This window comes from Kocuria sp. CPCC 205235, assembly GCF_040980905.1.
Classification (GTDB): domain Bacteria; phylum Actinomycetota; class Actinomycetes; order Actinomycetales; family Micrococcaceae; genus Kocuria; species Kocuria carniphila.
Map to the genome: position 1 here is coordinate 1 of NZ_JAVKPR010000010.1, position 57,671 is coordinate 57,671.

The following is a 57,671-nucleotide window of genomic DNA, read 5'->3' on the forward strand; positions in this document are numbered from 1 at the left end:
CCGGACGGTTCGAAAGAACCACTCACTAATGAGAACCGCCGGACCCCACACACCGTTTAACGGACAGACCCGTGGATCGAGGCTAAGGCACGGGTTGTGCGACGCCTTGGTTGCAAGACTGGAGCCAGTGAGAGGAATGCGTGCCCTGGTGCCAGCTTAAAATGCTTGACCTCGTAGCAGTGTCAGGAGATCCTGACAGCGTCAGGGTTTCATGACACCTCGGAGGTTGACGTGCTCGAGCACAAGGGACAGCAGGGCGTGACGGCCCCGCACGCGGCGTGGGAGCTGGGGGCCGCCTTGGCCGATCATTCCGTGCCGGTGGACGACCGTGACGGGGTGGCGGTGGCCCAGTTCCTGTGCATGGCCGCGGATGCGTGGGCGGCCGCGAAGACCGAGGAGAGCGCAGACCGCGCATTGGAGCGGGTGAGGTTCCTGCGCCTGCTCGAACGCGGGGCCAGCGTGGCGCTGCCTGATGCCGTGGGGGACGCCCGGGGGAGCGGGGCCTCGTGGGCTGGGGTGGGGTGGGCGTTGAACACCTCCCGGCAGAGTGCCTATGAACGATTCTCCGACTGACACTGCATTTGCTGGAGTCGCAGACAGGCGAGACCGAGTCTTAGGAGCTTTCGGCGCGTTGGCACGTCTCGCAGTCCAAGTGTTATGAAGCATTCCAGTTGTGAGACACAACCACGCTGCGGCGGCGATGGCCGCTGCGGTGGGTGAGGCGCACGACCATGGAAAAATTCTCTAAAACTCCATCCCCACCCCTACACCGCCGCCTCGGAACTTAGCTTGGTGATCCCGGAACGGGGCGATCCACCAGGCATCCACTTGACGCAGGTGAATGCGTAGCGCTGGAACTTCGTAACTTGTTAGACCAGGTGGGTGCACGGTTGCTGGCGACAAAGAAAGTAGATCGGGTGTCGCTGCTTGGTCGCCCGGGGAGATCGCCGCAATGAGATCATTAGCCCTTTCGGGGGGCAAGCCGATCTTTCTCTTGGCGTGATGTCTTCCAAGTGGGTGCCATTTCCTTCTTGACTTCTTCTGCGAACGCGTCACGCGTCTGGAAAAGAAACTTCCTTGTCGAGACAGGTATGCCCACATACACGGTGAAGCCGCAGACCACGACGATACGTTGGAGTCTTTCATCAGATTCTGCGGCTTCAACAACCGACTGAAGATGGGGATCGATCGAGCCAGAGGTGTGCATTCGCACAGAGTATCAACAGCAATCCTGTTCCTCCGGCATGCAGGTCCCTATTCGTGAGAATTCGATGCTACGACGCCTCCCGCGCCAGTCGCCGCTGGTCTGGTCTTGAGCCTCTGCAGGACACCGGAGTCCGGTGCTCTCCTGGTGCTCCATGGGAAAGGTGCCCGGCACAGTGGGTCGCGGACTTATGACAGCATTCACTTCGCCATGTTCCTCAAGGTTGTGGAACGGCCGGCCCGGCATCACTCCGTGCGGTGGGGACTGGCCAGGTCGGCAAGGTATAGATAGACCATGGTTGCCGCTCAGGAAACGTCCCTTCAGCGCATTCTCGAAGGCGAGAAGCAGTACATGGTTCCGCTCTACCAGCGGCCCTACCAATGGAGCAGGCGACAGTGGTCCGTGCTGTGGCAGGACATCGCTCAGTTGGCCGAGGATCGAAAAGACCAGCTGGGAACCACGCACTTCATCGGGTCTCTCGTGTTGGCCCCGTATCCCGGCAATGTGGCCGGGGGCGTGACGAAACACCTGGTCGTCGATGGTCAGCAGCGGTTGACCACGCTGACGATTCTGTTGGCTGCCATCCACGACCACATCCTGTTAATGGACCCGGACGACCGACGTGGGGCGAACCGGATCATGCACCAGTTCCTCGTCAACCAGTACGCCGACGATCCACACCGCATCAAGCTGGTTCCCACCCAGGCCGACCGGCAGTCCTACATCGACGTCATCGACGGAGTGCCTGGCGCCGATGGGGAGGACGCTGTCGGGGAGGCCTATCGTTTCTTCCGCGCTGCGCTGTTGGGCGAGGATGTCGACATTCCCGCGGTGGAGAACGCCGTGACGAGTGGCTTGTCGCTCGTCTCGATCAGCACCTCGGAGTCCGACAACGTGCACCGCATCTTCGAGTCCCTCAACAACACGGGTCTGAAGCTGTCGCAGGGTGACCTGCTGCGCAACCACATCTTCATGCGGCTCCCCACCCTGGGTGAGGAGGTCTATCGCTCCACGTGGAAACCCCTCCAGGACCTGCTGACTCGTGAGGAAATGGACGCCCTGTTCTGGTTGGACGTCGTGCAGCGCAATCCGAAAATCACCATCGGTGACACATACCAGGAGCAGAGGAAGCGCTTCGAACAGTTCGCCTCCGAGGAGGAGATCGCGAGGGAGGTGACCCGTCTGCTTGGGCTGGCGCGTCTGTACCGGTTGATCAACCACCCTAATGAGGAAAGGTCCGCAGCGGTCAGAGCTCGTCTTCAGCGACTCATGGACTGGGGCTCAGCCACCGCAGCGCCGCTACTGTTGCACCTGCTGACGAAGCGCGCCGATGGCCATTTCGACGACGAGACCTTGGCCGAGGCCCTGCTGGTGATCGAGTCCATGCTGGTCCGTCGGGTTCTAATCGGGCGCCCCTCGGCCGGTCTGAACCGATTGTTCGCTCAGGCAGTGGCCGAGATCCCCGGCACCGCCGATGTGGTCGATGAGGTGCGGGACTACTTTTCCCGGGGCCAGCGGTACTTCGCGTCCGACAAAGAAATCACTCAAGCCGTACACGACATGCCGTTCTACCGGCAGGGCCGCGCCAACCAGCGAAAGCTCATTCTGCTGTGGCTCGAGGAGCTCTACGGTAGCCGTGAACCGGTGGATCCTGCGAAGCTGACCATCGAACATGTGCTTCCCCAGACCCTGTCGGGCAGATGGCGCCAGGTCCTGGAGGCCACAGCCGACGATGCAGCCGTCGATGAGCTTCACCAAGGCCTCGTGCACACTCTCGGCAATCTGACACTCAGCGGTTACAACTCCAACATGAGTAATCGTTTGTTTGAGGATAAGAGAGCCGAACTGGGCCGAAGCGGACTACGTATGAACCAGTTCATTTCCGCGAAGCAGGAGTGGGGACCGGAGCAGATCCACGCTCGTGCCGATGAAATGGCGGAGATGATCTGTACGGCGTGGCCTGGTCCAAACCCCAGTGTTCGGAATGAGGGGCCGGATGATCTGTGGTCGCGGCTCGACCGGATGTTGGCAGAGATTCCAGCAGGGCGGTGGACTACCTACGGGGATCTCGCGAAGGCATTGGGAACAGCGGCGCAGCCCATCGGGAACAGATTGCGCGATTTCCCGGTCCCACACCCCCATCGTGTGCTGACCTCGGACGCTCGCCCCGCGGCGAACTTCAAGTGGTCCACCGATGGGCAGATTGACGAGCCGGCAGAATTACTCCAGCGGGAAGGCGTCATTTTCAACAGTTTGGGACGCGCCAACGTCGACCAACGCTTGTTCCCCGCAGACCTAATCTTGCTCGTGTCGGAACCCGAAGACGAAATAGCCTCGGACACGGAGCCCACGCATGCGTCCTAACAAATGATTTCTAGGCCAATTCAATCGAACCCAAGGCATTTCGGTGACTGTGAGTACATCGACTAACGCATCAGAAAGCACGCACGAGGCCCAGCTTTCGAACTCTGCACACAAATGGGTACCAACTCTTGAAAACCAAGTGCCCGAGGCAGATGCTGCGCGTCTGCGCAGACTTCACGCCGCTGCTAATGAGAACCCCAGGGACGTGGTAGCTCGCCACGACCTGGATTTGCTATGCGCGCAACTGGTGCGCCGAGGGTATACCCTCAAGGCCATCGGGACACTCTTGGGAGTAACTGGTGAAGCTATTCGCCGCCGAGCGATTCGTGTTCCTAATACAGAACTAGTGGGTATAGAAGTGGAGGTGAGCAAGAAAAAACCTTTGCCGCCCGCACAGCCGGTGCAGCCGAGACCTTCCCTGACGGACTCTGAAGTCGTGCGCCTGCAAGAATTGCAGCCATTGGCCCGACAGAAGCGTGGAAGGACAACTGCTGGATCGGACGTGGCAGTTGCTGCCGATGAGTACAACCAAATTTTGCTCATGGCGCATGAGCGCGGGGCGACGGCTTACACGATGGCTAAACAGCTCGGATATACCACGGCCGCAGTGAAATTCCGCCTTGACCGGCTTTTAGGCACACTGCCGCCGTCTATGCAACCATCCGGAAGGCTAGATCCGTTGGCTGGGCTTGACGACGAGCTCCTAACTTTGATGGAACTGGCCGACCTCGCGGAGATTTTGCCCGGACGCGGACCGAATAATCCCGAGCGACTTGAAGCATCACGCCAGTTCAATCAATTGCTTGCCCAACTCGACAGTCGAGAAATACCGCTTAACTCGATCGCACGCGTGTTGGGGCGTACTCGGGCGGGACTCGCATATCGGTTGGAACAATATCGACGAGGTACTCCGGCCGAAGGTTCCGTCGAACGAGACGAGTCCGCATCTGACCTGGAAAGCAATGAATCGGCCACATCAGGGTCGACAGCATCTCAGCCATTTAAAAAGTTGATCGATACAGCAGATGACGCGAACGAGGCAGATGTATCAGTCCTTAGTCGTGCTGGCTGGCTCACAGACTTTACCCCGGAAAAAACGCCAGCCGCTCCGTCCGAGCCCGTCCCTGGGGCCTGGATTGATCCGCAGGCGCGCGATGAGGCCACGGCTCGCCATCACGACGCAGTCCGACGCCTGCGAGCTGCTGCCCAAAACGCAGGCCACAAAACCACAGTGTGGGACCTCGGCCAGGACGTGGCATTCCTTGCCAGTAATGTGCTCGTGAATGTGGAGGTAAAAACTGTAGGTGATGAAATGTCACAACAGCTCCGACTGGGTGTGGGACAGCTGCTCGAACAACTTGAGCACCATAGGGAGCACATGGCAGAACAAGCCACTTGGTACGTGGATGCCGAGGTGGATTCTCTTGCTGGTGTCCTGGTTCTAGTAGGCCCCACCGAAATTCCTTCGGTATGGAGGCGCTTGGCGCAAAGAGCCAAGTTTGCCATTTGGACTTTAGAAACCGCAGAGCAAGAATTTAGCCGTCAATCACCATCCGTCCCCGCTTCATAAGGCCCTGCGCCCGTCTTTGATGTCGTTAAGTGGTGGATTCCTTGAGGACTTCGGTGCTGGTTCTGGTCCAAACGAAGGGGTGGCAGCGGTCGTTCCAGCCTGCGCCGAAGACTCAGATCCGCTAGTTGAGCTCTGGCGCCGAGGCGACGCTGGCCCGACGCAGGGCTTGGCGTTCGATGTTGCGGAACCAGATTTCTACAAGGTTCAGCTATGACACCGTGGTGGGCGTGAAGTGTACCCAGAACCTAGAGATCTCGGCTGGCCTGCCCTGGACCTCAAGAGTCCTATGGACTGCGTTGTTGTCCAACATGATGCCACCCAATGCGGATCAACCTTCAGTCCTCGGCCGACCGCTAAAAATTGGGGCAGGTAGCAACGGCGGGAACAGTGAAGCGATCAGTCCTCACAATAGGCCGTCAATCATCCATTGGTGTTTCATCGTAGCCATGCAGGTGTGCTCAACCACGCGAGGGAAGGCGAGCAAAAGCAGAAAATGTTTTGAGGCAAGCGGAAATTTAAACGCTTATTCAGCGCATGTCATCGGGCGCTAGTGGTTTTTCTTTTATCTCTCTGAGACTCGTTGTACTCAAGGGTTATTTTTTCAACATCTAGACCATCCCGTAGAGCTTTCTTAGCAACCTCATACGCACGGGCACTAAGCCCCTGATACACAATATTGCCATTTTTTGTTTTGCGACAAAAATAAGCGACGTCATCTTCTTTAATATCCAAGTAATCAATCAAGGCGTAACCCTGCTGCTGGGTCAATCCGAGTTTTTTCCCAAATTCCGAGAGCTTTCCTCCATACTCTTCAAATGGATCCATTGATCGATACGCAAGAGCTTCTTCATCTCGCTTGGCTTTTCGAACTGGGATTGCTTCTGCGGACTTACCAACCCGTAAAATCACCTCTTGCGCATCCGATTCGGGAGAGACGGGAGCAACGTTCAGCGTTGCCAAACCAGGAAGAATCTTTGACCATTCGACCCCTTTGCGAAGCTCTTTCTCAGCCCTGTTTACCTCTGCTTCCGTGGGCGGGTCCGTCCTTCCGGTAGCAGCACCATCCAAGCTCAAAAGCGGTCGCAGTCGAGCGCGCGCCTCCGGACCCCTACGTTTTCCAGGAGCTAGGTATGCGGTAACTATGGCAAGCTCTTCCTCCACAAGTGTCCGTAGATCTTGAGGGGGCTCCGTACTTACTGGGATGGCCCGCCCTGGCAACAGGTCAGTTAGTGTTTCACTAAATTCATCCTTAAGAAGGCGCCGAAAAAGTGTAATGGCGGACCTCATGTGAACCCATAGCAGCTCCTCGCTCATGGTGATTGAGTCATGAGTGGCGCAATCCCGATCCTGCTTTAGGGCCGACAGGAGGGCTCGCTCATCATTCGTTATCACTTGCAAGTCGTCGCGGGCGATACCAATGCATCGGCCCAGGGAGTGCGTTAGCTCATCCCCTTTATCACGGACGGTACCCCGCTTTTGGTATATGACACTCTTGAGAAGCATTTCGAAGGCATGGCCTAAGAGCATCGGAACCGCATGGTCCCGCGCTATGGGAGAAGGACGGTTAAAAATTTCGATAGCCAAAGTCAATGATTCCACCGCGCTGTCTCGATACAGCGTCGCCTGCCGTCTCATTCGCATGAGATCAGTATGCATTCACATGCAGACAGTCGCAGACTCACCCCACGCCCAACTTTGGACCCCTTCGAGTAGTGGATCACCAGCGATGCAGTCCGTCGCTCAACCCATGGGTTGCGAGACGTCTCGTCCGGAAAATTTGCGCCCGCATGTTTCCGCGGTTCGGCCTGTCTCGTAGCTATGTGCTTTATCCATACCCCTAGAATCAGATACTCAACGTCGGTTGCGAGACAGATGGGGTGGACATGGGGAAGCTGATCGGCTATGCCCGAGTGTCGACGCGGCAGCAGGACGCAGACCGTCAAGTGTCTGACCTCCTGGGTGCCGGTGTGCGGCGCGATGACATCTATGTCGACAGTGGAGTGTCTGGAGGGCGTGCTTCGCGTCCGCAGTTTGACCGGGCGGTCGCTGCGCTCGAGTCGGGGGACACTCTGGTGATCACCACGCTGGACCGGCTGGGCCGCTCGACGCAGAACATGCTGGCCTTCGCCGAGGCACTGCGGGCGAGGGGAGCGGGGCTGAGGGTGCTCAACCTGGGTGGGGGAGACGTGGACACGGCCACCCCGATGGGGTCGATGGTGTTCACGGTGATGGCGGCCTTGGCCCAGATGGAGTTGGAGATCAAGCGGGAGCGGATCACCGACTCGGTGGCCAAGCGCCGGGCCGCCGGCCAGGACCTCGGCGGGCGCCGCCCGACCTTCACCGACTCCCAGATCCGCAACGCCCTCCGACTGATTGACGGTGGGGAGCCGGCTACCCAGGTCGCCCGCGACCTCGGGATGTCGAGGGCTACCCTCTACCGGCGGATCCGGGAGCTGCCGCCAGCGACGAGCATCTGAGGCCGTCGTTATCTGTGGACATCGTGATGCGTATGACGCACCTGAGCGGGCTTTTCACCGGGCGGGGTAATCGGGCATGACAACGCCTCGCGGTTGCTTACTGAGCGAACAGGCGTGCAGTGACTCGGATGGGGTCCGGCTTACGTACGGCGGATCAGGTGTCGAGGAAGTCCCACTCGCTACCCAGCACCCACCGCAGCGCGCTCATCTTCCCGTTCAGCACCCCGATTTCGAAGTCCGTGTACGGCCCGAGTTGCCCGGGCTCGGTATAGGTAGCCTCGACCCTTGCACGGCCGGGGCCGGCGACGGCCTGGTTGCGCTCGAGCTCCTCCGCGTCCCCTTCCCGTTCGGCGCGGTAGTCGGCCTGCAAGGACCGGTGGTACCAGATACGGTCGAACATCTCCTTCTCCGCGGCGACGATGTCGTCCAGCCGACGGGGCTCTTCTTGGAAGTCAGTCTCCTCGAAAAGCTCCTCGATCTCCTCACCGAAGTAGTCGCGCAGGACCACGTCGAGGCCGTCCACCCCAAGGGCGTATCGGCTACCGGTTCCGTCGAACGCATCCGCAATGTCGTCATGCGGCTCCCGCTTATCGCCATTCGCCCGAGAGAAGTCGGTGTGGTTGGTGGTGACGAAGGCGTGCGGGTGCTCCGCGAGGTCCGCTCCCTGTGTGGCGATCTGGTAAAGCTCGAATATGACGGCGTCAGCGACACTGTTCTTCCCGCTGTGGAAGGGCGCAGCTTTTCTCAACCCCCGCTCGACGACGCGCTTTATCTCGGCCTCTGATTGCTCGACGATCTGACCGGCGACGAGGAGCTCACGGATATCCCGGAAGTTCCGGGTCGTCATCGCGCCGACGAGCGGGAGGTGCCGGCCGAGGTTTTCGATGACCTCCACGGCATGAGCATCGTCGTCGCTGCCGTAGGTCACGAGGTCATGGCGGATCTGCTTGAACCGGCCCGCGATGCTGGACGTCATCGCCGCCTGCACGCGGGCTTCGTTGCGGTCGAACTCCTCAATGACCACGGGCGGAACCAGCAGCTTCACCTCTCCCTGACAAATGAGTACCCGCAGAGCGACGATCCAGCGCTGCCCATCTCGACGTTGCGCAAGGTCGAGACATGTAGAGGTGTCGATGAGGAGGTGCAGCACGAGATCAGCCTACGGGGAGCGTTGCCTCCGCGGGTGATGCTCGGCACGCCCGAGCCCCGTCCTGAGAACCAAGGCGGTGCATCGCTACAGCCTCTGCACCATCTATCTAGTACTCGGCGAGGTCGGCATGGGGTCCTCGCCGCTCGGCAGCGTGGAACCGAATCGGGGCGGCGCGAGGGAAGGTCTTCTTCGACCGTCTGAAGGGTGGTGTCAGTCGTGAGGGTTGTTGGGGTGTCCGAAAGTATGTGCTGTCGCGGAGTGCGACGTGGCCTGCGGGGTCTGCTTGGTTCGACGGAGCAGGGCCAGGCGGACGATAGACACCAGGACGATCACCAGCGCGAGGCTGAAAAAAATCATGTCCAGCGCATTCCACCCATCGTCCAGGCGCCACAGGGACGAGGCGGCAATCCAGGTGCCCATGAAGACACCGAACCAATTCTCCCCGCGCGTCCCGTGGCGTGGTCCCCGCCGCTGGTACTCCTCCAGGCCGGCAGGGGGCCCGAAGATGGACAGGGTCCGGCCGGCTTTGTGAGAAGCCCGGATCTGATAGAGCCCCAGCCCCACCCCGAACAAGCCCAGCGTGGCCGCGAAAAGCGCCATCAACGCCGTTCCTGGATTGCTGGTGGTTCCCAGGCTCACGACCCCAATCAGGACGCACAGCCCCATCGCGATCGTGAAGAAGTAGTTCCGCATCTTCCCCCATCTGGTGGTACGTCTTGTGCTCGAGAGCTGCGATGACAGTTCGCGGCACATCGTGGAGCTCCGGATGTCCGGAGTACGAGTCCCTAAGAAGTGGTTTCAATAGTCTTTCCGGGGCAGACGCCGTGCGCAGATGACAGTGATGGCCAGGGTCGCCACAGCGGTGATGGTGGTAGCACTGCGGTCGTAGCGGATGGCCAGGCGACGGAAGGCCAGCAACCAGGAGATGGTGCGTTCCACCACCCAGCGGTGCCGGCCCAGGCGTTCGCTGGAGTCCACCCCGATGCGGGCGATGCGGGCGGTGATCCCGCGCCGGCGCAGGTAGCGGCGGACTCGTCGGTTGTCGTATGCCTTGTCCGCGTGCAGCTTGACCGGTCGGCGCCGTGGACGGCCGCGGCCTCGGCCCTTGACCGGGCTCAAACCGTCCAGGATCGGCTCCACGAGCATGGAGTCGTGGCGGTTGGCTCCGGTGATCGCCACCGCCAGCGGCAACCCGTCGGCAGTGACCAGCAGGTGGTACTTCGTGCCGAGTTTGCCGCGATCCGTGGGATTGGGGCCGGTCAGTTCACCCCCCTTTTCGCCCGGACACTCACCGAATCCAAAGACGCCCTCGACCAGTCCAGCGCCCCGTCCTGGCCGAGCTGGTCCAGGACGGTGTGGTGGAGCTTCTCCCACACCCCGGCCTCCTGCCAGGCCCGCAGTCGGCGCCAGCAGGTGATCCCTGAGCCGAAGCCCAGCTCGGTGGGGAGTTTCTTCCATGCGATGCCGTTCTCGGCCACGAACAGGATGCCTTCCAGCGCGGCCCGGTCATCAACCCGAGGCCGCCCGGTGCGCCCGTTCTTCGCCGGCGGGGGTGGCGGGATCAAGGGTTCCAGCAGCTCCCACAGCTGGTCGCTGACCAGTCGTCCGAACGTTCTCTGACTCGCCATGGCAGTCATGATCACCGGCCTGGTCGACCCCACTCAACGCCTCAGCCGTAACTATTGAAACCACTTCTAAGTGTCCTCGGCCCCTTCGGTGCGTGGAGTGCTCTTTGCCCGGTGTCGCCACCAGTCGATGGCGACGGCGACCACGGCTAGACCCGCAGCCCCGGCCCATAGCCATCTCGTCACTGGGTCGTCAGCGCGCACGGCGAGAACGACCCAGATGGCCACGGGTGGAGCCCACAACGCGTATCGGAGATTCGCGGACCTGGGCCGATTCCTTGTCCTTGAGGAGTCCCGCTGAGCCTTGGCGATGAAGTGCAGATAGAGAATCGCCGGTAGCCCGCCGATCAAGTACACGGCGCAGACAACGAAGGCCTGCGTCTCCGTGAGGTCGAACCACCCGGTGGCGAACCCGAGCACCGCGGCACAGACAGCGCAGACGAGCAGCGACGTGGCCTCCATGCGTCGATAGTTCATGGGCCCCTCCCTGCCTGTCTGCCACGGTACCGGGGTGGTTCGCATTCGAGAATGAACACTTGTGGGGACCTACCGAGAGCCTTGAAGAGCGGAGATCCACAGGCCCAGAGACTGATGGAGACTTGGTGGACTCCGCGACGAGCCGCATTGCGGTAGGGGTTGCCTCCCGCGCATCGGGGGCCGATCTGACCTGGAACGGGGTGGGGCTGAGGGTGGGAGCACTCTTCCTGCAAAAGTATGGACAACTCGAGGGGCCTGATATTTCTACCTTGCGGTAAGAATGGAGGATGTCCTCAGATTCTCTGGAGGGCGACGAAAGGACGTCGTGGAAGTACTCGAGATGGTTGTCACCGGCCTGATGTTCGTGTTCGTGCTGACCATCATCTTCAAGAGCTGGGCCAGACCTACTGCTCCACGGGCCGGGCACAGCCGGGACCCTGAGGTGGCGGTGGATCGCCCCATCGAGGGAGCCCGGGTGATGATCTGGGGCCCGACCCTGTTCGTAGCAATTTTTGCTGTGTTTGTGGCGACTCGCATGGCTTATGAGAATGTCCAAGAGTTCCCCGACTTTCTAGCCTATGGTCTGTTGCTGGCTGCCGGCATTGAGCTGGTCCTCTATCTGTGTGTCACGCGTGTTTTCGTCGGCCCGGTTCTGGAGACGTTCATTCAGCGTTCGGAGGGCACCTACAACGAGGAGCTGGAGGCCTTCTATGTCCGGGAGTATCAAAGGTTCTCGCGTATTCCCCTGGTTTTAGCCGGCGTTTTCGCACCGGCTGGTGTGCTCCTGCTGCTGTGGGCAGTCATCGCATAAGAACACCAGCCCTGGCCTAGCTGTAGTTCCCCGTGAGGTTGTGAACGCGGACTGAGGGGACGTTGCCGCTGATGCCGGTGTGGGGTCGGTGGTGATTGTAGTGGTGGAGCCAGTCCTGATAGGTGGCCGCGCGGGATTCCTCGGAGTCGTATGCGCTGGCGTAGGCCCATTCGGCGACCAGGGTGCGGTTGAAGCGCTCCACCTTGCCGTTGGTCTGCGGCCGGTAGGGGCGGGTTCTCTTGTGCTCGATCTGCCCCAGGGCCGCGGCGAAGGTGCGCGACCGGTAGCAGGACCCGTTGTCGGTCATCACCGCGATGATGGTGATCCCGGCCGTGGCGAAGAAACCCTGGGCCCTCCCCAGGAAGCCGGCAGCGGTCTCCTTTCGCTCATCGTCGAGGATCTCGGAATAGACCAACCGGGAGTGATCATCGATGGCGTGATGCAGATAGCGATAGCCGCGTGAGCCGCGGGCCCCGGCGCGTGCGGCGCGGTCGCGCACCACACCGGCCTGCCGGTCCGGTGCCGATCCGCGCCCGTGCACCCGCCATCCTCCGCCGGCGGGGATGCGTCCGAGCTTCTTGATGTCCAGGTGCACCAGTTCCCCGGGCCGGGACTTTTCGTAGCGCACGGGAGTGGACCGGCGCACCGGCAAACCGGTGGCCCGGTCCACCTGGGTCAGCAGCGGCATCCGGTACCGGGCCAGCACCCGCCCGACCGTTGAACGCGGCAGACCCAGGTGGTAGCCGATCCGGTGCAGGCCCCACCGGCGGGTGACGCGCAGCGCGATGATCCGCCGCTCGGTGCGTGCTGCCAGGCGCCGCGGGCACCTGCGGGGTCGACTGGACCGGTCGGTCAGTGGCTCACCGGCCCGGTACCGGCCGGCCCATTTCGAGGCTGTGGCCGGTGAGACCTGGAACCGCTCGGCGGCCCGGCGGATGGACCAGCCCTGATCGATGATGAGCACCGCCAGACGTAGCCGGCCCACCGGCGTCAAAGGAGCGTTAGCGTGGGACACGAAGACCTCCGTGTTCAGGACAGTGAGTGTGGTGACCCACATCCTGCACGGAGGTCTTCGCCTACCTCAGCCGTTCACAACGTGTCGGGGAACTACACCTAGCGGGCGCGCGAGGGCGTGACGTCGTAAACGACGTCGGTACGGGGCCGCCCACTCCGCGAGGGGGCATCACCTGACCACACCAACCCCGGTAAAGGGTGCACTAGGGGTTCGGCTTCGGGCGGAGCCTGATGAGGGTCCCCTTTTGTGCGCCGAGACTGCCGCCCACATTGGGCGGTAGCGTCGCGAACGTGGACGTGGATGCTGGTGCCGTTGGGTGCGACATTCGACCCGCCGGCGGACTCTCGATCCCCACGGTTGGTCAGCTCATCAGGCGCGCCTTGCCGACAAGTGCGGTGGCGGTGATCAGCTTTCCGGCGCTGGCGTGGTTCCTGCCCGATGCTGCGCCGGAGCTGCTGTGGTTCCTGGCTACCTTGGCCGTCTTCGGGTTGCTGATGCTCGTCCACTACTTCGCTCAGGCCCCACGTCCTCGTTTCAACAAGAAGGTCAGCAGGGTGCGATGGCAGGGGGCGCTGTCCTCGGCACCGAAGTTCAGGATCGTGCCGTCGGATCCCGACGTCCGGACCGCTGCGGGCCTGGCCGCCTGCGCCATCGTCGAGGGGCTTGTGGTGATGGTGGCTGTCCTGCTGGGCATGTTCCTCGGTGAGCTCGTCCGGCCGGAGTTTCCGTGGGTGTTGGCCTCTTGTGGGGCGTTGGGGGTCGCGATCGGTTCCGCCTTCCGGATCCGGCGCGCCTGGTGCTATCTGCACGTGCTGCACGCTGGGTCGCGGTCCGATTGACTACTGGACCTGTCACGTCGCGGTTGGGGTTGACCATCGTGTCCCTCGGGTACGGGACGTTCGTTCCGGTTCCTGTCTCTGCGTGGCCCCGTGGGGCGGGGCGGGACTGTTCTCTGGGCCCGGACAACCGCGGCCCCGGGCGGTGCGCGCTGTCGTGGGGCCTCCGGGCAGTGGCGGATTGACGCCCGGAACCGCGTCCTGACGGGGGTCAGGAGCAAGAGCGCGAGCAGGCATCGGGGGGCACCCCTTTAGTGGGGACGCGCGTCGCATACCCCCGTGTGTGTGCTTTCGCACATGATGAAGGGTGGGGGTGAGACGCCGTCCCACACCGGCCATTCAGGGGTTGACTGCCCGCAGTGGTCGCCGGCCGGCGTGCGAGGAGGGGGAGAACAGGAATGACGATGCCCGCGGTGCTTCAGGTGCAAGACCTGGTGAAGTCCTACGGTCAGGGTGATGCGGGGTTCACCGCCCTGGGCGGGGTGAGTCTGGCGATCGAGGCGGGGGAGTCGGTGGCGATCGTGGGGAAGTCCGGGTCGGGCAAATCCACCCTGATGCACCTGCTGGCCCTGCTGGACGCCCCGACCTCCGGTGCCGTGGCCCTGCACGGGTCGCCCACCGCATCGATGAGTGCCCGGGAGCTGAACCGGGTCCGCAACGCCTCCTTCGGGTTCGTGTTCCAGCAGTTCTACCTCACCGCGAACCAGACGGTGCTGGAGAACGTGGTGCTGCCGCTGAAGATCGCCGGAGTGGGCGCGGCCGAACGCAAACGCCGGGGCCTGGCGGTCCTGGAGCGCCTGGAGCTGGCGGAGAAGGCCCACAGCAGGGCGGTGGATCTGTCCGGGGGGCAGAAGCAGCGGGTGGCGATTGCCCGGGCGGTGGTCAACGATCCGGCGGTGATCTTCGCCGATGAGCCCACGGGGAATCTGGATTCGGCCACCGGGTCGGTGGTCCAGGACATCCTCTTCGAGCTCAACCGCCAACGGGGCATCACCTTGGTGGTGGTCACCCACGACGCGGACCTGGCGGGCCGCTGCGACCGCCGGGTGCAGCTGCGCGACGGGCGGATCGTGGAGACACCGGCCCGTACCGTCCCCGGGCCGGGCCTCGGCGGGGTAGAGGCCGCCCCTCAGGGCGGGGCCGCCCTCGGGGTCACCGGCGGTGTCCGGTGAGGGGGCGGGACCTGGTCGGCTCCGCGGTGACCAGCACGCTGCGGGGCCGGATCCGCACGGTGCTGACCGTGGTGGCCGTGTTCATCGGCGCCTGTGCCCTGACCCTGACCTCGGGGATGGGCACCGGGGTCAACCGCTACATCGACGTCACCGTCGCCACCTTCGGTGACGCCAGCGCACTGTACGTGCAGAAGTCCCAGCCGCTGATCGAGCTGTCTGCCGGGTCGGGGCCGCAAAAATACGATCCGGACTCCACCCAGATCGCCACCGGGTTCGGGGTGTCCTTCGTGGGCCTGTCGGACCAGGACGTCGCCACCATCGAGGGGATCGACGGGGTGGGGGAGGTGGCACCGGTCTACAACGTGGTCCCCACCTATCTGCAAGCCGGGCAGGAGAGGTTCCAGCTGACCCTGGGCATCCCGGTCGACTCCGAAGGAGTGCAGATGGCCTCCGGGTCGGTCGCGGCCGAGGGTGCGGACGAACTGGCGATCCCCGACACCTGGGTCACCGACCTCGGCTTCGGCTCACCCCAGGAGGCCGTCGGGGCCACCGTGCAGATCGTGATGACCAACAAAGCCGGGCAACAGCAGGAATTCGACGCCCGCGTCTCCGGGGTGACCCAGGCCAGCCTGGCCGGGGTGTCCAGGAACCCCATCCCCTCGACCTCCTTCAACGAACGCCTCTACGCCTACCAGGTCAGCGGCAGCCCCGAGGAGATCCCGGCCAGTTACATCATGGCCCGGGCCATCATGGACGACGCGGGCCGGGCCGGACCGATCCAGGCCCAACTGGAGGAGGCCGGGATGATCGGGCTGACCGTCGAGGACCAGCTGGGCATGTTCCGCACCGTCATCAACGCCATCATCTGGATCCTCAACGCGTGCGCGATCATCGCCCTGATCGCTGCCGGACTGGGCATCGTCAACACGCTGCTGATGTCCGTCCAGGAACGCACCCGCGAGATCGGGCTGATGAAAGCCATGGGCATGAGCGGACCCAAGGTCTTCGGCCTGTTCTCCCTGGAAGCCGTATTCATCGGGCTGCTGGGGGCGGTGCTCGGGGCGGCCACCGGGGTAGCCGCCGGCACCTACCTGACCCAGGTGCTGGCCGAGGGCTTCCTGGCCGGGCTGCCCGGGCTGTCCCTGTTCACCTTCCAGGCCCCGAGAATCGCCCTGATCGTGGCGGCCGTCCTGACCATCGCCTTCGCCGCCGGCACGATCCCGGCCGTGCGCGCCGCCCGGAAAGACCCCATCACTGCCCTGCGCCACGAATGACCACACCCACCGGCGGCACTGCTACCGGCACAGCGAAGGACCACCGGCCATGAGCACCCCACCAGACAACCCGGACAACCCCGGCCACCCTGACGAGCCCGCCCGCAGCGGACCGCCCCGCTACACCCCGCCCGGAGGGCACGACCGTGCGCGGGACGGTCACGGGCAGCAGCACGACCCTGCGCCGGCGCCACCACAGCTCAAACGGCTGCTGGGTTTGACCGTGGCCTCGGGCGCCCTGTATGCGGCCCTCGGCGTCGTCGTCACGGTCATCTACGCCACCATGGACTTCGCCGCGATGTACCAGCGGATGGGGGTGCCGGCCGAGGACGCCGGGCAGATCGGCACCATGGTCGAGCAGATGCGCGGGATCTCGATCGCCTCCGGGGTGATCGGACTGGTGGTGCTGGTGGGCCTCTACGTCATGGAGTACGTGTTCCTGTCCAAGGGCGCGGACTGGGCGCGGATCCTCGGGATTGTGCTGGCGATTCTGAGCGCGGTGGGCTTCCTGGGCAACCTCTTCGGGTTCTGGCTCTACGGGCAGTGGGCGATCGTGCTGATCGGCCTCGGGATCGCCTTCATCGCGGTCAACATCGCCTGGCTGGTGACCGCGTTCCGAGCCCCGCTGCGCGACTGGTTCACCGCCCAGCACTACACCCGGTGATACCTCGTCACCCATCGGCGGTCCTCGCGACACCGACAGGAACGAAGCAGCCCTTGTGACACCGCCGCGACCCGCCTCCACGCATCACGACGACGAAAGGGACCGACCATGGCAGTCGAAACACGACCCACCACCGGCACGCCCGGCCCGTGGTTCCGCACCCTGTGCGGGGCCATCACCCTCGGCCTGAGCCTGGTGTGCGTGCTCTCGTCCCTGCCGTACCTGACCACGACCTCCGGCAGCGAGCAGTGGACCATCTGGGGGTTCTTCCTCTGGGGAGCCGGGCTTGCCGTCGGCGGGGCGTGGCTGATCCGCGGCCGGTCCAAGGGCCAGGACCTCGTCCTCGTCCGGGACCGGAAACGCTTGGTGACCGTCGCCGCCATGACGGTGCTGGTCGTGGGCCTGGCGGTCTTCTTCGCGACCCTGCCCGCCGGGGAGGACAGCACCTTTGATGCGTCCCTGGGATACCGGACGATGTTCGCCAATCTCTTCGCATCCTTGCCGTTGCTGCTCTTCGACCGTCAGGAGCACCCGGAGCGCACCGCGCCGTTGCCGCAGGACGGTCCCGGCCGGGGCAAGGTGAAACGGCGGATCCTGCTGGTCATTGCCGGGGTGGTGGCCTGGCCGGCCGGGCTGGCGCTGGGGGAGCTGGTGCACCCGTGGTTCGAGGAGATCCTGCCCCGCCTGGGTACCGGACTGCTGGCCGCGGCCGCCGTGCTGGGCTACCGGTTGCGGAAGTCCCGGGCACAGGGAACCGACCCCGTCGCGTCCCCGGGCCGGTAGGACGTGAGCCCGGCCATGGCTACGGTGAGCCCACGACCCTGGGAGAGGGCAGTCGATGTTCGTGGCACCGGGAACCGGTGAGGGTCCCGCCCCGAAGAAGGACCGGAAGTGGCTGTGGGGGCTGGGCGCGTGGCTGTTCTGGTTCATCGTCGCCGACGAGCTGGTCGAGGCCGCGCTGGCCTGGTTGGTGGCCACCGGCGGGTACGGGTTCTCCAACGCGATCATCGGGCTGCTCACCCTGGGCGGGTGCTTCATCGGCGTGCAACGGCTGCACGTCAAACACCGGCGCCTGGAGACCGAGGGTGACCCGGACCCGCTGCCGGCACCTTACGACTACCAGACCCAGGCCCAGGGAGGGGTCTTCATGGGCTGGGCGTTCGGGATCATCACCTGGGTCGCCACGCTGGCGTGGTTGGTCTTCGTCGGGGTGGGTTCGGCGATGACGTTCGGGCCAATCCTCGGGACGACGATCCTGTGGGTCGGGCGGATGGAGATGGCCCACGCCCGCGTCATGGACGCCCGCCGCGGTCAGCCGCCGGCACCTGTCGACCACGACTGAGCGAGGAAGGCCGAGGGTGCCCCAGACACCCGAACCACCTGGAGGCCCCGAGCCCCGGCTTTACATATGGTCCGGTTAGCGGCGGGCCGTGCTGCGGTGGAGGTTGCGCTTTGCGCAGTCCCCACAAGTAACGATTCCCGCGCGCGAAGAGCCTAAGTAGCGTGGCTAGACGGCAGTATCTCGATACCCCCTTGACCCATGGAGAAGCCGTGAAGTGGAAATCGCAGACGATGCTCCTGCTCATGGTCGCCGTCGCACTGATCCTGATCGGTTACCTCCTCGATGCTGTGTGGCTGTGGGCTGTTGCCATCGGATTCTTCGCCGCCGCAGCCAGCTCAGCGCGGGCCACACGACGGGCCAGCGGTCGCTCCCATGGGGACCGTGAGTGACAAAGGGCATTCCTCGATAGTCGGTGGCTGCTACGTCGTATGGACCAATAGGAAGTGATCGAGGCCGTTCTGGCGGGGCTCGAGCTCGAAGCCGCGGCGGGTCATCACAGGACTGAGGCGGCGTGCGGACGCTGAGGCCTAGGCTCAGGCCATGAGCACGCCTGCGCCGGCTTACCGGGGACCGGACACCTCAATCGCTCCGAGAGCTGGCATGGAGCTCAGTGATTGGCGTTTCGCCAACCGGATCGTGGCGATGCTCGCACTGTTGCTGTGGGGCTTCAATCAGCTCGGACATGGGGTAGCCGTCCGGGACGGTCCTCAGTACGTCTGCCTCAGTGAGGGGCCGTCGCAGAGCGCGCAGGCACTCGGGGCAACGGATCAGGGGAACATCACCGGAGAGATGTCGTTCCTTCCCCCGACGTTCTTCTGCGGCTACCCCCATCGAGATGCCGGGCAGCCCCCGGTCGTCGTCGACATGTATCCGCTCGGACAGTGGCTTTTTTGGATTTCGCTGTTGATCCTGGCGCTGACTGCGGTGTTTGCCCTCGTTCTTCGGCGCCGGGCGCGATCGTAGAGCTACGCCCCTGATGCCGCCCACCATTCCACGCCCAAGGCCGTGCAGTTGGGATTGGTGTCTGGTTTGGTTCTGCCGTGGTGGGCTTACGCCGGGTCAGGCACTGGATGGGTCCGAGGCGGCATGGGGCCGGCGACCTCCAGCACGGCTGTTTCGTAGTCTCCGCCGAAGCTCACCTGGGTGACGTCCTTGAGCCGGACCTTGTCCATGAGCTGCTCCCAATGGCACTGGGGCGTGACGGGCAGCAGCCACAGGCTCTTCTTTCTCCACTGGACCGGCACGCCGATCAACAGTTTCCCGGGCCGTTTCGCCTCCCGATACACGCACACCACCCCGGTCGCAGACACAGCGCCGGTGATGATCGTGCGCGGATCCGAAAGCGCGAACCCGGTGGAGGGACGTGCCGGGGGCCAGACATTGTGCTGGTGCAAGAAGGACAGGAAGGTGGTCTCCAGTACCACCTGCACGAGGTCTGTCAGGCGGAGCACCCGGTAGCCGTCGAGGTAGGCCCCGTCGCGGATATCAGCCAGCAACACCCACTCTTCCGAGAGCTCCAGGACCACCCCCTGCAGCACCTCCTCGGGCTCCACCGCCCGCTGGATCCGCACCGGGGTGGCCGTGGCAAGGGACTCGCGCAGAGTCGCGAGCAACTTCTTCCGGGACTGGCTCTTCTTGGTCACGGCACATTCTGACACCGCCCCTCCGGTGCCCGGTCATGACACGGCACCATCGCAGAGACCAGCGTTCTCCGGTCCTCCCTACGGGGCGGATCCACGCCTTCCAAATGCCGGCCCCTGCCGTTGCCGTGGGGGTTCGCCAGCGTGCCGTGGGGCGGGAAGCACCTGCGAGACTCCCCTCATGACCATCGACATCAAAGCCATGCTCTACCGGGTCGTTGCTGAGGTGTTCGACGAGACGTTCGCCGTGACGACCGTGAGCTCCAGCGATGATGCCTGGCTGCACGGGGTGCAGGTGAGTCGCCGCGCCGATAATGGCCGCGCAGCCATTATCCGGGCCAGTTACGAGTGGATGGATGCCTTTGTTCCTGAGCTGGAGGTTCAGGTCACCCTCTTCGACTACGACGACGTGGAGGCGGAGAAAGAAGCCGAGCTGCGACGGCTCTGCCTGGTCATGCGCGCCTACCTTCACGGGGAAGGGTGCATCGAACGGCGACGGCGGCTGTTTCGCCGGGGTACGGTGCCGGCCCTGCGAGTCGAGGTGGACGGCCTTGAATGGCGCCTCGGTCGGCACTTTTCCTCGGTGCCCTGCCCATAGAGCTGTCTCGTCCGGTCCGTCGTCCACGGCCGGCTTCCGGGCCCGAAAGACAGACCCTCCTGGAACTGCGATTGGGATGCCCGATTGCGGTGGCCTTGCTGGGTCACGCGTGGCGTGCCGGGCGTTGGTCGGCCAGGCGGTGCATAGGCTGTCCGGGTGGATGAGACATCGTCGACCGGGTCTCAGCGTCGGCTGTTGTCCCAGATTCTGCTCCACAGCGGTCTGTTGGCGCCGGTGCTGAAAGAACAGTTCGATTCCTTGGTGATCACCGAGGTCCGGGACTGCGGTTGTTTCGACTTCACCGTGGACCCGACCACGCCCCGGCTTCCGGAGAACACCGAGTGTCCGCTGTGGTTCCACACTGTCAGCGACACCACCCCGGTTGAGGCCTTGGGCGTGTATCTGTGGCACGAGCAGGGCCACGCCGGCGGGGTGGAGATCACCTGGGCCGACGCCGATCACCACCCACCTCTGGCGGAGTTGCGCATCGAGGAAGTGTGAGGCCCGCCCAGGGCAGTCGGGTGCCCGTTCTGTCGGCGCCTGCTGGGTAGGGTGCGGGAATGAGGCTCTCGTATCCGGTGTGGGTCCGGTTCAACGGTTGCGACCGTGCACTGATCTGGCAGACCGACGACAGCACCCAGGTCACTGACGAGGACACCGACGCGGTCCTCGTCCTGGACGGGAGAATCGTCACCGCTTCCACCACCGAGGACCTCACCACCGTGGCCGCCCGGCACGGCCTCGAGCTGGAGGACAGCGATGGGGCCGTGCAGGTTCTCGACGACGTCGAGGAGCTGCTGGAGCTTCCCGCCTCTGAGGCGATCTGCGCGCAGGTGTTGGATGCGTGGAATCTGTTCGCCGACATCGCCCGCAGCGTCTCGGCCACCCTCGATGACACCGGAGAGGCGTGGCAGCAGTGCTATGACAAGCTGTTCTTCGGCAACAACCTCCCCAGCGTCACCCCTGCCGGGGAGGAATATCGGCCCTGCTTCACGGTCGAGGAACAACGGCTCATCCGAGATGTCTTCATCCGTGGCCGCGCCATTCTCGCCACTCACCTCTGAGCCAGGGCGGGCCGCCCCCGGGCGCACCCACACGGTCCCGGATGGGCGCTGCCGGCGGGGGGGGAGAGGCGCGGTCTTCCGCCGCCGGGGTGATCCGGGGCAGAATCTGATCACTCGAGGACCTCGTGAGCGCTGTCGCCACAGCGCGGCGGGGTCCTCGGCCGATCCGTATCACGATCCCGGTACCTGGCCGGGAGGAATCCGAAGGAAGGAGCTGCGATGAACCCCGATGAGTGCCCTGTCTGTGACACCGGTGTCCTTGCCACCTGGCAGGTGGCCGCCACGAACGAGACCATCCGCGTGTGCGATGAGTGCGACGGCGTGTGGGAGGCCACCGATGAGCTGCCGGGTCCACCCCTGACGACGATCGAGCAGTTCCTTCTCCTGCGCGGCCGGCCGCCGCTGTGGAGCGAGCTGCACCGACTCGACGAGGCGCCCGCCTCGTGAGCAAGCCACGGGCGGCCACCACGGGTGACTCGGCGTGGGCGCAGTACCAGCGCACTGCGCGGCTGAGCAGCACCACGCTGATCCTCAAGGGCGGACCGATCTTTGACCCCGCCAAGGTGGCCGCCAATCCTCAGGACTACCTGCTGGACATTTTCGAGCACGAGGCCGAGGCCGCCGCGCTGTGGCAGTCCCGTCGGCGACGGGACCGGGACTGGAGCGAGGGCGAGATCCGGCTGCGCTACCAGGGGGCCGAGCTGCTGCCGTTCGGGGCGGTGGATCACGTCTTGGCGCTGTGGTGCTACCTGCTCCATGTGGTCGAGGAGTTCCTGGACACCGGCCGCGGGAAGACCTACTACCCGGACCAGCCGCTGCCGGTGGTGCTGGAGACGGTCAAGCACAAGGTGTTCTTCTCCACCGACGAGACCCGGGTGATGGTGGAGCCCGTCCCCTTCCTCGATTCGTTGCTCGATGAGGCGCAGCGGTTCTTCGCCTGGGCCCAGAGCAACCTCGCTGAGCCGTCGATGGACCGGGAGATCGCGCAGCTACGGGAACGGCTGGCTCAGCTGTAGAGTCCTGGCGCCGAGCAGCAACTCGTCCGCAGCATCCTCTCCAGCGACCGCACCGACCTCTCCACTCACCCCTGATCCCAACCGTCGAGCTGGCCAGGAATCGCTTTACATATGGCCCGGTTAGAGGCGGATCTCCGCGAGCTCAGCAGCGCCCAGGCTTCGAGCTGCCCGCTTTGTGGTCGGGGTTAGTAGGGGGCCCCGTCGCTGGTGAGGGCTTCCTGGACGCGTTGGGTGAACATGGGTGCCAGGGTCCGGACGTATTCGACGGTGAGGTGATTGTTGTCCCAGTAGGTGTACACGTTGCCGATAACCGGCACACAGGTGCCTTCGGGGCAGATCAGATCCCCCAGGTCGACCATCGAGACCTGTGCCAGTTCGCCGGCCACCGGGTCCAGCGGGCTGTCCGGGCCCAGAATCACGTGGGAGGCAGCGCACTGGGGGGCGTCGGCCCCGTGGTCCACGGCGCACTGGGCGGGGACGAAGTCGAAGCGGGCGTTGTCGCGCAGCCCGATGACCTGGATGCCGCGCTCCGCCAGGCTACGGAGGCGTTGTTCCATCCCGGGGGTGAACTGTTCCTCGTTCTCATCGGTGCTGCGGGTGCCCTGGACCAGCACCAGCTCCGGGTTCACGGCCTCGATCACCGGGTCGGTGCCCTCCAACCATCGGGCGCATTCCTGGTGGTCGGCGACCTGTTCCTCGACGGTGGAGTACATGCAGTTACCGCGGATATAGGTCACCACCCGCCAGTTCTTGGCCTTGGCCAGTTCCTCGATCGCGGGGATCCACATGTGCACGTGACTGTTGCCGATGACCATCAGTGTCGCGGCGGGATCGGCGTTGGGGACGGTGTCGAAGCACCACTGCTGATAGCTGTCGGCGATCCCGAGCTCGGCCGGGCAGGGCTCACCCAGCCCTGGTTTCTGGTAGTAGTCGCCGGTGACCACCGGGATCGCTTCCGCCTCCGGGTCACCCTGGTACTGGAAGCCCGGCAGCAGGGCCGCGGCCCCGGGGTTGTTGCGATCGGCGGCGGCCAGCACCTCGGCGGCCCGCCGGTCCTGGACCTGCTGCAGCGACAGCACGGGCACGGCGACCACCGCCAGGCTCACCGCGACCGTGAGCGCCAGGCGCCGCTTGTTCTGCTCCGGCCACGCCCAGGCCTTGAACCGGTCTTCGACCAAACGGGTGATCACCACGGCCAGGACCACCGAGAGCACCACCAGCACCACCCCGGAGCGGGGCCCGGCCATCGGGCGGTCGCGCAGCACCAGATAGGTGATCAGCAGCGGCCAGTGCACCAGGTACAGCGCGTAGGCGCAGTCTCCCAGCCGCACCAACGGCGCCGAGGCGAGGATCCGGTCCAGCCCGAACGGGGACCCGGTTCGGCCGGCCACGATGATCGCCGCCGCCGAGGCCAGCGGCCACAGCGCGATCCACCCCGGGAAGGCGCCTTGGACGTCCACCAGCACCCCGACCGAGACCATGCTGACCAGCCCGAACCAGCCCAGGAGCACCCGGGCTGCCCGGGGCGGATTCAGGTACGGCAGCGCCAGGGCCAGCAGCGACCCGAGGGCGAACTCCCACAACCGGGTGCGGGTGTCGAAGTAGGCGAACTCCTGCTGAACGGATGTGGAGTACACCGACCAGGCCAGGGAGGCCGCGAAGATCGCCGCGAAGAACACCGCCAGCACCGGCACCGGCCGCCACCCGAACCGCCGGTGCAGCCACCAGGCCGCCCCGAACACCAGGGGCCACAGCAGAAACACCTGCCCTTGGACCGACAGGGACCAGAAGTGCTGGAACGGCGAGGCCGTGGAGTGATCCACCGCGTAGTAGTCCACCGCGGACAACGCCAGCGCCCAGTTCTCCGCGTAGAACACCGAGGCCAGCGCCTCGGCGCGCCAGCGTCCGACGTCGTAGCCGGGGTAGAGCAGCTCCACTGCCACCAGGGTGGCCAGGATCGTGAGCACCGCCAGCGGCAGCAGCCGCTTGAACACGTGCAACCAGTACCGCCCCAGGGCCAGGGGCCGGCCTGCCTCGAGCTTGCGCACGAAGGACAGCGTGAGGAAGAACGCGGAGATCAGCAGGAACACGTCCACGCCCCCGGAGACCCGCCCGAGGAACACGTGGTAGACCACCACCAGCAGCACCGCCACCGCGCGCAGGCCCTGCACCTCGGGGCGGAACCCCGAATACCGGGCCACCTGCCGGACGTCGACATCGGATCCGTAGGTGGTGCCGGCGGTAGCGGGGGTGAGGGGCTGACCGAACACACGCGGCATGGAGGACCTCCTGAACGGCCGCTCCTCGAAAAGTGGACAAGGGGACGGGGCGGCAACGCCGAAAATCTACCGCCGGCCCCGGCCACCCCCAGCACCGGGGTCCGGTCACCGGCGACCCGATGACCCCTGCATTGCTGGGCGGCGCAGGGGCCCAGTTGGTCAAGCCCCCTGGAGTGGTGTAGCGATCTTTCGTGTAAGGGTCAGGCTGTGAGCGCGGTCAGGGGGTCGGTGGTCACCTCGCTTCCGGTGTCCGCGACGGTGGTGAGCCGGCAGCGGGTGAGGACCTCGAGGCCGAGATAGCGGCGGCCTTCGGCCCACTCGTCGGTCTGCTCGGCCAGCACGGCTCCCACGAGGCGGACGATGGCTTGCCGGTTGGGGAAGATCCCGACCGCGTCGGTCCGGCGCCGGATCTCCCGGTTCAGCCGCTCAGCTGGGTTGTTGGACCAGATCTGGGCCCAGACGTCCTTGGGGAAGTTCGTGAACGCGAGGATGTCCTCACGGGCATCGGCCAGGTATTCAGCCACCGCGGGCAGCTTCTCGGCGACGTAGTCCAGCAACCGGTCGAACTGGGCGTTCACGGCTGTCGCGTCGGGCTGGTCGTAGACGCTGTGGAGCATGGCTTTGACGGCCGGCCACATGGACTTCGGGCAAATCGACATGAGATTGGCCGCGTAGTGGGTGCGGCACCTCTGCCAGGACGCCCCGGGCAGGTTCGCCGCGATCGCGTCCTTGAGCCCGGCGTGGGCGTCACTGGTGACCAGGCGGACCCCGCCCAGGCCGCGGGCCACCAGATCGGCGAAGAACTCGTTCCAGGCCGCCCCGGTCTCGGCCGTGGCCACCCGCATGCCCAGGACCTCACGGTGGCCGTCACCGTTGACCCCGGTGGCCAGGAGCACGACCGCGTTCACCACGCGCCCGCCCTCGCGGACTTTCATCGTCAGTGCGTCGGCGGCGACGAAGGTGAACGGCCCGACGTCCCCGAGGGGCCGGTGGCGGAAGGACTCCACGTGCTCGTCGAGGTCACCGGCCATCCTTGAGACCTGGGACTTCGACAGGGCGTTGATCCCAAGGGTCTTCACCAGCTTGTCCATCCGGCGGGTCGAGACCCCGGCGAGGTAGCAGTCGGCGACCACGGTGATCAGCGCGGACTCGGCCCGCTTGCGGCGCTCCAGCAACCACTCCGGGAAGTAGGTGCCGGCCCGCAGTTTCGGGACGGCTACGTCGATCGTGCCCACGCGGGTGTCGAGGTCGCGGTGGCGGTAGCCGTTGCGCTGGGTTACCCGCTCGGGAGCGGGTCGGCCCCACTCGGCGCCGACCACCGCGTCCGCGTCGGCGGAGAGCAGCGCGTTGATCACCGTCTGCAGCAGGTTGCGCATCAGATCCGGCGAGGCTTCGGACAGGGCTTCACCGAGCAGGCCGGTGGGGTCGACAATGTGAGGAGCGGTCATCGTGATGATGTCCTTTCGAGGGTGCTGTGAGAGGTGAACTCGAAAGATCTCACGGTGGCCGCGCCCTCGTCCGCAACGACGAGCAGGGCCACCGCGCTACACCACTATCGGGGGCTCAACTCATAGGGGCCTGCGCCCGCTAGATGGTCCGCACACACGGAAGCCTCCACGGCCCACCGCTTCGTTCCCCGTCCACCGGCCCGACTGGTTTCGCTTATTGGTCTCCCACCCCCTGCCCTGTCGGGAGCGGGCTGCTCCACGGGGTGCAACGACCCCCGTGGTCCCATCGTGGGAATCGGACGCCGCGCGGGACAAACCCTGGCCGTGCAGACGATGTTCTTGCGGCCACTGTGACGTCGAGCAGGCGCCGGAGGCACGCACCGACGGCGCAACTCCGTGGGAATCTTGACGGAATCTTGAGGATCCCGCGAGGTGGGCGTCAAGTGTGGACGAGACCCTGAAGTTAGATCGGCTCCGGATGCCCCGGGGCCATGGACGCGACCCCCGACGGGCCGCACACTTCGCTGGCCCTGGAAGGGCCGGCTCGATCAGGGGGAGTCATGAGCGCGATGTCACGAGCGGAGAGAACCGATTCAGGGAGACTCGACGATGCACTGATCCGGCCCACACGCCGGTTGGTGGGGATCGATGCGGCGAGGGGGTTGGCGCTGGTCGGGTTGATGGCCATCCACATCCTGCCCTCTTGGAACGAGGAGACCGGGGAGGCCAGCTTCACCTGGCGGATCTTCTCCGGGGACTCCGCAGCCCTGTTCGCCCTGCTGGCCGGGGTCGGACTGGCCCTGACTTCCGGCGGAAGCCACCCGCACGAAGGCAAGGCGATGACCGCCGACCGGATCGGCCTGGCGATACGGGCCGTGCTGATTGCGGCGGTGGGGCTGTGGATCGGGACGCTGATGCCCGAAGACGCCCCGGCGGACAACATCTTAATCTACTACGGGGTGTTCTTCCTGCTGGCAATCCCCTTCCTGCACGCCGGGCCGAAGGTACTCTTCATCTCCGCGGCGGTCTTCGGGCTCGTGTCCCCGCTGCTGATGCAGGGCCTGCTCAACGAGCTGCCCGCCTGGAGCAACTACAATCCCACCCTCACCACCGTCCTGACGGAGCCGGGGGCCACGGCCTCCCAGTTGCTGCTCACCGGGACCTACCCAGCCCTGCCGTACATGACTTATCTGCTGGTCGGCATGGGTCTGGGCCGGTTGAACCTGCGCAAGCAGGAGGTGCAGATCCGGCTGCTGGTCATCGGTGTCGGGATCGCGATCTTTGCTCAGGCCACCTCCTACTTCCTGCTCTACGCCTTCGGCGGCTACCAGCGGCTGCTGGACGCCTCCTCGTTCGGTGAGGAGGAACTCGCCGAGGTCCTGATCTGGGGACCGGACTCCCTGCCGACCTCCACGGTGTGGTGGCTGGCGATCGCCACCCCGCACACCAACACCCCGCTGGCGATCGCGGCCAGCCTGGGCGTGAGCCTGGCCGTGCTCGGGGCCTTCCTGCTGATCGCCCGCAAGGCCGAGGCCTGGCTGCTGCCGCTGGCAGCGATGGGCGTCATGACTCTGACCCTGTACACCGCTCACCTGGTGGGCCTGTCCTTCGAGCTCCACTACGACCAGCCGTACCTGTGGTTCCTGATCCACGTGACGCTGGCGGCCTTGTTCGCGGTCGCCTGGTACCGCGCCCTGGGCCAGGGCCCGCTGGAACGGGTTGTCAGCCTCAGCGTGAAAGGCACCCGCCGGCTCGTGCTCGGAGGGACCACTGGGACCTCGCGCAGGTAGGTGCCTCTGCACCGCCGCAGGCCGTGCCCGTCACCAAGCTCCGAAGCTCTTGGTGGCGGGCACGGCCCGCAGTCGTTTTCAAGCCTTAGGTCCGGGTGCTCCCAGTGTTCAGCCGGTGGGGCGACGGTAGGGCAGGTGGATCCGGAAGCTGGCGCCCCGGCCGTGGCCGTCGCTGGTGGCCTCCAGGGTTCCGCCCTGGGCCTCGACGAGGGCCTTGCTGATCGCCAGGCCCAGCCCCGAGCCGCCGCGGTGGGCCTCCCGGCCGGTGTTCGCGCGGTAGAAGCGCTCGAAGACGTGCGGGAGGCTCTCGGCACTGATGCCCTCCCCGGTGTCGGTGACGGTGTAAGTGACCGCCTCGGCGGTGTGGTCGGTGCGCAGGATGATGGTGCCCCCGGTCGGGGTGTGGCGCAGGGCGTTCTCCAGCAGGTTGCTCAGCACCTGGCCCATCCGTTCCGGGTCCAGCGGCACCGGGGCGGTCTCCGGGCCGGTGCTCACCGCGGTGATCGACACACCCTTGCCGGCGGCGTCGGGCTCGATGGCCGCGACCGCCTGGACCGCCAAATGCTCCGGGTCTTGGGGGGTGAGCTGCAGGCGGGTCATGCCCTCTTCGGCGGCGGTGAGCTGGCGGATGTCGCGGGCCAGGCGCTCCAGGCGGGTGATCTGGGCGTGAAGGATGCCGGTGGTGTGCGCATCGAGGGCGACCACCCCGTCCTCGACCCCTTCCAGGTGGCCTTTGAGGCTGGCCAGTGGGGTGCGCATCTCGTGGGCTAGGTCGGCGAGCATCTGGCGCCGTGTGGTGTCCACCGCGCTGAGCTTGGCCGCCATCTCGTTGAAAGAGGAGGCCAGGGCGTCGAACTCCGGGCCCAGCTTGGTGGAGGTGACGCGGACATCGTAGTTGCCCGCGGCCACCTCACCGGCGGCGGTGCTGAAAGAGGCCAGGGACCGCCCGATCGTGCGGTAAAGGTAGAAGGTGAGCAGCCCGGCGATGTAGAGAGCCGGCAACCCGCCGATGGCCAGGGCCGTGAGACTCACCGAGCGGAAGGCGTCCTCCAGGTGCACCAGCCCGAGGGCCTCATCGGCGTGACCCGACTCGACGAGCTCGTGGTAGAACATGTTCGGCCCGACCAGCACCGCGGTCACGACCACGATGATCAACCCGATCAACAGCACCGCGGTCTGGGCCAGCATCAACCGCACCGTCAACGGGCTCCAGGACCAGCGCGGGCTTGTTAAGACAGTGCTGCTCATTCTCCGGTGCCCATCCGGAAACCGATCCCGCGGATCGTATGGATGAACTTCGGGCTGGCGGCCTCATCGCCGAGCTTCTTGCGGATCCGCCCGATGTGCACGTCCACCAGGTGTTCGTCCCCGGTCCAGCGCGTGTCCCAGACGATCTCCACCAGCTGCCGGCGCGAGAGCACCATCTGCGTGTGCGTCGCCAGGGCGGCCAGCAGATCGAACTCGATCCGGGTCAGTGCCACCGACTCCCCGCCCACGCGGACCTCCCGGGCGGCCTCGTCCACCACCAGGTCCCCGATCACCAGCTCCTGGGCCCGCCCCGCCGGCGGCGGGGTGGGCGCGGGGCGGGTGCGGGCCCGGCGCAGCATGGCCTGGACCCGGGCCACGAGCTCGCGCGGGCTGAACGGCTTGGTCACGTAGTCGTCGGCTCCCACCGACAGGCCCACGATCTTGTCGACCTCGTCGTCGCGGGCGGTGAGCATCAGCACGTGGCAGTCGGAGAAGGTCCGCACCTGACGGCACACCTCGATCCCGTCGATTCCCGGTAGCCCCAGATCCAGCACGAGGACGTCCGGGGCGTACTCCCGCACCGCGGCCACCGCGTCCGTGCCGTCGTGGCGCACCTCGACGTCCAGGCCCGCCTTGCGCAGATATTCCGCGACCAGTTCCGCCAGGTCGACCTCATCGTCGACCACCAGAACACGCCCGGTGAGCGGATCCGTCATCTGTCCTCCCTGTCCTGATCGCTGTGATGTGAGTGCTGTGAGCCTCGGTGTCCCGGGTGGCCGTGCTGCCCGCGCGGGACCGGCGGTGCGGGTGGGGCAGTCGTGGACGGGTTCACCGGCGAGCTGGTGGTCGGTGTGGTTGACGCTCTCCCGCACCGTGAACCGTCACGGCTTCTCCGCCGTCTTCACAATCCGAGGATGCAACGGGTGGTCTGTATCAGCGGATCCGGGAGCTGCCGCAGCCGACGATCTGAGGCCGTCCTGGCTTACGGGGTCCGTGATGCGTAGGTCGCCCCGTCGACGGGCATGTCACGGGGCGGGCCACAGCCCCGTCGCGGGGGACGCGTTCCCCATCACCTGAGGCGGTCAGCCGCTAGCCCCCCCGCTGACATGATGCCCGGGGTCAGCGCGTGGGCTCGTTGTCGGCGAGGGAGGATGGACTGAAGGGGAGGGCGTCGCTCTCGCGTTGCTTGAGGTCCTTATACCAGCGTGCTGCGTCGTCCTGGGAAGCGGATTCGACGGCGCGCTCGGTGCGGTCGCCGCGGAAAATCGAACGCATGATCAGCCAGAAGATGACGCCGATGCAGATGGACGGCAGCACAGCCGCGAAGTACTCCATGGATGTATTCTCCCTTAGGGATCTGGACGGACGCTGGCGCCGGGTGTGTACTCAGCGCGGTGCATGGGTGTCTGTCAGGGGTATTCCACGGGGGCGGGTGGCGGTGTACCACTGGGCGCAGAAAACAACGATCAAGGTGACGTCCACGGCGTCCCCACCGTAATACATGATCTGCGCCCCGATTCGCGCGTCGGCGAAGTCAACGCCGGCGGGCGGGTGGCCGTAAAGCCACTTGGCCAAGATCGAATGGGCTGTGAGAAACCCAATGAGCGCTGCGGTCCGCAGGGCGAAGGAGCTCCGGTGCGGGTTCGGGTCAATCCCCACCATCGCGGCGGTGAAAAGATAGCCGGCCAGGAAGACGTGGGCGTGGACGAGCGCATACAACCACACCGAGGTGTGCATCATGCCGTACAGATCGGTGGTGTAAAGCGCCCACAGGCCCCCGACGTTGAGCACCACCGCGACCACCGGATGGGTCAGAGCCCGCACGAGAGCGGTGCGCAGGGCCCAGGAGAGCGCGCGGGCCTGAACCACAGGCAAAGCACGCAGAGCAAGAGTGACCGGGGCACTGAGCACCAGACACAGTGGCGCGACCATGCCCAAGAGCAGGTGCCCGACCATGTGGGCGGGAAAGCTCGTGCGGGCGGCTTCAGCGATCGGGCCCACCAGCCCGACCCCGGCGCAGAAGAGCCCGGTGTACCACAGCACGGCGCGGTGGATCGGCCAGCGCCCCCGGTGGCGGGACGCCCACCATCCCGCGGCGTAGCCGACCGCGCCCAGACCGAACGCCAGGGCTGTGACGTATCTGAACAAAGTCCAACCGAACATGCCGTGGTCGTGACTCATCGCGATTATCGTACATCTGTTTTCAAGACCTGGTCGGTCGTTGATCGCCCTCGTCCGGCTGGCTGACCATTCCTGTATGGCCACGATGAAGCCGCAGTGGATGATCGACTGTGGGAGCTGATCGCCCCGCTCATCCCGCCCCTAACGCCGCCGCGAGGTCCCGGTAGGCGGCGTGGATCGATGACTGGGCCGCTGTGGAGGGCATCTTGTTCGTGCTGCATACCTCGGTGTCGTTGACCTGCCACCGGCTCTGGGGCACGGGTCCGGACACACCGCCTGGTTGCCTCTGCGCGAGTGACAGGCGGCCGGGGTTTGAGAGAAGCCCCACCGGGCCGTGCTCGAGGAGCTCTCCGAGGAGCAGATCCTCGACTGGACAGGGGCCAGCATCGACTCGGTGTCGGTACGAACCCAAAAAGGGGAGCGAGCTGACCGGCCCGAACTCCACCGACCACGCGAACCCGGGCTCCAAGTACTACCTGCTCACTGACCGCAACGGCCTGCCCCTGCACGTTCACGCCCCGGCCGCCAACACCCACGACAGCCGTCTCTTCGAACTCCTGATGGTGGCCACCTCCGGTGTGCGCGATCGGTGCGGACGTCCCGTGCAGCCACGGCGCCGCCCAGGCATCAAAGTGCGTGTTACCCGCCGTGGGATCGAGGCCAAAACTCATCTGGATCGACACGGCTTGGTGGTCGAGCGCCCCATCTCCGGGGTCTTGCGCTTCAAACGCCTCGGAATCCGCTACGACCGCATCGTCGGCACCCTGGTCCTCTGCCCTGCTCGGCCTCCCGCTCATCAACGTTCGCCGACTGCGCCAGGCGACCAAGTTATGAGATCAGGTGCACCTCAGCGTGCCTGCACTGCACTGGTGGCCGGCGAGGTGCCGGCATTCCGATTTCCCCGGGCAGGGGCCGTGATTCCTGCCGGAGCGCTCGGCTCGCCAGTCTCGGGGGTTGGTTTGCCGGACGTCACTCGTGCCGGGCGTATGGGCCCCTCTTCCTTGTCATTGAGGATGCCGTCCCCGTCAATGTCCGGGTCTCCTTCATTGAGCAGGCCGTCCCCATCCATGTCCGGATCAACCTCATCGACGAACTTATCGCCGTCGAGGTTGTCGTCAGCCTCGTTGTCGATGCCGTCCCCGTCGAGGTCGGTGTCTTCAATATCGAGGGTGCCGTCGCGATCGGTGTCCCGTCTGGTGTCCGGAACCCGGGGCGCCACCCCGGGCAGGAGATCCTTCTCTTTCCCAGTGTCCGCGGACGGTGGCGGCGCGGATGGTGGCGGCGCGGATGGTGGCGGCGCGGGTTTGGGCGGTGCCGGTTTGGGCGGTGCCGGCTTGGACGGTGCCGTTAGGGGCCCGGGCGGGGTCGCAGCAGGTGCTGGTTTGGCGGGCTTTACCGGCTTGGTCTGGGGGGCCGTGGGCTTTTGCGCTGCTGGCGGTGCAGGAGTCGGTGTGGGGCTGGGTTTTGCAGGAGCGGAAGGCTCGGCCGTGGGCTGTGGCTCCTTCGTGACCTTCTTGGTCGCAGCGGCCTTCTGCTCGGCAGCCTTCCTTTGGGCGACCTTCTTCTGATCGGCAGTCTCTTCGCCTGAGGCGGCCTTTTTCTTGGCGGCGGTCTCGTCCTCCGGGAGAGCCGGCACGGGCACCTCCAAGGAGTACTTGCTGCGGGAGGCGGGAATGACGCGGAGGCCGTCGACCCAGTCGAAGGACTGGGGGTCCACGGCCTGCCCGTCGACCCAGGTCTCGAGGTGCAGGTTTGGTCCCGTGACCCGGGTTCCGGTGGCACCGACGGAACCGAGCTGCTCGGACGCGGTCAGCCGGTCACCGGTGGCCACCCTGACGTCCTGGAGGTGGTTGTAGGTGGTTCTCAGTCCGTCCGCGTGGGTGACCTCCACACGGTTGCCGCCCCAGACGTCCCAGAACACGGCCGTCACCTCGCCCTCGGCGGCCGCCACGACCGGCAGCCCTGCGGCGGCGGAAACGTCGGTGCCGTTATGGAACTCGCGGTCGCCGCGATCGGGGGCGATCCGCCACCCGAAGGTGCCCCCGGTCAGGACGGCCCCGGGAGTGGTGGGGGCGATGAGGGTGTTGACGGGAAGCTCGCCCGAGTACAGCCTCGGTGCGTGCCGCCCCGGGCGCACCGTCGAGGCCGCGTTCCGGTCGCCGTCGCCCGGGCCGGTGCCTTGGCGCCAGGAGCCGTTGCCCGTGGCGCCGTCACGGACGGGCGAGGTGGAACGGTTTTGCCGCAGCGGTGCCGCCGGGGGGTGCTGCCGCTCCTGACCTGACGCGAAGAGGCTCCACCCGCTGTCCGACCGCTCCGAGGACGTCGAGGAACCCGCCGACGCCCCGAAGGCAGCCCCTCGTTCTTCGCCGGCCCCCGGAGTGACGCCCGAGCTGACGGCCACGCTCAGCGCCACGAGGGCCGAGAACGCGGCGAGGGCGCTCACCGGCGAGGAGGCGCGGTGACGGAGGTCGGGCTTGGCAGGGCGGCGAGAGGAGTCGCGGGGCATGATGGTGTTTCCCCCAGGACGTCGCAGGCAGCGACGGAAAGATCGAGCAACGGACCGCAGGCATCAAACATTGGTGTGCGCGTAGGAGCACGGACAATTCTCCTGAGGATACGTCTTCGCTCCCGTTAATGCGGCGTCGTGCGGGGACGCAACGCTGTATGACGCGCAGAGCTGCCGCCCTCCGGTTCGAGGTTCCTGGTTCGGTGGCGGCAGAGTGGCGCTGAGGTACCTCATGTGACGCGGTAGATACCGATGTCAGGGCGCCCTGTCGTGGGTCAGATGTTGCCGTGGCAGCCAGCGTGGTTCGCGCCTGTGGTCAGTCGAACAGGTTGGTGAGGCCGGGGGCGAGCAACAAGATGGTGGGCACGGAGATGAGCGCAGCGGCTGCGCCGATGACTGTTGCTTTTTGCCCCGTCGGCAGGGGTGTGGCCTCCAGCCGCAGGATGCGATGACGAGCATCCTCGGTAGGGGCCGTTCCTGTCCAGGTGCCTTGGAAGCGGTGCGAGGGAGCAGCGAATCCACCGGTGCTGACAAGGACGACGGCTCGGGCGAGGGTACGGTCGTCGACGCTCCGGCGGGCGCTGTCGTCGGCGAGCATCTCGACGAGGAGCCCGACTTCGCGGTGGGCGCGGTCGGCGATGGGGAACCAGGGCAGGGAAGCCCTCCAGGCGCGGAATAGCATGAGCACGATGTCATGGCGTTGGGTGGCATGCGCCTTCTCGTGCTCGATCACCGCGTCCAGCTCGTTTTCATCGAGCAGTGACAGCAGTCCGGCAGAGAGGACGGTCATCGTGGTGAACGCCCCGGGGAGGCAGTAGGCGATCGGGGCGGGGTTGTCGAGGAGCCGGGTGCCGGGGGCCTCGGGCAGCGGTGTGCTCAGGAGCAGGACCAGCTGGGCATGGCGCCGACGATCGCGTTCGGCGCGCACAATCGTGACGATCAGGTTCAGCAGCAGATGCCCGCCGAGCAGAACTGCTCCGGACAGCGCGAGGATGTGCATCGGGCCTGCGGGCACCCATGGCTGATCTCCCAAGAAGCTGGCGGCGAAGCTGATGCCGCCCGTGACCAGGTCCGGCCCAAAAGGGGTCAGGCCGAAGGTGAGCAAGGCCCCGAGCATCGACAGCCCGCCGGCCAGGGCGACGGCCTGCCAGAGCACCAGTGCGGTGGCGGGGGCGCAGGTCGGCCACTTGGCGTGCGAGAGAAGGATTGGGACGGGCCAGGCCAGGGCGAGGGCAAATGCCGCGAGGGCGATCGAGGCGCTGATCACATGGACTCAGTGGTCGTCGAGGAGGCGCCGCAGCGTTTGTGCTTCCTCGGAACTGACGCCCCCGACGAAGCGTTCGAGTACGGCGGCCCGGTCGTTGGCTGTTCCGAGGACCTCGTGCATGAGGGAGGCCATGTGCTCCTCCCGGGAGGCCGCAGGTAAGTAGCGGTGGGGGCGGAAGGTGCGTTCCCGTGTGACGAAGCCTTTGCGCTCCAGGCGGGACAGGACGGTGAGCACGGTGGTGGCGGCGCGGGGGCGGCCGCTGTCGGTGGCTAGGGGGAGCTGGTCCTGAAGGTCGTAAGCCGACAGGGGGGTGTCCGCCTGCCAGAGGATCTCCATGATGGATCGCTCCAGGTCACCTAAGGAGGTTGCACGTTTCGATTCGTTGGTTGCCACCGGCTGATTCTAGCGGACCGACCCACGTGTTCTACAGTGGTGTAGAAGTAGTTCTACGACTCGTAGAATTACTTCTACACCACTGTAAACAGGCTTGGGGGACAACCCATGGATCCGTTGGAGATCGCCCGGTGGCAGTTCGGGATCACCACCGTCTACCACTTCGTGATGGTCCCGCTCACGCTCGGGCTGGGTCTGCTGGTGGCGCTCATGCAGACGATGTGGGTGCGTACCGGCAACGGGCGTTGGCTGCGGATGACGAAGTTCTGGGGCAAGCTCTACCTGATCAACTTCATCATGGGCGTGGCCACCGGGTTGGTGCAGGAGTTCCAGTTCGGGATGGCCTGGAGCGAGTACTCCCGCTTCGTCGGCGATGTCTTCGGGGCACCGTTGGCGATGGAGGGCCTGCTCGCCTTCTTCTTCGAGTCCACCTTCCTGGGCCTGTGGATCTTCGGCTGGGATCGCCTGCCCAAGAAGCTGCACCTGGCCACGCTGTGGACCGCGGTGCTGGGCTCCGTGGTTTCGGCCTTTTTCATCATCGTCGCCAACTCCTGGATGCAGCACCCGGTGGGCGTGGAGATGGTGGACGGCCGCCCTGTGATGAACGACGTGTGGGCGGTGCTGACCAATAACACGGCCCTGGTGGCCTACTCCCACACTCTGGCCGGAGCGGTGGCAGTGGGCGCGGCGTTCCTGATTGGGGTTTCCTGGTACCAGCTGTGGCAGCGCCGCCGGGACAACATCGACACCGTCGACGATTCCGGTGCCGTGGTTGTGGGGGAGCGGGCCGATATTCCCGGGCGGGACCGGGTCGACCACGCGGTGTGGCTGTCCAGTCTGCGCATCGGTGCGGTGGTCGCCGCCGTCGCCTTCGGCGGGGTCGCCGCCACCGGGGACCTGCAGGGCAAGCTGATGTTCGAGCAGCAACCGCTGAAGATGGCTGCCGCTGAGGCGGCCTGCCACGATGGCACCAGCTTTTCGGTGCTGGCGGTGGGCCCGCTGGGAGCCCAGGACTGTGACCAGGTGACCAACGTCATCGAGATCCCGGGCCTGTTGTCGTTTCTGGCCCACGGGGACTTTGACACCGAAGTCAAGGGCGTGAACACCCTCATCCCACAGTACGAGGCCGCCTACGGCACCCACCTGCCTGAGGACCCCATGTACGGGCAACGGGCCGGCCAGAAGATCGACTACCTGCCCCTGATGGAGGTCACCTACTGGGGGTTCCGCCTGATGATCGGCTTCGGCATGCTCGCCGCGGGGTTCGCGGCGCTGGCGCTGTGGATCACACGGAAGGGCACCGTCCCGGCTTCCAAGCCCTTGATGTGGGTGGCGGTGGCCTCCATCCTGGCACCCTTCGGGGCCAACATTGCCGGGTGGGTGTTCACCGAGATGGGGCGGCAACCGTTCGTGGTCGTCCCGAATCCCAACCCCAGTGGTGTGGACGGGGTGTACATGTACACCGCCGCTGCCGTCTCCCCGGGAGTCAGCGGGGAGGAGATCCTTTTCTCCCTGGTCACCCTCGGGCTGATCTACGCGGTCCTGCTGGTGGTGGAGACGATGCTGCTCGTGCGCTACGTGCGCGGCGGGGTCGCCTCGGCCATGCCCGAGCTCGCCCACCACGAAGATGACCCCGCCCATCCCGAGGGCATGACCGGTCGGCGCGATGACGTGCTGGCCTTCGCCTACTGAGCCCGACGACCACAGAACGGCCCCTGACATGGAACTGCTTCCCACTCTCTGGTTCATCGCCATCGCGGTGCTGTGGACCGGGTTCATCCTCCTGGACGGCTTCGACCTGGGCGTGGGGATGCTCATGCTTACCAGTACCCGCGATGAGCGCCAGCGCCGGCAGATGCTCAATACCATCGGCCCGGTGTGGGACGGCAACGAGGTGTGGCTGATCACTGCAGCCGCCGGGCTCTTCGCCGCCTTCCCCGACTGGTACGCCTCCTTGTTCTCTGCCCTGTACGTCCCCTTCGTGTTCGTCCTGGTCGGGCTGATTTTCCGGGCGGTGTCCATCGAGTACCGCGGGAAGGTCCACAGCGACCGGTGGCGGCGGTGGGTGGACCGGGCCTTGGGGATGGGGTCGTTCCTGGTCGCCTTCGGGCTAGGTGCTGCCTTGGCTTTGACCACTACGGGTCTGCCGCTGAACGCTAACGGCGACCGCGTCGGCGGGGCCTTCGCCTGGCTCACGCCCTACGCGCTGCTCGGGGGGCTGGCGCTGGTCGGGTTCTGCCTCGTGCACGCCGCGGCCTTCCTGGGACTGAAGACCGAGGGCCCGGTCCGGGTGCGTGCCCGCCGGTTCCTCCTCCGCTTCGGTCCGGCTGCGCTGGTGCCGCTCACCGTGTGGGTGTTGGCCGTTCAAGTGCTCCACGACACGGCCTGGACCTGGCCCCTGGTCGGTGTCGCGGTCGTCGCCGCGCTCTTCGGGTGGACCAGCGCCCGCCTGGGCCGGGAAGGCCGCGCCTTCGCCGGTTCCGCCGCACTGCTGTTCTGCGGTCTTACCTCAATCTTCGCCAACGTCTACCCCGTGGTCCTGCCCTCCACGATCGACCCCGCCCACCACCTGACGGTGGCCAATGCCTCCAGCAGCGACTACACCCTGGGGGTCATGACCGTCGTGGCGGCCATCGGCTTGCCCGCGGTGCTGCTCGCTCAGGGCTGGAGCTACTGGGTGTTCCGCCGGCGCCTGACCACCGGCCATCTTCCCGCCCCCCACCCCGTCCTTCCCGCCGTTGCCCCGAAACTCGCCACGGGCACCCCACGTGAGGGTGTGCCGGGGAGAGGCGCGGACGGGAACAGGCAGGCATGAAACGTCCCCCACTGGGCCCCGGCGGCTCTGCAACAGTCTTTACCCTCAGCCTCCTAGGAGCGCTCAAGGCTCTGGCCCTGATCGGCATGGCCGAAGCCCTGGCTCGCGGCATCGTCGGGGTCATCGCTCATGACACGGCGGCCTGGCAACGGGCTCTGCTGGTCGGGATCGGCGCCGGGTTGCTGCGTGCCGGAACCACCTGGGCCACCCAGGTCGTCGCCGTCCGCGCCGCCGGTCGGGCGAAGCGGGGGCTGCGCCGAGAACTCGCCACCGGCCTCATGGCCGGTGGTGGCCACGACGTCGGCGCCACGACCACCGTGGGCACCATCGGCCTCGACGCCCTCGACGACTACTACGCGCGCGTGCTGCCCTCGGTCACCGCCGCCGCCGCCGTGCCTCTGCTGGTCGGGGCGAGGATTCTGGCCGCCGACTGGGTCAGCGCCCTCATCATCGTGCTCACCGTGCCCCTGATCCCGGTGTTCATGGCACTGATCGGACTGCACTCCCAGGACAAGGCCGGGGAGTCTTCCGCCGTTCTTCAACGGCTCTCCCACCACCTGGTCGAACTCGCCCGTGGACTGCCCGTCCTCGTGGGCCTGGGGCGGATCGAGGAGCAGGCTGCGGCGTTGCGCGATGTCTCCGAGCAGCACCGGCACACGACCATGGTGACGCTGCGCACCGCTTTCCTCTCCGCGCTGGTGCTCGAGCTGATCGCCACGCTCTCGGTCGCCGTCGTGGCGGTGTTCGTCGGCGTGCGTCTCGTTTACGGTGACCTCGACCTCCTGGTGGGGCTCGTTGCCCTCATCCTCGCCCCTGAATGCTTCGCCCCCTTCCGCGACCTCGGCGCAGCCTTCCACGCCTCCCAGGACGGCATGGCAGCCCTGCATCGCTCCCGGGAGATCGTCGCCGAGTCCCCGGCCCCCGACATCCGCAGAACGACGCCGCCGGAATCGAACCCCGCAACGATCAACCCCCGGCCGGACACTCCGGCGGACCAGGCACCCCTGGTGCGGATCAGCGGCGTGGTCGTGCGCTACCCAGGACGGGCCTCCCCAGCAGTATCCGGTCTCGACGCCGAAATTTTCGGCGGAACCATCACCAGCGTCGAAGGCCCCAGCGGCAGCGGCAAATCCACCCTGCTCGGGGTCCTCGCCGGAACCATCGAAGCCCAAAAAGGAACCATCCACGGGATCGACCCGGCTGCAGTGGCCTGGGTGCCTCAGCACATCCACACCGTCGGCGAAACCGTCCTCGACGAGATCCAGCTCTACGCCCACGACACCGCCTCCGCCCACCACGCCCTCGCGCGAGTCGGACTGACCGGGCTGGCCGAGGCGGACCCGAACCAACTCAGTCCCGGGGAGCTGCGCCGCCTGGGCCTGGCCCGGGGCCTGGCCCGCATCACCGCCGGGGCCAGGCTGCTGCTCCTCGACGAGCCCACCGCCCACCTCGATCCCGCCAACGCGCACCGCATCAGAAACCTCATCGACAACCTGCGCGGCACCACAACCGTGATCCTGGCTTCCCACGAAACCGAGATCACTGCCCTCGCCGATCAGACAGTGCTCCTGGGGCAGCCCGCCAGCCCCCGCGGGGAGGGGGCGCACCGCCGGCCAGGAACCACCGCCCCGGAGGAGCCGCCGGTGCCCGATCGCCAGGGCGAGGCGTCCAATTCTTCACTCGCCGAGACCTCCGGTGGTGCGTTGGGCGAGCTCGGGGCGTTCATCGCCTCCACTCGCTGGCGCGTGCTGGGGGCCGCGGCCCTGGGGACGGCCTCAGCCCTGTTCGCCGCCGCCCTCACCACGCTGTCGGGCTGGCTGATCGTGCGCGCCAGCGAGCAACCGGGAATCATGTACCTGATGGTCGCCATCGTCGGCGTCCGCTTCTTCGGCATCGGCCGTGCCGTGCTGCGCTACGCCGAGCGACTGGCCACCCACGATGCCGTCCTGTCCGCCACCACCGAGCTCAGGTCCCGGATCTGGGCCGGGCTAGCCGCCCGCGGCCTGGCCTCCCGGGCCCTGGCCACCGGTGGGGCGGCGCTGGAGCACCTGGTCGAGGCCGCAGACCGGGTCCGTGACCTGGCACCAAGGGTCCTGCTGCCACCGATGGCCGGGGCCGGCACCGCCCTGGGGGCTGTCGTCACCGTCACGGTCCTGTGTCCCAGCGCGGTGCCCACGCTCCTGGTCGCCGTTTTCGGCGGGCTGCTCGCCGGGCCCGCCGCGGCGCTGCTGGCCGATCGCTCGGCGGCCCGCCACCTCACCGTCGTTCGCTCCAAAGTGATCCGCCGCTTCGCCGCGATGGCCGCCGCCTCCAGTGAGCTGCGCGCCAACGATCGAACCGAGGACATGCTCGCCCGGCTGGACGACCTCGAGCAGCGCGCGGACACGTCGACCCGCTCCAGTGCCTGGGCGCGGGGCCTGGGCGAGGCCGTCGTGGTGCTGGCCTGTTCTCTTTCCTCCGTGCTGATGCTGGCTACCACCGCCGAAGCCCTGGCGGCGGGCACGATTTCCACACCGGTCGTCGCCGGACTCGTGCTGCTGCCTCTGGGCCTGATCGACCCGCTGCTCGGCGTGGTCGATGCGGTACAGCAGTGGTCCGCGCTGGCCCAGTCACTGCGCAAGGTCCATGCCGTCACCTCCACAACCACCCGTCACGAGCGACCTCAGCCCCCCGCCGGGCTGGTTCCGGCTCAGGTCCAAGAGCTGACGCTGGCCGACCTGGCCGTCACCTGGCCCCAGGCGCCGGCCCCGGCATTCCGCCACCTCCAGGCCACCGTGCGACGCGGCCAGTGGCTCGTCGTTGAAGGTCCCTCCGGCTCAGGCAAGTCCACCCTGCTGGCGACCCTCCTCGGCCACTTGCCCGCCGCGGAGGGCTCATGGCAGGTCAACGGCTCCGACAGCACCACCTTCGACGCCCGGCAGCTGCGGCGGTGCTTCGCCTGGTGCCCCCAGGAGGCACATCTGTTCGACTCCACCATCCGCGGCAACCTCCTGCTCGCCCGGGGTAAAGACGATCGGCCCACCGATGAGGACATGTACGAGGTCCTCACCCGTGTGGGCCTGGGCCCCTTCCTGGACAGCCTTCCCCGGGGCTTGGACACACCAGTTGGGCCCAGCGGCGGGGAGCTCTCCGGGGGGCAACGTCAACGCGTCGCCGTGGCCAGGGCACTGCTCACCCGCGCCGACGTCATGCTCCTCGACGAACCCACCGCTCACCTCGACGCACCAGCTGCCGACTCGCTGATCTCCGACCTGCGCTCAGCACTGTCCGACCGCATCGTCGTGCTCGTGACCCACCACGCCGAACAACGTGCTGGAGCAGACGTCCACCTCCGCCTACCAGGGGTGCACCAGCACCGCCCACCGCAACCCAGGGACCATGCGCAGGCCAGAAACGGCGACCGGTCACTGACGCGTGTTCTCTGACCGCCCCGCCAACGCAGACGATCTCCCAAGACATCACAGCCCCAGATGAGATACACCTCTCCCGGGGACTCCGCGCGACCTGTCCTCAGCCGCCGACGCTCGGCCGGCCTGCGCTGGCGCGGGTTGATCCACATGGCTCCAACGGGACGTCATGGTGCATAGAACCGTCCCGTCACGAGACACTGCTCGATTCCCTCACACTTCCGGGGCGGTGGAAGTGTCGGTGCTGTTGTTTGCTGTGGCGTCTTCCGTGGATTGCGTAGTGGCGGGGCGGGGTGCGCGGCCCAAATCCACCACACGGTAGATCAAACCCGCCACCAGACCCCCCAACAACGGGGCGACCCAGAACAGCCACAGCTGGGACAGGCTCTGCGCGCCACCGATGGCCGCGGTGCCGGTGGAGCGGGCCGGATTCATCGATCCGCCGTCGAACGGCGCCAGGATGGTGAGCAGGAACGCGAAGGTCGCCCCGATCGCCACCGGGGCCAGTACCGCGTTGGCCCGTGGGGCGGTTGAGCCCAGGACCACGAGAACGAACAAGGTGCTCGCCACGAACTCAATCAGAAGCACGGTGGGCCAGCCGGCTTGGGAAGTGGAGTTCTGCCCGTAGCCGTTGGCCACCGCCCCCAGAGCCTGGGCGGTGGTGGCGGCATCGATCAGTGTCATCAGCACCGCCCACAGCAGCCCCACCGCGACCAGGGCCCCCAGCACCTGGGCCACCACGTAACCGATGGCGACCTTGGGTGATGTGCGCCCGGCCACGACCGCCGCCAGGGTCACGGCAGGATTGAAATGACCCCCGGAGACATGCCCGAAAGCCACCAATACCGCCAGCAGCCCCAGCCCGAAACCCAGTGCGGAATCGATGACCTGGGTGGCGAAAATCCCGGTGCCCACCCCGGCGAAAATCAGCACGGTAGTGCCCGCGAACTCCGCCGCCCACCGGGCACCGGTGGAGGGAGCCGGGGACACCTCGTTGGTGCCGGAATCTTTGCGCACCGCTTTCGGAACCGGAGCCACCAAATCCTGAAAGTCGAGGGCGGCCGTTCCAGCATCACGGGCGGGCGCTGTGGATCCCGCAGCAGCAGGTTGTGCGGTGTTGTCGGTCATAGGGGTTCTCCTGAACGTTGTATCGACACGGCAGGGCCAGAAGGGAAGGCCAGTAAGTCCGGGCGCCGGGCGCCGCTGCAATAGGACCACGGCTAGCTGAATGGTTTTTGAGCACGGGCTCAAATGTGTCGGCCCCACAGCAGGTCCTTGCTGGTCGGTCGCCTCACTCAAGGCTGACAGAGAGGGGACTGGCGAAGGCGCTTTCCCATTCTGTGGGTTCAGCGGATGTGTTGTGGGAGCCCATTCTTGATACCGCCGCCTCGACGGACCCACCCGCTGCTGCAGTTGGGTCCGGGCTCAGTCTTCGCATCGAGCGGAGGTGAGCACGAGCCCACGCCCGGCGCCGGCGGTCCGGGCCAGGGCCAGCTCCAGTGGGCCCTGGCCGTAGGCGCGCTGCCAGGCCACCGCGAACACCGCCGCCCCGCCTGCGTGGATGAGGAACCACAGGAGGGGCACCTCGTAGTGCACCATGGCGGCCAGTGCCAGCAGGTGGGCGGTGTAGAGGGTCAGGGTCATGGAGCCCGCAGCACTGAGCGGCAGCAACCAGGCGCCGGCCTTCCGCCCGATGAGCAGGAACGCCCCCAGCACGGCCGCACCGGAGCCGAGGCCATAGAGGATCGCGATCGGGGTGTTGGTGTGCGGACCGGGGATTAGCAGCCACCACCACGACGTGTCGGGCAGGACGGGGTCGGGGCCCCAGATGATGATCTCGTCGATCTGCTCCTGGCTCAGTCCCGGGGTGGAGCTCATCAGCTGGTCAAAGCCGCCGGCCTGCATGATCAGCACCCAGTAGACCAACCACGCGGCCAGAGCCAGGACCAGGCCCGCCCCGAGCAGCCGGACCTGGACGTGCAGGGACCGCAGGTTGAGCCGGCCGATGGCTACGCCGGCAAGCAGGTAGGTCAGGTATGGGGCCGCAGGGTAGGTACCGGTGAACAACAGTTGGGAGAGCACCGTGCCAGGGTCGGTGAGCACCCCGGTGATGGTGGGATTGTAGACCTCCATCGCGGGCAGCACGCCGCGCAGGGTCTGCATCAGCACCGGGGCGGTCACCGCGGTCACTCCGGCGAGGATGAACAGGGTCCGTGCGGGTAGGTGCAGGAAGGGGATGGCCAGCAGGAAGAACATCCCGTAGTAGGTCAAGATGTTGTAGGCGGGCGGGTCCTCCGGCATGACCTGGTTCACGAGCAGGCCCAGCACAGTGATCAGCACGGCCCGGATGAGCAGCCCCACCCGGTCGGCGGTCATCGTCCGGCCCCGGTGGGCTGTGCGTCCGCCGGTGGAGAACGCCAGCCCGACCCCGGCCAGCAGCGCGAACAGGGCCGCGGCCCGGCCGGCGAACAGCTGCCACTGCAAGGTGACCTCGTAGGTCTCGGGGTCCCAGGCCGGCAAGATGTGGATGGAGAACATCCCGACCAGAGCCAGACCCCGGGCGGCATCGACGCCCACCAGCCGGGATTTTTTCACCAGCGGGAGACCTGAGTCCCCAGTTGGCCCCCGCGTCCCCGAGGTCGGGTGGTGGATGCTGACCATGCTGGTGGGCTCCTTCTCTCGGATGTACCGGCGGGCCCCCGCCCACCGGTCCGGGCACTCCAGGCCCCTCCACCCCCATTTGACCAGGGCGGACTGTCCCGGGCTTATCCTTTCCCTGTGCCCTGGCTGTGTCCGCTGCCGCGTCTCCGGGCGCGCCATGCGGGCCTGCGAACGGTCGTCTCCAGGTCCGCCACCATCAGCACCACGGATGTGCACCAGGCCGAGAACTGGCCGAGATGGTCGGCGCCCGGGTCTTCCACACCCTGGACGGCCTCTCCTGGTCCCATAGGACCCTGCAGGCCACCGGCAGGCCACGCACCTGGGAACGGTTGGGGGCGGCGGGTCGTGTCGGCGTCCCTGGCCGTCCCAGCCGGCTTCCGGTGACGTCAGCCGGTCCACATAGGGGTTAGCGGTCCTCGGTGCGCTGCTGCAACTGATCCAGGTAGGCGTTGTAAGCATCCAAATCCGGGGTGCCTCTGACGGCGGCCTCGGCCTCTTCGCGGGCGGCGTTGCGCGCATCCTCGCGGTGCCACTGGCTCATGATGAACAGCAGAATCAGCACGGACGGCAATTCACCGTAGGACCAGGCCAACGAGCCGGCCAGGACCTGGTCGGCCATCGGGTCAAGGTTCCAGCTGCCTGGCGGGGTGGCGAAAAACTCCACGACGGGTAGCGGAGCCATCATGACGATGACGCCGAAGAAGGCGTGCAACGGCATCTCGGGGACGATGTCGGCCAAGCGACTGCCGTAGGTTTGTTTGGCCGGCAACGGGTCGGCCGACAGCAACGGGATCGTGAACAGGATCCCGGAGGCCAAGAACAGCAGTTCCAGCCCGATGTGGCCGTACCAGGTGGGCAGCAACCGGTCGTCAAGTCCGCTGAGATACACCCCGTAGAAACTGACCAGGAACAACGGAACCAAGAAGGCAGGATGGATGGCGAGCCTGCCCCACCTCGAACGCAACCCCCACAGGGCCAGGCGCAGCACCACGGCGCCGGGCCCGCGATGGGGTGCAGCCCGCAGCAGCAAAGTGCCCGGGCTGCCCAGGACCAGCAGCGCGGGAACGAACATCATCAAAGTCAGCTGCTGGAACATGAACACGGAGAACATGCGCAACCCGTAGCCTTCAATTCCCGCGCCCATGATGACCGCTGTGACCGCGCACCCGGCGAAGAAGCACAGGGTCCGCCACACCGGCCACCGCCGGCGTGCCCTCCACAGCCGGGCCGCTCCGACCAAATACAACACAGCCAGCACCAGCGCGATGGCCGGGATGAGTGGAATTGGTTGCAACGTGGGGGCCAGGAAGTTCTCCAAGCTCGGCGGCTCGGACGGGACCCAGACCGGCCCGGCCATGTTGCGGTCAACCATGGTCACGGAAAGCATCGACTGCCATGAGGACATTTTTGCATGCCACAGAACGGTCCCGAGGTCCGGATCGGGCCCTGAGCCCAGGACCGGTCCAGGAGGGACGGGCCTGCCACGCCGGCCTCTCCCCGGACCTGCCCGCGATATTGGGGATCGGGGCCGAAGAGCCCCGGTGGATTCCGGTCCCCGGCGCACAGCTGGGCCGAGCATGGGAACCGGTTCACGTCTGGGCCCGTCAGCTTTTGCGCGGACCCGGCCACGGGTGCTGATCCTGGCGTGCGAACGGAGATCATGATGGGTTGCGGCGCTTCTCCAACAGGTCCTCCATGTACTTGATCTCCGAGGTCTGGCTGGTGGCGATCGATTGCGCCAGAGAGGTCACCACGGGGTTGTCAGTGTGCTCCAGGATGGCTTGGGCCATGGCTGCTCCGGCTTGGTGGTGGGGGATCATCAACTCGAGGTAGAGCCGTTCGGCCTCCTGGCCTTGGGCGTCCTCCAGCTCGGCCAGCTGCTCGGCGGTGGCCATGCCCGGCATTCGCGCGTCCGGACCAGGGCTCGTGGAGTCCATGCCGGGCATGGATGTGTGGTTCTGGTCGCCGTCGTCCATCCAGGCCATGGCCGGTTGGGATGAGGCCTGGGGCAATCCCCACACGGAGAGCCAGCCGTACATCTGCCCGGCCTGTTGTTGCTGGGTGCGGGAGATGTCGTATGCCAACCGGCGGATCTCCGGGTCTTCCGTACGGTCACGGACCAAGGAACTCATTTCCACCGCCTGCAGGTGATGGGTTTGCATGTCGCGGGCGAACCCGGCTTCCGGGCTGCCCTCCGCCGGGGTGGACGACGTCGGAGCGCTCAGCTGCCCCACCGCCCAGCCGGCCGCCACCAACAGCACGGCCGCCAGCACCAGCAGGACCCACCGTCCCCGGTGCCCTGCCGAGCTCCTGGAGGCGGCGCCGGTGGTGCTGGTGCTCATGCGACCCGGCTGGGGGCATCGATGCCGCCGGTGCAGGATGCCCCGGGCTCCGGGGCGTCGGGGGACTGCCAGTACTTGGTCACGAACTGCTCCAGGCGCTCATCTTCCGGGGAGTCCAGGGCGACCTGAGCCCCCCACGCCGAGATCATGATGGGGGCGCCCAGGTCCTCGTAGGGGGAGAGCACCACGTAGGTGTCCGGGACGGCCTGGCGTAACTCAGCCACCTGGTCCTCGGACAGGGCGGAGGGGTCGTAGGCGGCCCACACGGCCCCGTGCTCCAAGGCGTGCACGGCGTTCTCCTCGGGCACCGGCTCGGTGTAGACCCCGCAGTTGAGCCAGTCACTGGCGTGGTCCCCGCCCACCGGGGGGGACTGCTCGTAGTCCACCGCGGTCTCCACGTGGGAGTTGCCGAGGCCCTCGTAGGTCTGCAGCCCGGCGATCTCGATGTCCTCCCGCGCCTGGGGCGGGGGATCGTTGATCACCGCCACCGTCACCAGGGCCCCGACCGCCGCGACAGCCGTCACCGCGCCCGCGCCCGCCAGGAGCCGCCGCCTGCGGGTGGCCCGGGCATCGGCCGCCCAGTGCTGATCCAGCAGCGCAGCACGTTGCTGCCGCGCCCGCTCCGGGTCCGTACCGCCAGCCATGCGTCCTCCTTGAAAGGCCCAAAAAGGGTCTTGCTCCTCATGAACGGGCAGGACAGTAGCTCACTGCGCTGAGCCTTTCCTGCAAGGCCTTCTTCGGAAGATCGTCCACCATCCACTCCTGGACATGTCGGCGAGTGTGCATCCTCGAGCGCAGGAGAGGCGCGTCCTCGGTGGCTAACGGCGACGACGCAGAAGATCCAGGCCTGGGGCGGGATGTGAGGACCGGGTGCGCACTCCTTGCTGGTCGTTCAAAGAGGACGCACCCGGAGTATGTGATGCCTGAACCGGCTCAGCGTAGGCAAACCTGGACCGGCCCGGAGCCGACGTTGACGCTGTCGAGGACCGCCTGGTGGCCGTTCCGGCCGCCGTGCACGGCCTCGCCGCCGCCGGGATGGACCCCGATGTGGGCGCCCCCGGGGAGCAGTCGACGAGGACATCGGTCTGGGTCTGGACGGTGGAGACGCGGGCGCCGGACTCAAGTGGTCGGCCGGTTAGCCGCGGAAACTGGTTCAGGCCGCGCCCAGCGCATCACTCACCGCCCCAGTGCAGGCCTGATCCCGGACGGTGTCACCGAAACGACCGATGTCCGACGGGGGTGCTTTCGGAGAGGAGCACTCCCGCAGCAGGTGAAGGGCGCAGCAGGTGCGCGTGAGGTAGAGGCGGTCCGGCCCCGGGTGAGAGCGGTCCGGGGATCTGCTGCGGTGACCATGTGGGGCACCGCAGCAGCGAGTCCGGCTCAGCGGTAGGTGTAGTACCCGTCAACGCCATGCCCCTCGATGGGTACTACACCTACCGCTGAGCTTCGCCCCACCAGTGGTGGCCGGTTGACGGGAGGCCTTCCGTCAGGTGCGAAGTGCTCCGAGAGGATCGTCATCGGCGACATATTTGGGGTACTTCGTGCCTGGATCGCAGAGTCGATCGGTCGCCACGGCCCGGCCGCCTTGCACCCGGTCGGGAAACGGCGCACGGGCGGGCTGCCCAGCGGAGCAGCGCAGAAAGTGATCATGGGCTCCACCCGTCTCCTGCCGGAGGCAGACAATCGCCTTCCCTCCCCGCAGGGGCATTGCGGCAACGGCCGCACGAGGTGCCGTGGTGGTTCGAGGACGGGGGCGCCGCAGTGGCGGACGGCACCCCCATCCGCCCACACCGTAGGGACACAAGCTGGACATTGCCCGAGCCTCGCTCGACCCCGCCCCTCTTTGATACAGATTCTGCTGTACGGTTGTGGCATGAGGATCTTGTCCCCGGTCGAGGTGATGTCCCGGTTCGGCAAAGCACTGGCCGATCCCACCCGGGCCGCGGTGCTGCTGCAGCTGCAGCAGGGCCCGGCGGTGCCCTTGGAACTGGCGGCCCAGATCGGGGTGAGCCGGCAGATCCTGTCCAACCACCTGGCCTGCCTGCGCGACTGCGGGCTGGTCGTGGGCGTGCCGGCCGGACGCAATGTGCGCTATGAGCTCTCGGACCCGAAGCTGGCCCACGCCCTGGAGGACCTGCTGGGCACGATTCTCACCGTCGAGGCGGTGTGCCAGTGCGGCACGCCGGAGTGCGCCGCCGAGGAGCTCGCCGGTGCGGCCAGCACCCAAGAGGTTCCGGCGTGAGCGGTGAGCACGATCACGCCCACGGTGCCACCGGGCGGCGGGGAAAGCTGGCAGTAGTCTTCGCCATCACCGCCACGATCATGGTCGCCGAGATCATCGGCGCGGTGATCTCGGGCAGCCTGGCGCTGCTGGCCGATGCCGGGCACATGTTCACCGACTCCGCCGGGCTGCTGATCGCGCTGATCGCGGCGACCCTGGCCCTGAAGCCGGCCACGGACAAACGCACCTGGGGGTACAAGCGGGCGGAGATCGTCGCCGCGGCCGCCCAGGCCTCGGTGCTGCTGGCCGTGGGCGGGTTCGTTGCCGTCGAAGGTATCCGCCGGCTGCTGGAGCCCCCGGAGGTCGAGTCTTCGGCCATGCTGTGGTTCGGGGTGATCGGGCTGGTCGGCAACATCATCGGGCTGATCATCCTGGCCTCGGGGCGGGGAGAGAACCTGAACATGAAGGCCGCCTTCCTGGAGGTCGCCAACGACGCCCTGGGCTCGGTGGCGGTCATCGTCTCCGCGATCGTCATCGCCACCACTGGGTGGACCCAGGCGGATGCGATCGTGTCCCTGCTGATCGCCGCCCTGATCGTGCCCCGGGCCCTGATTCTGCTGCGCGACACCATCGAGGTCCTGATGGAAACCACTCCCAAGGGTCTGGATCTGGATGAGGTCCGCACCCGCCTGGAGTCCCTGCCCCACGTGGTGGGGGTGCACGACCTGCACGCCTCACGCATCGACTCCGACACCCCGGTGCTCTCGGCCCACGTCACCGTCCACGACGGCTGCCTGAGCGCCGAGCACGCCGGTGTCGTGCTGGCGGATCTGCAGGCCTGTGTGGCCCGTGACTTCGACGTGGCCATCGAGCACTCCACCTTCCAGATCGAACCGGCCTCCCACCGCGGGGACGAGACTCTCCGCCACTAGAACCCCTCCACTCCCGGTATGCCCTGCTGCCTGAGACAGAACGGAAACCCCTTGTGAGCACTACCGCCAGTACGAGCGCCCCCCAGCGGAAACCCTCGAAGGCCAAGATCCTCGTGTGGATCCTCCTGGTCGCCATCGTGGCCGCCGTGGCCATCCCGATCCTCATCGCCCGTGCCAATTCCACCCCTGAAGTACCCGAAGATGTGGGGCAGCTGGTGCGAGAGAACAGCCGAGTGCTCTCGAAGGCCCCGGATGAGCAGGCGGTGCTGGTGGAGTTCCTGGACTACGAGTGCGAGGCCTGCCGGGCCGCCTACCCCTTCGTCGAAGACCTGCGGGCCGAGTACGGCGACACCGTCACCTTCGTGCACCGCTATTTCCCGTTGCCGGGTCACCGCAACTCCGTCAACGCCGCGGTGGCCGTGGAGGCCGCCGCCCAGCAGGGACAGTACGAGGCCATGTATCAGCGCATGTTCGAGACCCAGGCCGAATGGGGGGAATCGGCCGAGGACCAGAGCGCACTCTTCCGCGGCTTCGCCGAGGACCTCGGCCTGAACATGGCCGCCTTCGATGCCGCGGTGGCCGACCCGGCCACCGAAGAGCGGATCAAGCTCGATGTGGCTGACGGTGAAGCCCTGGGCGTGGCCGGGACCCCGACGTTCTACCTCGACGGAGAAGTGCTCAACCCCGAATCCCTGGAAGCCTTCCGGGCCGCTGTCGAGACCGCAGCCACCGACTGACCCGATGACCAGTCCATCCCGCACCACCACCACACCACCGCCCGCCCCGTCGGCGCCGGCCCTGGCAGTGGTTGGACGGCGCCGGGGCGTCGCCACCGCTGCTCTCATCGTTGTCGGCCTGATGACCCTCACCGTGCTGTGGGTGGCCCTGAGCTCCTCCGGGGCCACCGCGGCCCGGGAGGTGCTCGATCCCGGGGCGATGGTGCGCTGGGGACTGCCGGCGGCCACGACCGTGCACCATCTGGCCATGTCCATCACCTGGGCAGGGCTGGTCTTCGCCACCACCGTCGTGCCCCGGTCCACCCCGGCCCACGGCGCGAGAACACCCGGAGCCGAGCACCCGGCCTTCGCCCGGGTGCTGAACGTGGCCGCGGGGGCGGCGGCGGTGTGGACGCTGGCCGCGGTGGCGATCATCGTGCTCAGCTACGCCGACACCATCGGTGCCCCCGTCTCGGGCTCGACCGAGTTCACCGGACAGCTGGGCTACTACGTGACCCGCCTGATTCCCGGCCAGGCGTGGGCGGTGACCGCGGTGATGGCCGCGCTCACCACCACCTTGGCCGTGCTCGCCCGCTCCCCGGGGCCGGTGACCGCCACCACCGTGGTGGCCCTGGCCGCCGTCATTCCGCTGTCCCAGCTCGGGCACGTGGCCGGGGTCGATGACCACAACGGGGCCGTCAACGCTTTGGCCCTGCACCTGCTCGGGGCCGGGATCTGGACCGGCGGGATCATCGTGCTCGCCCTGCTCGTCCCGCTGTTGACCACCCCGCAGGCCACGCACGGCGTGCTGGTGCGTTTCTCCGCCCTGGCCGCGGTGGCTTTCGTCGTGGTGGCCGTCTCCGGGGTTATCAACACCGTCTACCGGATCGGTGGGTGGGACGGGCTGGCCTCCGGCTACGGGGCACTGGTGATCGCCAAGACGATCGCCACCGTGGCCCTGGGGGTGCTCGGGTACCTCAACGGCCGGGTCATTGCTGCCGGGCCTGCGAGCCGGGGCAGGGTGTGGCGGCTGATCACCGTGGAGGCCTTCATCCTCTGCGCGGTGATGGCCCTGGGCGTGGCCCTGGGGCGCACCCCCACCCCGGTGCCCCTGGAACGGGAACCGGACATCACCGCCGCCGAGATCCTCACCGGCTACCTGCTGCCCCCACCGCTGAGCGCCTCCGGGTGGGTCACCCAGTGGCGCCTGGACTGGCTGTGGATCGCCGTGGCGATCCTCGCAGCCTGCCTCTACCTGGCCGGGGCGCGACGCCTGCGCTACACCAGGACACCGTGGCCGGTGGCGCGCACGGTGGCGTTCCTGGCCGGACTCGTGCTGCTGGTCTATGTCACCTGCGGGCTGCCGGCCGTCTACGCCCCGATCCTGTTCAGCATCCACACCACCGCCCACCTGCTGCTGGCCTTCCCGGTGCCGTTGCTGCTGATCGCCGGACGACCCGGGCTTCTGGCCGCGGCCCTGGTGCCGGCCCGCACCGACGGCTCCACCGGGGCGCGCGAGCTCACCACCGCATGGCGCACCTCCCGGACCGGGGCGCTGATGGCCCACCCGATCCCGGCCGCGGTCCTGGTCCTGGCCGGGCTCGGTGTCTTCTACTACACCCCCGCCTTCGCCCTGGCCCTGCACACCCACGTCGGCCACGAACTGATGAATACCACCGCCCTGGTCCTGGGCCTGATCTTCGCCGCCGCCGTGCTGGTCCCACCACGCGACCGGGCTGCGGTGCACACCCAAGCTCTGACGCTGGTCGGGACAGCCACCGCCCTGGGGCTCTGGGCGGGGGCCACCGCCCTGTCCCCAGCGCTGATCCAACCGGAGTGGTTCTCCGGGCTGGGGAGGGACTGGGGCCCCGCCCCGCTGGCGGACCAGCAATCCGCGGCCAGCTCCATCCTCCTGGCCGGGGCCCTGCCCCTGTTGGCCACCGCCCTGGCCGTCCTGGCCCGAAGACCCCAGGCCGACACCCCTGTCATCGACAACGGAACCGTCAAGGACACCCACCATGGCTGACCCCACCACCAGCACCACCCATCACACCGACGCCGGCCCGGCCACCGAGACCCACCTGCCCGGCTTCGCCCGGTACCGGCCCTTCGCGGTCCTGCTGCTGGTGACCGGGGTGATCGGTTGGATCGCCTCCGGTGTCCTGGTGCTCGAGCGCCTGGCCCTCTACCGCGACCCCGGCCACGTCACCAGCTGCGACATCAACCCCTGGGTCTCCTGCGGGCAGGTCATGGGCACCTGGCAGTCGGAACTGTTCGGCTTCCCCAACCCGCTGATCGGCATCGTCGCCTTCGCCGTGGTCATTACCACCGCCATGGCGGCCCTCTCGGGGGCGCGGTTCGGGCGCTGGTACTGGATCGGGCTGCAGGTCGGGGTCACCGCCGGGGCGGTGTTCGCGATCTGGTTGTGGTCCCAGGCGCTGTTCTCCATCTACATCCTGTGCCTGTACTGCATGATCGTGTGGGCGGCGATGATCCCGCTGACCATCCTGCTCACCATCCGCAACATGGTCCACGGCATCATCCCCGCCCCGCCCGGGCTGGCCCGCTTCGCCGCCGACTGGGCCTGGACCCTGGTCGCCATCACCTACGTCGCGGTGGCCGCCTCGGTGTTCTTCCGCTTCTTCACCGCCTTCACCGGCCTCTGACACCCACCGGTCGCGGTGCTCCCACGGGGGTCGACACCGTCGACGGTGTCAGACCCAGCTTGCCCATCAGACTCATCATCCGTGGCCCATGTTCCGCTGACAGACATCGGGTGATCGCCGGCCGCGTCCGGTCGGACGCGTTGCATCAGGTCGCCATCGCAGGGGCTCGGGATCCCGTCTTGGAAGGTATTACCGCTGTAGCGCTTCGATCGGCATCTGACGTTGGTACCTCGCCAGGGTAATGTCATCCTTCAGTCGCGATCATGCTTTCCGAGGTCCGAGGTCCGAGGTCCGAGGTCCGAGGCCACGATGCCGCGAGTCCACCGTGAGAGGGAGTCCTGATGGGACGCATGGCGTACGACCTCAGTATGGACAGCACTCTGGCCTTGGCTTGGCAGGGCTATGAGTTCGTGTCCCGGCGGTGTGAACGGTACGGAACCGATGTGTTCCAGACCCGCCTGCTGCTGGAGCCGACGGTGTGTCTGCGCGGTGCGGAGGCCGCGCAGGTCTTCTACGACGCCGACCGGTTCCAGCGACGAGGTGCCTTCCCAATGCGGGTGCAGAAGACGTTGCTCGGTGTCGGTGGCGTGCAGGGCCTAGACGGACAGACCCACCGGGCGCGCAAGCAGATGTTCATGGATCTCATGACCCCGCACGACATCCGTACTTTGACGGGCCTGGTCGCCGACGGCTGGAGAGCCCGGATTATCGGGTGGGAAGCCGCTGACCGCATCGTGCTGTACGAGGAGGTCGGGCAGATCCTGTGCCAGGCGGTCAGTAGCTGGGTCGGTGTCCCCGTCACCGAGTCCCAGGTCAGGGGCCGCACCCAGTCCTTGCACGCCATGATCGAGGCTCCCGCTGCGGTCGGTCCCCGGCACTGGCGGGGCCGGCGCGCCCGCCACGGGGCCGAACAAGCCATTGCGGACCTGGTGGATCGGGTACGCCGCGGGGAGCACGCTGCCCCGGAGGGCAGCGCCTTGCAGGTCGTGTCCACTCACCGCGAGCCTGGTGGGCAGCTGTTGGGCAGCCGGATTGCCGCGGTCGAGCTGCTCAACCTCGTGCGTCCCACGGTCGCGGTCGACCGCTTCATCATCTTCGCGGCCTTGGCCCTGCACCAGCACCCCCAGTGGCGAAGCCGGTTGCGCCAGGGCGGTGACCGCGACGCCGAGTTGTTCGTTCAGGAGGTCCGCCGCTTCTATCCTTTCTTCCCGATGGTCGGTGCTCGGGTGCGCACTGCCTTCGATTGGCAGGGCGTGCACTTCCCCCAGGGGCGTAGAACGCTCCTGGACCTGTACGGCACCAACCACCACCCCGACCTGTGGGAGAACCCCGAGATCTTCGATCCGGACCGCTTCACCACTTGGGACGGCGGCGCCTACGGTCTCATCCCACAAGGCGGCGGGGATCACCACATCGGCCACCGGTGCGCGGGGGAGTGGATCACCATCGCCCTGATGAAGGCGGCGCTGGCCATCCTGACGCGGGAGATGACCTATGACGTCCCGTCCCAGGATCTGCGGATCAGCCTGCGTCGCATGCCCACCCTGCCATCCAGCGGATTCGTGATCTCCGACGTGCGCTCCGTACCGTCGAGCGCAACGGTGGGGGGAGGGCCGCGATGACGTGGGTGTGGGTGGTGGGCTTGGTCTTGGCGGCATTCGCCACCCGCTGGGGCGCTGAGCAGCTGGCCGCTCCCCTGAAGGCGGTACGGCAGCGGTACGGGTTCACCGGCGCCGCCGGCGGCCCACTGGTCGCTCTCGGCAGCGCCAGCCCCGATGTCGGCATCAACGTCGTCAGCGCGGCCACCGGGGCCGGAGCGGTCGGACTGGGCAGCATGCTCGGCTCCACCGTGGTCTCGATCCCGATCACCGTCGCGGTCGGCTACGCGGCGTTTCGGAAGAACCGGGCGACCAGCGACAAGAAACCTGCCGAGCAGGGCGAGGGCCTGCGGATCGAGAAGAGCGCGGTGCTCATCGATGCACTGCCCTACCTTGCCGTCGTCGCCCTGTTCGCGGTGCTCATCCTGCCTCCGGCCTGGCGAGGGTTGCAGCCGATCGATGGCTTGATCGCCGTGGTCGCATACGTCATCTACCTCGGGCAGGCCCTCTTCCGCGGTCGTGGTGGTGAACGTGGTCAGGTCTCGTGGTCGGGGAAACAGACCCTGCTGACGCTCGGCGGTGTAGCCGCACTTGCCGTGGGTTCCTACGTCCTCGTCACCGGAACCCAGCAGATCGGTTCAGCGCTTGGCCTGGCACCGCTGGTCAGCGGGCTGTTCATCACCGCGTTCATGACTGCTCTGCCGCAGGTGTTCACCACCTGGTCCGTGGTCCGCAGTGGGCAGGTGACCAGCGGGATCACCAGCGTCTTCGCCGACCACACCATGACCTTCACGCTTGCGGTGCTGCCTCTGGCGATCGTGACCGTGCCGGTGCAGAACTACCCGGTCGTGCTCACCGTTATGGCTTTCGTTGCGCTCATGCCGGTGCTCTTCGCCGTTCTGAGCTACCGCCGCGAACGCCACGACTCCTACGGGTTCATCCTCCGCGATGTCGTCATGCTCGGTGGGGCTCTGATCGCATATCTCCTGTGCACTGCCGCCGTTCTCTTCTTCCTGGCCGGAGCCAGCGGCCGCTGATAGGGCGAAACCTGGGACAGAGCCTCCACGGGACCTGGTGCGATTCACTCCGGCACATGGTTCGCGTGCATGTTACTGGGGGGAAGTCTTAGGTGAATGCCAACCGCCTCCAGGGCGCTGACTCCGCTTGCAGCAAAAGAAGTTCCGGAGGATTTCTCCTCGGCTGCTTCTTCGATGCTGCCGGTATATCCGGGCAGCACCAGAGCGCACCCCAGGACGAGGGCGGTGATGGTGGCAGAGCGCTTCACGGGTGACCTTTGCTGGATGTCTGAGTACCGGGCACCGGCACCGGCCGGTCGATGCGCCAAGAAGATATCCGCCTGGCCGTGGTGGTGCCTGGATGGGCGCTGCGAAAGGGGTCCTTCTCAGGCCCGGAAATCAAGGAAGTGCTGGGGCGGGGTGCCGTGATCGGGACGCCATCGCAGGGCGGCGCCGGGAGTATCCCTGATGCGCGCCCCAGCGCCGCGGGGCAGCGGCCCATGGGTTCTTTCCGTGCCTGTTTCTGCAATCCGTTCCCTGCTGGATCACGACGAATCCCGCCCCGTAGCTGGCGGTCTACGCCGCCGGGGTTACAGCCCGGAGTAAGAGTGCAGGCCGGTGAAGACCGTGTTGACGACGGCGAAGTTGAAGATGACGCACAAGTATCCGACGATGGACAGCCAGGCTGAGCGGGTGCCGGTCCAGCCGCGGGTGGCCCTAGCGTGCATGTAGGCGGCGTAGACGACCCAGATCACGAACGTCCAGACTTCTTTGACGTCCCAGCCCCAGTAGCGGCCCCAGGACTGCTCGGCCCAGATCGCGCCGGCGGCCAGGGTGAAGGTCCAGAACGCGAAGCCGATCGCGTTGAGCCGGAAGGACAGGTTCTCCAGCGCCTGGGCGGAGGGCACCATGCCCAGGAAGCCCATGCCGGGGGCCTCACCGGCCAGAATGGCTTTCTCCCGGCGGGCCTGCAGCAGTTGGAGGACGGCCATGGCGAAGGTGATGGTGAAGATCCCGGAGGCGGCCACGGCGATGGAGACGTGGATGACCAGCCACCAGGACTGCAGCGCGGGGACCAGCGGGCCCACCGGGGTGGGAAAGCCGATGGTGGCGGCGGTGAGCATGATCACCACGAGCCCGGTGACGAGGGTGCCCACGAAGCGCAGGTCCCTCAGCAGCAGCGCACCCAGGTAGACCCCGGCCACGACGAGTGCCCCGGTGGTGGCGAACTCGTACATGTTGCCCCAGGGCACCCGTCCGGCGGCCACCGCCCGGGCCATCACAGCCACGGCGTGCAGGGCGAAGGCCAGGACCATGACGGTCACGGCCGCCTGGGCCGCTGGGCGGCGGGTCCCGGTGTAGCGCATGGAGGAGTCAGCGACGTGTTCGGCCAGCACCGACTGGGCGGAGGCCGGGTACCCGCGGCCGCGGTCACCGGTGCCCAGCCCGGCCCGGGAATCATCGGCCTCCACCGTGTTCACCGTGGCAGTGGTTGCCGCGCCGACCAGTTGCCCTTCCGATCTGTTGTGTTGCTCGGGTCGGGCCCTGCGCAGGATCTTGGAGTGGGAGGCCATGTCCCAGGCGAAGGCCACAAAGGCCACCAGGTAGGTCATGGCGGCCAGGAGCATGAACAACTGGCTCCAGGCGCCCAGGTCCTCATTGACGGTCATCGGTGATGTCCTCTCAGGTGTGGGCCGGCCCGCTGTGGGCCCTGCTCGTTTTGGGGTGTGCGGCAGCGTCAGCGGGCGGGGGCGCGGTGCCCCACTGCTGGGTGAACAGCTCGCCCAGCCGCTGCGCCTCGGCCGCCAGCCGGGGGTCCTCCCCGCGAGCCAGCAGACCGTACTCCAGGATTGTGGTTGGGGCCCCGTCCTTGTCGACGCCTTTCG

The 57,671-nt window shown here is 66.7% G+C and carries 54 protein-coding genes (1 of these 54 running past the window's edge); 29 read left to right on the top strand and 25 right to left on the bottom strand.

Annotated elements, in window-relative coordinates:
- Positions 1–231 precede the first annotated feature (231 nt).
- Positions 232–573, top strand: a complete 342-nt coding sequence (locus RF638_RS08565) for a hypothetical protein (protein ID WP_368841778.1) — start codon at positions 232–234, stop codon at positions 571–573.
- Between the two features lie 388 nt (positions 574–961).
- On the opposite strand, the gene RF638_RS08570 is transcribed toward RF638_RS08565, so the two are convergent.
- Positions 962–1,207 carry a hypothetical protein gene (locus RF638_RS08570; protein WP_368841779.1) on the bottom strand — a complete coding sequence of 82 codons (246 nt, stop codon included), beginning with the start codon at positions 1,205–1,207 and terminating at the stop codon, positions 962–964.
- Between the two features lie 291 nt (positions 1,208–1,498).
- Between RF638_RS08570 and RF638_RS08575 the strand changes: the two genes are divergently transcribed.
- Together RF638_RS08575 and RF638_RS08580 are read left to right on the top strand one after the other, a co-directional pair.
- The gene (locus RF638_RS08575) at positions 1,499–3,568 is read left to right on the top strand and encodes a DUF262 domain-containing protein (RefSeq protein WP_368841780.1); all 2,070 of its coding nucleotides are present in this window, start codon (positions 1,499–1,501) and stop codon (positions 3,566–3,568) included.
- 364 nt (positions 3,569–3,932) lie between these two features.
- Entirely contained in the window at positions 3,933–5,138 is a 1,206-nt protein-coding gene (locus RF638_RS08580) for a hypothetical protein (RefSeq protein ID WP_368841782.1), read from the top strand.
- 537 nt (positions 5,139–5,675) lie between these two features.
- On the opposite strand, the gene RF638_RS08585 is transcribed toward RF638_RS08580, so the two are convergent.
- A complete protein-coding gene (locus RF638_RS08585) occupies positions 5,676–6,779 on the bottom strand; it encodes a DUF3644 domain-containing protein (protein ID WP_368841783.1) in 1,104 nt (367 codons plus the stop codon).
- A gap of 242 nt (positions 6,780–7,021) precedes the next feature.
- Between RF638_RS08585 and RF638_RS08590 the strand changes: the two genes are divergently transcribed.
- On the top strand, positions 7,022–7,615 hold the full coding sequence (locus tag RF638_RS08590) for a recombinase family protein (RefSeq protein ID WP_109222935.1): 594 nt from the start codon (positions 7,022–7,024) through the stop codon (positions 7,613–7,615).
- A gap of 154 nt (positions 7,616–7,769) precedes the next feature.
- Here the strand turns inward: RF638_RS08590 and RF638_RS08595 are convergent, their stop codons facing one another.
- From RF638_RS08595 to RF638_RS08610, 4 genes are all read right to left on the bottom strand, one after another.
- A complete protein-coding gene (locus RF638_RS08595; RefSeq protein ID WP_109149411.1) occupies positions 7,770–8,765 on the bottom strand; it encodes a PIN domain-containing protein in 996 nt (331 codons plus the stop codon).
- Positions 8,766–8,975: 210 nt separating this feature from the next.
- Positions 8,976–9,404, bottom strand: coding sequence for a hypothetical protein (locus tag RF638_RS08600; RefSeq protein WP_129701456.1), 429 nt, complete (start codon positions 9,402–9,404; stop codon positions 8,976–8,978).
- A gap of 159 nt (positions 9,405–9,563) precedes the next feature.
- Positions 9,564–10,393 (bottom strand): IS5 family transposase gene (locus RF638_RS08605; RefSeq protein ID WP_109149409.1). Its coding sequence is split into 2 segments (ribosomal slippage): positions 9,564–10,042 and positions 10,042–10,393, totalling 831 coding nucleotides; the frame shifts between segments, so codons are not numbered across the junction.
- 66 nt (positions 10,394–10,459) lie between these two features.
- On the bottom strand, positions 10,460–10,867 hold the full coding sequence (locus RF638_RS08610) for a hypothetical protein (protein WP_129701458.1): 408 nt from the start codon (positions 10,865–10,867) through the stop codon (positions 10,460–10,462).
- 325 nt (positions 10,868–11,192) lie between these two features.
- Between RF638_RS08610 and RF638_RS08615 the strand changes: the two genes are divergently transcribed.
- Positions 11,193–11,678, top strand: a complete 486-nt coding sequence (locus RF638_RS08615) for a hypothetical protein (protein WP_109149407.1) — start codon at positions 11,193–11,195, stop codon at positions 11,676–11,678.
- A gap of 16 nt (positions 11,679–11,694) precedes the next feature.
- On the opposite strand, the gene RF638_RS08620 is transcribed toward RF638_RS08615, so the two are convergent.
- The gene (locus RF638_RS08620; RefSeq protein WP_109149413.1) at positions 11,695–12,693 is read right to left on the bottom strand and encodes an IS481 family transposase; all 999 of its coding nucleotides are present in this window, start codon (positions 12,691–12,693) and stop codon (positions 11,695–11,697) included.
- A 290-nt stretch (positions 12,694–12,983) separates the two neighbouring features.
- On the opposite strand from RF638_RS08620, the gene RF638_RS08625 reads away from it, so the two are divergent.
- The 8 genes from RF638_RS08625 (at position 12,984) to RF638_RS08660 (ending at position 18,944) form a co-directional block, all read left to right on the top strand.
- Positions 12,984–13,532, top strand: a complete 549-nt coding sequence (locus RF638_RS08625) for a hypothetical protein (protein WP_129701460.1) — start codon at positions 12,984–12,986, stop codon at positions 13,530–13,532.
- Positions 13,533–13,927: 395 nt separating this feature from the next.
- Positions 13,928–14,701 carry an ABC transporter ATP-binding protein gene (locus RF638_RS08630; protein WP_109149405.1) on the top strand — a complete coding sequence of 258 codons (774 nt, stop codon included), beginning with the start codon at positions 13,928–13,930 and terminating at the stop codon, positions 14,699–14,701.
- Positions 14,702–14,727: 26 nt separating this feature from the next.
- The gene (locus RF638_RS08635; protein WP_249033839.1) at positions 14,728–15,975 is read left to right on the top strand and encodes an ABC transporter permease; all 1,248 of its coding nucleotides are present in this window, start codon (positions 14,728–14,730) and stop codon (positions 15,973–15,975) included.
- Positions 15,976–16,024: 49 nt separating this feature from the next.
- Positions 16,025–16,639, top strand: coding sequence for a hypothetical protein (locus RF638_RS08640; RefSeq protein WP_368841784.1), 615 nt, complete (start codon positions 16,025–16,027; stop codon positions 16,637–16,639).
- A 108-nt stretch (positions 16,640–16,747) separates the two neighbouring features.
- Positions 16,748–17,422, top strand: coding sequence for a hypothetical protein (locus RF638_RS08645; protein ID WP_109222932.1), 675 nt, complete (start codon positions 16,748–16,750; stop codon positions 17,420–17,422).
- 55 nt (positions 17,423–17,477) lie between these two features.
- Positions 17,478–17,981, top strand: coding sequence for a hypothetical protein (locus tag RF638_RS08650; RefSeq protein ID WP_109222931.1), 504 nt, complete (start codon positions 17,478–17,480; stop codon positions 17,979–17,981).
- A 209-nt stretch (positions 17,982–18,190) separates the two neighbouring features.
- Entirely contained in the window at positions 18,191–18,370 is a 180-nt protein-coding gene (locus RF638_RS08655) for a hypothetical protein (RefSeq protein WP_109222930.1), read from the top strand.
- 151 nt (positions 18,371–18,521) lie between these two features.
- Positions 18,522–18,944, top strand: coding sequence for a hypothetical protein (locus tag RF638_RS08660; RefSeq protein ID WP_129701464.1), 423 nt, complete (start codon positions 18,522–18,524; stop codon positions 18,942–18,944).
- An 86-nt stretch (positions 18,945–19,030) separates the two neighbouring features.
- Here RF638_RS08660 and RF638_RS08665 read toward each other — a convergent pair whose 3' ends face one another.
- On the bottom strand, positions 19,031–19,624 hold the full coding sequence (locus RF638_RS08665) for a hypothetical protein (protein WP_109222928.1): 594 nt from the start codon (positions 19,622–19,624) through the stop codon (positions 19,031–19,033).
- 178 nt (positions 19,625–19,802) lie between these two features.
- Here RF638_RS08665 and RF638_RS08670 point away from each other — a divergent pair, with 178 nt between their 5' ends.
- From RF638_RS08670 to RF638_RS08690, 5 genes are all read left to right on the top strand, one after another.
- Entirely contained in the window at positions 19,803–20,219 is a 417-nt protein-coding gene (locus tag RF638_RS08670; RefSeq protein ID WP_109222927.1) for a hypothetical protein, read from the top strand.
- Between the two features lie 156 nt (positions 20,220–20,375).
- Positions 20,376–20,720, top strand: a complete 345-nt coding sequence (locus tag RF638_RS08675) for a hypothetical protein (protein WP_129701466.1) — start codon at positions 20,376–20,378, stop codon at positions 20,718–20,720.
- A gap of 59 nt (positions 20,721–20,779) precedes the next feature.
- Positions 20,780–21,283: a hypothetical protein gene (locus RF638_RS08680; RefSeq protein WP_129701468.1), complete on the top strand. Its 504-nt coding sequence runs from the start codon at positions 20,780–20,782 to the stop codon at positions 21,281–21,283.
- Positions 21,284–21,502: 219 nt separating this feature from the next.
- Complete coding sequence (locus tag RF638_RS08685; protein WP_109222924.1) at positions 21,503–21,730, top strand: zf-TFIIB domain-containing protein; 228 nt, start codon at positions 21,503–21,505, stop codon at positions 21,728–21,730.
- Positions 21,727–22,299 (top strand): hypothetical protein, encoded by a 573-nt coding sequence (locus tag RF638_RS08690; protein ID WP_109222923.1) that lies wholly within the window; start codon positions 21,727–21,729, stop codon positions 22,297–22,299. The genes RF638_RS08685 and RF638_RS08690 overlap by 4 nt, the downstream gene beginning before the upstream one ends.
- A 185-nt stretch (positions 22,300–22,484) precedes the next feature.
- On the opposite strand, the gene RF638_RS08695 is transcribed toward RF638_RS08690, so the two are convergent.
- Complete coding sequence (locus RF638_RS08695) at positions 22,485–24,578, bottom strand: acyltransferase family protein (RefSeq protein ID WP_109222922.1); 2,094 nt, start codon at positions 24,576–24,578, stop codon at positions 22,485–22,487.
- Between the two features lie 200 nt (positions 24,579–24,778).
- The gene (locus RF638_RS08700) at positions 24,779–26,026 is read right to left on the bottom strand and encodes an IS256 family transposase (RefSeq protein ID WP_109223276.1); all 1,248 of its coding nucleotides are present in this window, start codon (positions 26,024–26,026) and stop codon (positions 24,779–24,781) included.
- A gap of 560 nt (positions 26,027–26,586) precedes the next feature.
- On the opposite strand from RF638_RS08700, the gene RF638_RS08705 reads away from it, so the two are divergent.
- Positions 26,587–27,816 carry a heparan-alpha-glucosaminide N-acetyltransferase domain-containing protein gene (locus RF638_RS08705; RefSeq protein ID WP_238663207.1) on the top strand — a complete coding sequence of 410 codons (1,230 nt, stop codon included), beginning with the start codon at positions 26,587–26,589 and terminating at the stop codon, positions 27,814–27,816.
- Between the two features lie 108 nt (positions 27,817–27,924).
- Here the strand turns inward: RF638_RS08705 and RF638_RS08710 are convergent, their stop codons facing one another.
- The 7 genes from RF638_RS08710 to RF638_RS08740 form a co-directional block, all read right to left on the bottom strand.
- Complete coding sequence (locus RF638_RS08710) at positions 27,925–29,064, bottom strand: cell wall metabolism sensor histidine kinase WalK (RefSeq protein WP_238663208.1); 1,140 nt, start codon at positions 29,062–29,064, stop codon at positions 27,925–27,927.
- Positions 29,061–29,780 (bottom strand): response regulator transcription factor, encoded by a 720-nt coding sequence (locus RF638_RS08715; RefSeq protein WP_095650770.1) that lies wholly within the window; start codon positions 29,778–29,780, stop codon positions 29,061–29,063. Before RF638_RS08715 ends, RF638_RS08710 begins: the two co-directional genes overlap by 4 nt.
- Before the next feature lie 403 nt (positions 29,781–30,183).
- Positions 30,184–30,399 (bottom strand): hypothetical protein, encoded by a 216-nt coding sequence (locus RF638_RS08720; RefSeq protein ID WP_095650769.1) that lies wholly within the window; start codon positions 30,397–30,399, stop codon positions 30,184–30,186.
- Between the two features lie 51 nt (positions 30,400–30,450).
- Positions 30,451–31,245 carry a cytochrome c oxidase assembly protein gene (locus RF638_RS08725; RefSeq protein ID WP_095650768.1) on the bottom strand — a complete coding sequence of 265 codons (795 nt, stop codon included), beginning with the start codon at positions 31,243–31,245 and terminating at the stop codon, positions 30,451–30,453.
- An 847-nt stretch (positions 31,246–32,092) separates the two neighbouring features.
- Positions 32,093–33,751 carry a peptidoglycan DD-metalloendopeptidase family protein gene (locus RF638_RS08730; RefSeq protein WP_095650767.1) on the bottom strand — a complete coding sequence of 553 codons (1,659 nt, stop codon included), beginning with the start codon at positions 33,749–33,751 and terminating at the stop codon, positions 32,093–32,095.
- A gap of 316 nt (positions 33,752–34,067) precedes the next feature.
- Complete coding sequence (locus RF638_RS08735) at positions 34,068–35,018, bottom strand: M56 family metallopeptidase (protein WP_062737393.1); 951 nt, start codon at positions 35,016–35,018, stop codon at positions 34,068–34,070.
- A gap of 6 nt (positions 35,019–35,024) precedes the next feature.
- The gene (locus tag RF638_RS08740) at positions 35,025–35,411 is read right to left on the bottom strand and encodes a BlaI/MecI/CopY family transcriptional regulator (protein ID WP_219930804.1); all 387 of its coding nucleotides are present in this window, start codon (positions 35,409–35,411) and stop codon (positions 35,025–35,027) included.
- A 108-nt stretch (positions 35,412–35,519) separates the two neighbouring features.
- Here RF638_RS08740 and RF638_RS08745 point away from each other — a divergent pair, with 108 nt between their 5' ends.
- Genes RF638_RS08745 through cydD form a run of 3 tightly spaced genes read left to right on the top strand, consistent with a single transcriptional unit; the run spans position 35,520 to position 41,651 of the window.
- Positions 35,520–37,103 (top strand): cytochrome ubiquinol oxidase subunit I, encoded by a 1,584-nt coding sequence (locus tag RF638_RS08745; protein ID WP_062737391.1) that lies wholly within the window; start codon positions 35,520–35,522, stop codon positions 37,101–37,103.
- Between the two features lie 28 nt (positions 37,104–37,131).
- Positions 37,132–38,226 carry a cytochrome d ubiquinol oxidase subunit II gene (gene cydB / locus RF638_RS08750; RefSeq protein WP_062737390.1) on the top strand — a complete coding sequence of 365 codons (1,095 nt, stop codon included), beginning with the start codon at positions 37,132–37,134 and terminating at the stop codon, positions 38,224–38,226.
- Positions 38,223–41,651, top strand: a complete 3,429-nt coding sequence (gene cydD, locus RF638_RS08755; protein ID WP_062737389.1) for a thiol reductant ABC exporter subunit CydD — start codon at positions 38,223–38,225, stop codon at positions 41,649–41,651. Before cydB ends, cydD begins: the two co-directional genes overlap by 4 nt.
- Before the next feature lie 195 nt (positions 41,652–41,846).
- On the opposite strand, the gene RF638_RS08760 is transcribed toward cydD, so the two are convergent.
- The 5 genes from RF638_RS08760 to RF638_RS08780 all read right to left on the bottom strand — a co-directional run bounded on the left by RF638_RS08760 (position 41,847) and on the right by RF638_RS08780 (position 47,280).
- On the bottom strand, positions 41,847–42,761 hold the full coding sequence (locus RF638_RS08760; protein WP_084271836.1) for an MIP/aquaporin family protein: 915 nt from the start codon (positions 42,759–42,761) through the stop codon (positions 41,847–41,849).
- Positions 42,762–43,058: 297 nt separating this feature from the next.
- Positions 43,059–44,228: a heparan-alpha-glucosaminide N-acetyltransferase domain-containing protein gene (locus tag RF638_RS08765; RefSeq protein ID WP_219930791.1), complete on the bottom strand. Its 1,170-nt coding sequence runs from the start codon at positions 44,226–44,228 to the stop codon at positions 43,059–43,061.
- Positions 44,229–44,700: 472 nt separating this feature from the next.
- A complete protein-coding gene (locus RF638_RS08770; RefSeq protein ID WP_062737404.1) occupies positions 44,701–45,666 on the bottom strand; it encodes a cytochrome c oxidase assembly protein in 966 nt (321 codons plus the stop codon).
- Positions 45,667–45,952: 286 nt separating this feature from the next.
- A complete protein-coding gene (locus tag RF638_RS08775) occupies positions 45,953–46,636 on the bottom strand; it encodes a DUF305 domain-containing protein (RefSeq protein ID WP_062737386.1) in 684 nt (227 codons plus the stop codon).
- Entirely contained in the window at positions 46,633–47,280 is a 648-nt protein-coding gene (locus RF638_RS08780) for a DUF3105 domain-containing protein (protein WP_062737385.1), read from the bottom strand. The genes RF638_RS08775 and RF638_RS08780 overlap by 4 nt, the downstream gene beginning before the upstream one ends.
- 1,229 nt (positions 47,281–48,509) lie before the next feature.
- Here RF638_RS08780 and RF638_RS08785 point away from each other — a divergent pair.
- From RF638_RS08785 to RF638_RS08815, 7 genes are all read left to right on the top strand, one after another.
- Positions 48,510–48,878 carry a helix-turn-helix transcriptional regulator gene (locus RF638_RS08785; protein ID WP_129701470.1) on the top strand — a complete coding sequence of 123 codons (369 nt, stop codon included), beginning with the start codon at positions 48,510–48,512 and terminating at the stop codon, positions 48,876–48,878.
- A complete protein-coding gene (locus RF638_RS08790) occupies positions 48,875–49,789 on the top strand; it encodes a cation diffusion facilitator family transporter (protein ID WP_062737366.1) in 915 nt (304 codons plus the stop codon). Before RF638_RS08785 ends, RF638_RS08790 begins: the two co-directional genes overlap by 4 nt.
- Before the next feature lie 53 nt (positions 49,790–49,842).
- Positions 49,843–50,526, top strand: coding sequence for a DsbA family protein (locus tag RF638_RS08795; RefSeq protein WP_368841785.1), 684 nt, complete (start codon positions 49,843–49,845; stop codon positions 50,524–50,526).
- Between the two features lie 4 nt (positions 50,527–50,530).
- The gene (locus RF638_RS08800) at positions 50,531–52,531 is read left to right on the top strand and encodes a cytochrome c oxidase assembly protein (RefSeq protein ID WP_229587029.1); all 2,001 of its coding nucleotides are present in this window, start codon (positions 50,531–50,533) and stop codon (positions 52,529–52,531) included.
- The gene (locus tag RF638_RS08805) at positions 52,524–53,171 is read left to right on the top strand and encodes a vitamin K epoxide reductase family protein (RefSeq protein WP_095650760.1); all 648 of its coding nucleotides are present in this window, start codon (positions 52,524–52,526) and stop codon (positions 53,169–53,171) included. Before RF638_RS08800 ends, RF638_RS08805 begins: the two co-directional genes overlap by 8 nt.
- A 341-nt stretch (positions 53,172–53,512) precedes the next feature.
- The gene (locus tag RF638_RS08810; RefSeq protein ID WP_062737362.1) at positions 53,513–54,793 is read left to right on the top strand and encodes a cytochrome P450; all 1,281 of its coding nucleotides are present in this window, start codon (positions 53,513–53,515) and stop codon (positions 54,791–54,793) included.
- Positions 54,790–55,806 carry a sodium:calcium antiporter gene (locus RF638_RS08815; RefSeq protein ID WP_129701472.1) on the top strand — a complete coding sequence of 339 codons (1,017 nt, stop codon included), beginning with the start codon at positions 54,790–54,792 and terminating at the stop codon, positions 55,804–55,806. The genes RF638_RS08810 and RF638_RS08815 overlap by 4 nt, the downstream gene beginning before the upstream one ends.
- A gap of 44 nt (positions 55,807–55,850) precedes the next feature.
- On the opposite strand, the gene RF638_RS08820 is transcribed toward RF638_RS08815, so the two are convergent.
- From RF638_RS08820 to RF638_RS08830, 3 genes are all read right to left on the bottom strand, one after another.
- Entirely contained in the window at positions 55,851–56,054 is a 204-nt protein-coding gene (locus RF638_RS08820; RefSeq protein WP_129701474.1) for a hypothetical protein, read from the bottom strand.
- 321 nt (positions 56,055–56,375) lie between these two features.
- On the bottom strand, positions 56,376–57,455 hold the full coding sequence (ccsB, locus tag RF638_RS08825) for a c-type cytochrome biogenesis protein CcsB (protein ID WP_109222873.1): 1,080 nt from the start codon (positions 57,453–57,455) through the stop codon (positions 56,376–56,378).
- Positions 57,456–57,468: 13 nt separating this feature from the next.
- On the bottom strand, positions 57,469–57,671 hold the end of the coding sequence (locus RF638_RS08830) for a cytochrome c biogenesis protein ResB (RefSeq protein WP_109222874.1). It continues 1,546 nt past the right edge of the window; only the last 203 of its 1,749 coding nucleotides appear in the window; the start codon falls outside the window, past its right edge; its stop codon occupies positions 57,469–57,471.

Coding starts and splice junctions, on each gene's coding strand:
- RF638_RS08570 (WP_368841779.1), bottom strand. CDS start 1,207: ATGCACACCTCTGGCTCGATCGATCCCCATCTTCAGTCGGTTGTTGAA.
- RF638_RS08575 (WP_368841780.1), top strand. CDS start 1,499: ATGGTTGCCGCTCAGGAAACGTCCCTTCAGCGCATTCTCGAAGGCGAG.
- RF638_RS08585 (WP_368841783.1), bottom strand. CDS start 6,779: ATGCGAATGAGACGGCAGGCGACGCTGTATCGAGACAGCGCGGTGGAA.
- RF638_RS08590 (WP_109222935.1), top strand. CDS start 7,022: ATGGGGAAGCTGATCGGCTATGCCCGAGTGTCGACGCGGCAGCAGGAC.
- RF638_RS08610 (WP_129701458.1), bottom strand. CDS start 10,867: ATGAACTATCGACGCATGGAGGCCACGTCGCTGCTCGTCTGCGCTGTC.
- RF638_RS08630 (WP_109149405.1), top strand. CDS start 13,928: ATGACGATGCCCGCGGTGCTTCAGGTGCAAGACCTGGTGAAGTCCTAC.
- RF638_RS08640 (WP_368841784.1), top strand. CDS start 16,025: ATGAGCACCCCACCAGACAACCCGGACAACCCCGGCCACCCTGACGAG.
- RF638_RS08645 (WP_109222932.1), top strand. CDS start 16,748: ATGGCAGTCGAAACACGACCCACCACCGGCACGCCCGGCCCGTGGTTC.
- RF638_RS08650 (WP_109222931.1), top strand. CDS start 17,478: ATGTTCGTGGCACCGGGAACCGGTGAGGGTCCCGCCCCGAAGAAGGAC.
- RF638_RS08660 (WP_129701464.1), top strand. CDS start 18,522: ATGAGCACGCCTGCGCCGGCTTACCGGGGACCGGACACCTCAATCGCT.
- RF638_RS08670 (WP_109222927.1), top strand. CDS start 19,803: ATGACCATCGACATCAAAGCCATGCTCTACCGGGTCGTTGCTGAGGTG.
- RF638_RS08680 (WP_129701468.1), top strand. CDS start 20,780: ATGAGGCTCTCGTATCCGGTGTGGGTCCGGTTCAACGGTTGCGACCGT.
- RF638_RS08685 (WP_109222924.1), top strand. CDS start 21,503: ATGAACCCCGATGAGTGCCCTGTCTGTGACACCGGTGTCCTTGCCACC.
- RF638_RS08695 (WP_109222922.1), bottom strand. CDS start 24,578: ATGCCGCGTGTGTTCGGTCAGCCCCTCACCCCCGCTACCGCCGGCACC.
- RF638_RS08700 (WP_109223276.1), bottom strand. CDS start 26,026: ATGACCGCTCCTCACATTGTCGACCCCACCGGCCTGCTCGGTGAAGCC.
- RF638_RS08705 (WP_238663207.1), top strand. CDS start 26,587: ATGAGCGCGATGTCACGAGCGGAGAGAACCGATTCAGGGAGACTCGAC.
- RF638_RS08710 (WP_238663208.1), bottom strand. CDS start 29,064: ATGAGCAGCACTGTCTTAACAAGCCCGCGCTGGTCCTGGAGCCCGTTG.
- RF638_RS08715 (WP_095650770.1), bottom strand. CDS start 29,780: ATGACGGATCCGCTCACCGGGCGTGTTCTGGTGGTCGACGATGAGGTC.
- RF638_RS08720 (WP_095650769.1), bottom strand. CDS start 30,399: ATGGAGTACTTCGCGGCTGTGCTGCCGTCCATCTGCATCGGCGTCATC.
- RF638_RS08725 (WP_095650768.1), bottom strand. CDS start 31,245: ATGAGTCACGACCACGGCATGTTCGGTTGGACTTTGTTCAGATACGTC.
- RF638_RS08730 (WP_095650767.1), bottom strand. CDS start 33,751: ATGCCCCGCGACTCCTCTCGCCGCCCTGCCAAGCCCGACCTCCGTCAC.
- RF638_RS08745 (WP_062737391.1), top strand. CDS start 35,520: ATGGATCCGTTGGAGATCGCCCGGTGGCAGTTCGGGATCACCACCGTC.
- cydB (WP_062737390.1), top strand. CDS start 37,132: ATGGAACTGCTTCCCACTCTCTGGTTCATCGCCATCGCGGTGCTGTGG.
- cydD (WP_062737389.1), top strand. CDS start 38,223: ATGAAACGTCCCCCACTGGGCCCCGGCGGCTCTGCAACAGTCTTTACC.
- RF638_RS08760 (WP_084271836.1), bottom strand. CDS start 42,761: ATGACCGACAACACCGCACAACCTGCTGCTGCGGGATCCACAGCGCCC.
- RF638_RS08770 (WP_062737404.1), bottom strand. CDS start 45,666: ATGGTTGACCGCAACATGGCCGGGCCGGTCTGGGTCCCGTCCGAGCCG.
- RF638_RS08775 (WP_062737386.1), bottom strand. CDS start 46,636: ATGAGCACCAGCACCACCGGCGCCGCCTCCAGGAGCTCGGCAGGGCAC.
- RF638_RS08780 (WP_062737385.1), bottom strand. CDS start 47,280: ATGGCTGGCGGTACGGACCCGGAGCGGGCGCGGCAGCAACGTGCTGCG.
- RF638_RS08785 (WP_129701470.1), top strand. CDS start 48,510: ATGAGGATCTTGTCCCCGGTCGAGGTGATGTCCCGGTTCGGCAAAGCA.
- RF638_RS08800 (WP_229587029.1), top strand. CDS start 50,531: ATGACCAGTCCATCCCGCACCACCACCACACCACCGCCCGCCCCGTCG.
- RF638_RS08805 (WP_095650760.1), top strand. CDS start 52,524: ATGGCTGACCCCACCACCAGCACCACCCATCACACCGACGCCGGCCCG.
- RF638_RS08810 (WP_062737362.1), top strand. CDS start 53,513: ATGGGACGCATGGCGTACGACCTCAGTATGGACAGCACTCTGGCCTTG.
- RF638_RS08815 (WP_129701472.1), top strand. CDS start 54,790: ATGACGTGGGTGTGGGTGGTGGGCTTGGTCTTGGCGGCATTCGCCACC.
- ccsB (WP_109222873.1), bottom strand. CDS start 57,455: ATGACCGTCAATGAGGACCTGGGCGCCTGGAGCCAGTTGTTCATGCTC.